Genomic DNA, 57,671 nt, shown 5'->3' on the forward strand with positions numbered 1-57,671 from the left:
GCTTCGCTTGTCTTGAATCAATTAAGCCTTCTTCGGCTTTTCGGCAGGGGCGGCAGCCTGCATGCCGATGTCAATCTTTCCGAATTTCGCTTCGTAGGCATTCAAGGTGGCCCCAAGCATGATGGCGAGGCGCTTGGCCGTGTACGGGGTCATCACCACGCGCTCGGCTATTTCCACGTTCACCTTGCCCTGGTTCATGTTCCAGGCCTGATTCAAGCCCAGAAGCATCATGATTTCTTCACGGCCGCCCACGACGTTCGTTGCGTTCACGTAAAGGCTTTTCATGTTGCCGTCGTTCCAGACTACTTCTGGAAGGGAGTTGGCCGCTTTATTTTCTTTTTTTTCGTTCATGAGAATAGCTCCAAATAAAATAACACGCCAAATGTAACAACAACAAACTATAAAAAAAAACTTATTTTAACTTTATTTGCGTTCTTTTTACAAAAGTAATTTTTTTTCTTCTTGTATTTTCCGTGTTTATTTTTATTTTTGTGCCCATTTTCTATACAACGGTATCTTTATGCAAGTCAAACAGGCTTTCTCCTTTGCAATGTGCGTCATTGCAGCATGTGTCATCGGCTGCTCTCCAACAAATTCCGAAGACAGCGAATACTCAAAATGGAGTTTTTCCGGCTCTGTCGTCGACGCCTCGAATAACGCAACTCTTTGTGGGGTAAAGATTTCATACCAAAACGCCTCCGGAGATCTCAAATCCACGGAAACCGACGAGGCCGGCAACTTTTTCATCGACGATTTGCCGTACGGTTCGCGAACCTTCACCTTCACGCACAGGGAAATTCAAAAAAAGGACACCTTGTACTACGCACCGCACGTCGAAACGGTCAACTCGACCAGCGAATCCTCGCACATGGAGGGGGTCGTCGCCACGTCATCCATGGTGATAAGGCTTTCTCCCCTCAATGCGGCCCTCAATGGAGAACTCTACATAAACGAAGCCAGTTCCGGGAAAGCCGTCCCGATAAAGGGGGCCTCCATATCCATCGTCCACCAGAGCGAAGATTACGTGAACCTGTTCCCCGAATCCTTCGACGGCTCGTCCGATTCACTCGGGAAGTTCACGTTCAAGAACTTGCCCGCAGATTCCGGGCTCGTCCTCAAAATAACCCCCGTCACATACAACGGGTTGCGCTACACCGCTACAGACAAAATCCTTCCACGCCTCAAGCCGAACGGCGCCATCGATCTGGGACGCACGTACCTCCAGCAGGACACCCTTGTCAAAAAGCAAAACGACATCAAGGCCTCTAACGTGATGGACAAGAACTACATGGGGTACGGGGAGCTCTCCCCCCTGATTGTCCCGTACTACGTATTCAACGAAAAGATTACGTCCAAGAACTTGTCGGTCAACGTAAGGAGCGATTCGGCAAACTTCTACGTAGAGCCGGTCATCAAAGGCGACACGCTGTTCCTGGCCCACCCCGATAGCGCCTTCGACGCAGAAACCAGGTATTCCGTGAGCATCACCGCATACGGCAAGGAGTCGGGCGAGCGCTACAATCTCGCCTTCAACGGGGATTCCGCATTTACAACGGGCAGAGGCCTCTACGCCATAACAAGCAACGCATGGCCCAGCAACGAAAAATACACGTCCTCCTTCGGCACGAGCGACACAATCTGGGTCAAGTTCAGCGAGGACCTCGTCTTGAGCGCCGACAAGATTCAGTGGAGTTTCGCCAGCGGCGCCACGCGCACCATCTACGCGCACAGCTACGGCAAGAACGCAGACGCCTGGGTCAAAAAGGACACTCTTTTCGTCAAACTGATGGATCGCATCCTCGACTCCCGCGTGCAGGGAGATACCATCGGCATGAACATCACCGCGTACGGCAAGAGCGGCCTTGTCCTCAAGAATTTCTCCCTTTACACAGAAATCCAGGTTCCCGAAAAGCAAAAAATCAAGGCGTCAAATGTCGTCGACAAGTCGCTCATGGGCTATAGGGACGTCTCCCCCCTGATTACGCCGTTCTTCGTTTTCGAAGAGGAACTTAGCAGCGCGAACCTTTCCGTCTCGGTGAAGGCCGGTTCAGACGTATTCTACGTCACCCCGACAGTGAAAAAAGACACCCTGTTCCTCAAGCACGATCGTTCGTTCCCCTCGGAAGCGAGCATCAGCGTGAGCATCGCAGTATACGGCAAAAAGTCCGGCGACCGCATATCGTACGAGCTCACCGGCGATTCCGCCTTCGTGACAGGGCGCGGACTCTACGCGGTCACAAGCAACGCATGGCCAAGCAACAAGGGCTACAAGGCAAGCTTCTCCGCCGAAGACACCATCTGGGTCAAATTCTCGAAGGCTCTTTCCACGAACACCGACAGGATACAATGGAGCAAGGCGAGCAACGCAAAGTACACCCTGTACGGCCATGGCGCCAACAAGAACGCAAACGCAAAGGTCAAGGGCGACACGCTGTTCATAACAATGCTCCCGAACGCCATCAACGAGTCCACCCAAAACGGCGACTCCGTCGGCGTAAACCTCACCGTCTACGCAACCGACGAGACTTATCTCGAAAAGTTCACATTGTACACGGAACTCGAGATTCCCTTGTCGAGCTCAAGCACCACAAAAAATGAATAAGTTGTTCAAAATACTGTTTTTCTGCACCGCCGTATTCGCTTTTTGCGCAAGCTCTGCACTAGCCGCAAGCTTCGACGGTATCACGGAACCGCTCGCGCAAGCCAGTATGGGCTTTACCGTATCCGGGAAAATCGACAGCATCTGGGTAAAAGAAGGCGAGTTCGTCCACAAGGGCGACACCTTGATGAACCTCATAAAGACCGAAGAGGAACTGCGTTCACGCATCACGAAAATCACCGCCGAGGACCTCTCGAGTGTTGTCTCGGCGAAGGCGAAAATGGACGCGTACGAAAAGGACTTGGAAGCCACGAAAAAGTTGTTCGAGACTTCGAATTCCATAAGCGCCGAACAGCTCTGGGAAAAGGAAATGAACTTCAATGTAGCGAAAGCCGAATGGGAAGCCGCAAAGGTATCCAAGTCCAAGGATTCCCTCGAGCACCGCATGGCACGCGCACAGCTGCTCAAGCAGTACCTAATCGCCCCCTTCGATGGAGAAATAGTTTCCATATCGAAGAACAGGAGCGAAAGCGTCGAAGCCCTCGAATCCGTCATCGAAATCGCGGACGTGCGCACATGCCGCATGACAGCCTACATCATTGTCAACAAGACGAACAAGCTGAAAATCGGCCAAAGCGTCAATCTTCAACTGAACGGCTCCGCGAAAAATCGGAACAAAATGGGAACCATTGAATTCATCTCGCCCGTCGTCGACAAGGCCAGCCTGCTACGAACAGTCAAGGTCATCTTCGACAATTCAAACCACTCCATAGAACCCGGCGTCACCGGCAAAATCATATTGCAATAATGCACAAACTTTCTGCACATTTGACGCTATTCGCTTTCATATTGATTTTTTCGGTCGCCAGTTCCTTTGCAACCGAAGACTCGCTCAGGCTCAACTTGGAAACGGCGCTCAAGATTCTTATCGACAACAACACCGATGTACAAGAAGCAAAATACAACTGGATTGCGCAAGCCGAGATGACAAAAGGGGCCTACGGGGATTTCGAGCCGCACTTAAACGGCCGTGCAAGCAAGGAAAGAGGCAACAGGCCGAGCGCCCTGTTCACGGAAACCAAGGACGAGTACAAAATCGGGATACAAGGGAAGCTACCCTCGGCTACGGAATACAGCGTGGGCTTCAACCAGGCGACCTACACCCATAGCGAATACACCTCGGAACTTTACTTTGGCGGCGAACTCCGCCAACACGTGCTGAAAGACGGCCTGCTCTACTTTTCGCCCACTGCGCAGCTCCGCGAAGCCTACCTGCAACAGGAAATCGCCTACCAGAAATACCGCAACACGCTCAGCGACGTTTTGGACAAGTTCTACGATGCCTACTGGAACTACTTTTACGCAGAGCAAACCCTGCAATTCGCCACGAAGTCGTCACAAGTCGCAAAACAAATCGCGGACGACGCAGAAAAAAGGCAGCAGTTGGGCATACTCTCGGTCCTTGACAAGCAGAAGGCCGTCGCCGAGTATTCCGACCGCGAGAGCGGACGCCTCACGGCAATGAATCAATTGCGAAGCGCAAGGCTCAACCTGCTACTTGCGATATCTGCAAGCGAAATCATCCAGGATCCGCGCCCCATCGCCATAAGCCTCCCTAGCGACATCGACACGTCTATCCAGGTAAAACCAGTTGACGCCGAAGATTCCATCTACCGCCTTCATCCCGCCTACATGCAGCAGCAGGCGGAACTCGACCTGCGCGAAGAGGAATTGAAGCTACATCGCACAAAATCGCTCCCGACGCTCGACATTATCGGGAATTACGGGATACGCAGCCGCGACAAGGAAGCAAGAACGGCTATTCGCAACTTCAAGCACCCCGAAAACCGTCAAACAGTGCTTGCCGGAGGAATCGAAATAGACATTCCACTGTTCGCAAACATCAATGAACGTCACCAGATTGCCGCACAGAAGGTAAACGTGAGAGCCGCACGTACACGCCTCGCGCTCATTCAGAACAAACTTTTAGAGGAATTCAGCATTCTGCAGAAAAGGTCCATCGAAATACGCGAGCAATGGAAATTCAGCGAAATCGCCGTCAACTACCACGAAACGGAACTGCAAGAAGAATTCAAAAAAATGGAACTCGGCAAAAGCAACTACCACATCATTTTCGACATGGAAGAGGACCTCCGCAAGGCGGAACAGCGCCACCTCGAGAATACACGCGATTTGCACCTTATCGACGTAAAGCTCCTCATCGCGAAAGGAGAGCTGTTGCGCGAAAACGGCCTAGAAACTTGGGATCAGGGCAAGCCCGCCCTACGCAAGGAGCTGCTGCATGAATAATTCCAACACAAATTTGGACGCCAACAAACTGCTCCAGGCGATGCAAGGGGCGCTCAGCAGTTCCAACGCAAAAATCAACCAAATGACCCAAGTATTCGACGTCACCCAAAACGTACTTGCGTGCGACAAATTCAAAACGGCGACGTTGTCCCTGGTCAGCGGGCTCTGCGACAAATACAACGCCGAAAGGGTGAGCCTCGGATGGGTCAAGCACGATTACGTTGTGCTAAAGGCTCTGAGCCACACCGACCATTTCGAGAAAAAAATGCAGGTGGTGCGAGACTTGGAAGGCATCATGGAAGAAGCCTACGAGCAAGACGCAGCCATCGTCTACCCCGCCCCCGAAAAGAACGTTCTTTCGATTCGCGAGCACGAACTGTACAGCACCAAATACCACACAAAGTACATACTCACCGTACCAATCCACAATGGCGACGAAATCATCGGAATCATCTGCTGCGAACGAAATTCGCAACCTTTCGACGACTTGAATTCTGAACAAATTTACCTGACATCGTCACTGTGCGCAGCAAGACTTGAAGAACTTTACAACAAAAGCTGCTGGTTCGGACTCCGCATGGTAAAAAAACTTCGGAAAATACTCTCCAAGCTTTTGGGAATCGAACACACGTGGGCAAAGCTATTCGGGATACTTGCAATAGCGCTGGTTCTATTCGCGACGCTTTACCCAATCCCTTACAGGGTTAGCGCTCCGGCAATCCTGAAAACAGACAAAATAATCTATACGACAGCCCCCTTCGACGGATACATCGATACCGTTTTTGTAAAGCCCGGCGACGTCGTTTACAAGGGAGCCCCATTACTCCGACTAAACCAGACAGAGCTCAAGCTTGAAGAAGCCGACCTCATGGCGCAGGAACAGGACTCCCGGCGCGAAATACAAAAAGCCCAGGCGGCCCACCAGCTTGCCGAAATGCGAATTCACCAAGCGCGCCTCGCGCAAACCCAAGCAAAGCTCAAGACAGTACGTTACAGGCTCTCCATGGCCGTGGTCGCCGTCACCGCCGACAGCGCCGTCATTATCGAAGGTGACCTGCAAAAACGCATCGGTGCCCCGGTAAACCAGGGAACGGAACTGTTCCAGATGGCATCCATCGAGAACATCTATGTCGAGATAAATGTGCCCGAACAGGAACTGCGCAACGTAAAACTCGGAACCCAGGGCCTGCTCGCCATCAAGAGCCGCCCCGAATACGTTTACCGGTTCGAGACGCAACACATCAGCCCCACCGCAGAGGTAAAGGAACAGGAGAACACCTTCGCCGTGCGCGGCGAGTTCGTCTACCAGACTCCGGCATGGTTCCGCCCCGGCATGACAGGTATCGCGAAGATTTTCGCGGGCAAGCGCACGCTCTGGTGGATTCTTTCACACCAGGCAATCGACTACCTTCGCCTGAAACTCTGGTGGTAAGGGGGCAAAAGCCCCGAAAAGCGACAACAAAGTGTGGTTGGAAGTCCTGCAAAATCGCAAAAAAATGATACTTCGATATAATTTCCCTACCAAAGGAAACCGGTCGCTGCATTCGCCTTATGAGGTTGTCCTCCCCCACCATATACAAAAAGGGCCGCATCGCTGCAGTCCTTTTTTTGTAATGCTGGTCTGGATCCTTCGACTCCGAGGCTACGCCTCTTCGCTCAGGATGACATGCTCAAAGGCCTGAAAGGCCGACCTCATACCTCAAGCTATACGAGACTTGACAACTTGTTGTCTTAGTCGAGTTATCCCCTATGGGGAGAATGCCTAGGGCATGAGCGACCTCACGCCTCATTAATCCTTGCCGTACACCTTTTCAGCGTAGGTAGCGGTTGCCATGAGGTATTCGCGGTTCATCTTGGCGATGTAATCCACGGTGATACCCTTCGGGCAAGCAGCCTGGCATTCGTAAAGGTTGGTGCAGTTACCAAAGCCTTCCTTGTCCATCTGTGCCACCATAGCGAGCACGCGCTTCTTGGCTTCGACCTTGCCCTGGGGCAAGAAGCTGAGGTGAGAAACCTTGGCAGAGACGAAGAGCATAGCGGAAGCGTTCTTACATGCAGCAACGCAAGCACCGCAACCAACGCAAGCAGCAGCGTCGAAGGCGCGGTCTGCATCAGCCTTGGGAACGGGAATCACGGAAGCTTCGGGAGCGGCACCGGTGTTGACGGAAACGTAGCCGCCAGCAGCGATGATGCGGTCGAATGCGGAACGGTCCACAGCGCAGTCACGGATAACCGGGAATGCGGCAGCGCGCCACGGTTCGATCACGATGGTATCGCCATCCTTGAACTTACGCATGTGCAGCTGGCAAGTGGTGATGCCGTGGTCGGGACCATGGGGCATACCGTTGATGACCAGAGAGCACATACCGCAAATGCCTTCGCGGCAGTCGTGGTCGAAAGCAAAGCCTTCCTTGCCCTGCTTCATCTGTTCTTCGTTGACAATGTCCAGCATTTCCAGGAAGGACATGTCGGGAGAAATGTCGCTGATCTTGACAGTTTCGAACTGTCCCTTGGTCTTGGAGTCCTTCTGACGCCAAATCTTCAAAGTCAAATTCATATTGCCGTGGCTCATTATTTGTAGCTCCTAGTAACGAGGTGGACGTTATCGAATGTGAGAGGTTCCTTGTGGAGTTCGGGCTTTTCGCCATCGCCCTTGAATTCCCAAGCACCGACGTAGCAGAAGTGTTCGTCGTCACGCTTTGCTTCGCCTTCTTCGGTCTGGCTTTCTTCACGGAAGTGACCGCCGCAAGATTCTTCACGGTGGAGGGCGTCGAGAGTGAGGACTTCTGCGAATTCAAGGAAGTCAGCCAGACGGCCAGCGCGTTCCAGGTTCTGGTTGAAGGAACCTTCGGAACCGACGACGTTGACGTTTTCGTAGAATTCTTCGCGGAGTGCGGGGATTTCCTGGAGAGCCTTTTCGAGGCCAGCCTTGTTACGGGCCATACCAACGTATTCCCACATGATGTTACCGAGCTGACGATGGATATCGTTAACAGTGCGGTGACCCTTGATGGAAAGGAGCTTGGAAATCTTTTCTGCGGTCTGCTTCTTGCAGTCTTCGAAAGCAGGATCAGATTCGGAAACCTTTTCCAGCTTGGTGCCTGCGAAGTAGCCACCGATGGTGAACGGAATCACGAAGTAACCATCGGAGAGGCCCTGCATAAGAGCAGAAGCGCCGAGACGGTTAGCACCGTGGTCAGAGAAGTTTGCTTCACCGAGAACGAAGCAGCCCGGGATGGTGGACATCAAATCGTAGTCAACCCACAGACCACCCATGGTGTAGTGGATTGCCGGGAAGATGCGCATCGGAACCTTGTACGGGTCTTCGTCAACGATCTTTTCGTACATCTGGAAGAGGTTACCATACTTAGCAGAAACGCCTGCAACGCCCATGCGCTTGATAGCGTCTGCGAAGTCCAGGTAAACTGCGAGGCCGGTGTTGCCTACGCCGAGACCGGCGTCGCAAACCTGCTTAGCGTTACGGGAAGCCACGTCACGAGGAACGAGGTTACCGAAGCTGGGGTACTTTTCTTCGAGGTAGTAGTAACGATCTTCTTCAGGAATCTGGTCCGGAGAACGCTTGTCGCCAGCCTTACGGGGAACCCAAATACGGCCATCGTTACGGAGAGATTCAGACATCAGAGTCAGCTTGGACTGCAGGTCTCCATGACGGGGCAAGCAGGTCGGGTGAATCTGAGTGTAGCAGGGGTTAGCAAATGCGGCACCCTTCTTGTAAGCGCGGAATGCTGCAGTGACGTTAGAACCCTGAGCGTTGGTGGACAGGTAGTAGACGTTACCGTAACCACCGGTGCAAAGGCAGACTGCGTCGCCAACGTGGCTTTCCAGTTCGCCAGTCACGAGGTTACGAACGATGATACCGCGAGCCTTGCCATCGACAACCACGAGGTCCATCATTTCGCGACGAGGAAGGAGAGTTACCTTGCCTGCTGCAACCTGGCGCATGAGAGCCTGGTATGCACCGAGGAGGAGCTGCTGACCGGTCTGACCGCGAGCGTAGAAGGTACGAGAAACCTGGGTACCACCGAAGGAACGGTTGTCCAGGAGGCCACCGTATTCACGGCCGAAGGGAACACCCTGAGCGACGCACTGGTCGATGATCAGGTTGGAGTTTTCGGCAAGACGATGAACGTTGGCTTCACGAGCGCGGAAGTCACCGCCCTTAACGGTATCGTAGAAAAGACGATAGACAGAGTCACCATCGTTCTTATAGCTCTTAGCAGCATTGATACCACCCTGGGCAGCAATGGAGTGAGCACGACGGGGAGAGTCCTGAATGCAGAAGGACTTCACATTGTAGCCCAGTTCTGCGAGAGAAGCTGCAGCGGAAGCACCAGCAAGACCGGTACCCACCACGAGAACGGTGAACTTACGCTTGTTAGCGGGGTTCACGAGCTTCAGTTCAAACTTATGCTTGGTCCACTTTTCTTCAATGGAACCACCAGGAATTTTAGAATCGAGAATCATTAGTTATGGTCTCCATTAAACGTTGGTGGAAATGATGCCGACAGAGGGAACGACGAAAGAAGTCTTAGCTTCGGGAGCGGCCTTCTTCTGTTCCAGCTGCTGCTGGAGTTCATGAGACTTGGCGCGGAGAGCTTCGGTTTCCGGCTGATGAGCGATGTAGCAGGAGAATGCAGCTTCAACAGCAAAGCCGATTGCAATCACGATGCTGTATGCAATGCCGATAACTTCGATAACCGGAGTCCACTTCTGGTGAGCAAGGCCGAGAGTCTGGAAAGCAGAAGAAATGGCATGGAACAGGTGGATGCCGATAACGAGCATGGCAACCAGGTAGAACACGGTCCAAACCGGGTTAGCAAACATGTCGATGGTGGTGAGCCACATGTCGCGGACGATTTCGCCGGCAGCGTTCTGGTACAGGTAGTGAGCACCGAACTTGAGGTTAGCGAGATGCTGGATGCCAAAGCCGAGAATGATAAGGCCGGTCCAGATCATGGTGAAGGTAGCGAAGGACTTGTTACCCTTGCGAGCGTTGACTTCGTAACCCACAGCGCCACGAGCCTTCTTGTTTTCGAGCTTCAGCAAAACGCCGAGACCGATATGGAGACCGAATGCAGCAACCATGCCCAGTTCCATGAGGTAAATCAACTTTACCGGGAAGTGGAGCGGGTTGAAGCTGGTCAGGAATTCAGTATAGGCATTGTAGGATGCCTGTGCTGCAGACTGATCAAAGTTCAGCAACTGGAGGTTGCCGCACATGTGAACGAGGATGAACAGAGCGAGGAACGCACCAGAGCATCCCATGATCTGTTTCTTACCAATGGAAGAGGTAAGGTACTTGATGATCCATTGCATTGTTTTGTGTCTCCTTGAGAGGGGTCTTTTTTTTGTTTGTAATTCTAGCAGACCTTAAACTGCCATTAGAGGATGCAGCAAGCCTTCTTGCTTGCAGCTTCGTAGGCGTAGCGGTCTTCCTTCTTGAACCAGAAGTCCAGTTCGCGTTCTGCGGATGCAGGACTGTCGGAGCTGTGGACAACATTTTCGGTCATGGAAGGAGCAAAGTCGTAGCGGAGGGTACCCGGTTCTGCCTTAGCCGGATTGGTTGCACCGTTGATTGCGCGAACCTTGGCAATGGCATTTTCACCACCCAGAGCGAGCATCACGGAAGGACCCTTAGTCATGTAGGCTTCCAGTTCCGGGAAGAAGGGCTTCTCGACGTGTTCGGCATAGAAACCGCGAGCGTCAGCAGAAGTCATCTGATGCATCTTGATAGCGCAGACGGAGAGGCCTGCAGCTTCGTAACGGGCAATAATTTGACCAATCAGGCCGCTCTTCACGGCGTTGGGCTTGATCATAGCGAATGTCATTTCCATAGGGTATACCACCTTTTATTGTGAGTGCGTTAAATATAACTCTTTATTCTTCGGCGCTGATCTTCTTGAGCAGGTCGTCGGCAAGTTTTCCGTCTGATTCAATGTTCTGCACCAGCCAGTCCACCGACTCCTTCAGTTCGCTGTTCGGATATTTCTGTTGGAAAGTCTTGAGGACCTGGAGAGCCTCATCGTTCTTATTGAGATTCTCGCTCAAGATAAAACCGCGGCTGAACAAGGACTTTTCCGCTTCAGGGCTATCGGGGAAGATTTCGTAGCAAGCCTGATACTCCGCTTCAGCTTCTTCAAAGCGGCCTGTCTCGTTATAAATTTGAGCGCTTTCGTAGATAGCCAACTTCACAAGAGAATCGTTTTCGCCATAGGCAAAAATCAAATTGCGATAGGCTTCCAGGGCTTCATCATTCAAGCCTTCCTTACGCAAGGAATCAGCGTTGGCCACCAGTCGATCAGCCAAGATCGTAGGCTCCCATTCCTGGATACTGCTATCGTAGAAGTGAAGCACAGCAGACTGGTAACTTTCAGCAGCAAAGCGGGCTTCACTCATATCGCTCTGCATCCTCCAGTTCTGTCTGAAGAGGACCGGAAGAGTTTGTTTGAAATCAAGTTTAAAGTAGCTAGATTTTTTACTCAGGAAATATTCGTGCCTAAGGATATTCATCGGGAACATTGCTGCGGCACGAACCTCACTGCGTCCCTGTTCAAAGGAATATTCCTGATGCACGGGGCTTCCATAACGTTCGTAGAAAGCCTTCAGGGAATCTTCGCTAACTTCTACGTTCTGACGTTTCTTAAAGAAGTAGTTATCGAAGATGAAATTTCGACGGGCTGCACGCACCAAGGCGCGGTATTCCCAGGTTTTATCCAGTTTCAAATTCAGGGCAGCCTTGCTGAACAGCAGTCTTTCTACAACCATGCTAAACAAGCGCTGATGGTTGCTAGCATTGACCTCGGCCATGAAATCCCTTTTGCAAATACGCTTCAGTTCCCCTTCAGTCAGCAAAGTTTCACCATTTTCAGACAGGAGAACATAGGAAGAATCCACATCAAAGAATTCTCCGCTAGCCAACCCCTGCTTGATAGAGGCTTCAACGCGATCAAAAGTCTTTTGTTTCGGCTGAACCAGGGAAGACAGATAGAATACGTGGTAGGCATTACCGACATCGCCCTTGATTACAGGCGATACAAAGCCTGCATCCTTGCCATTCAAGGCGGCACTCAAACCAGAAACCATGCCAATACCGTACGGCATGGCAAAGCCGTCCTTGACGTAGCCGACAAAGCCGCCTTCCTTGGCGGTAGCTTTATTTGCACTCTTTGTGGAAGCGATTTTCTTGAAATTTTCAAGGTCAGTGGTTTCGTTAAACAGGGCTGCCAGGGCAACGGAATCTGTTCCCTGCACATGATACAGCTCATAACCGGGGGCAGTCATGAACATATCCATATGCTTTTCGTAGAAAGCCTTCGGTTCCGGCTTAGGCAATTCATGGAACGTCACATGAAGGTCTGAGGCGAGGTTCCTTGCAATCTGTTCCTTGAGTTCAGAACGGTGGAGTTCAACGAACTTGGTCTTCCAAGTTATGGAATCTTCTCTGGACGTAGAGCCCATCAAGTGTTCTTTCAAGTAAGCATTCAAGGCTTCCTTGGAATGAGACATATAGTATTCGCAGGCAACAATTCCCTGAATGACACTAAAATCAGGAAGGGGCGCCTCTTCAAACAGGCTGCGATGTTCGTCATAGAAATGACGAAGTTCCGGTTCGGAATAAGTAAGGCGTTCATTCAGGTAGAAACGCTGATAGACGGAAGCAAGCAGCTTGGGCTCAATCAAACCGAGAAATTCTTCCCATTCCTTGTTCAACTCGGGGAACTGTGTCAAAGCCTTGGAAACGACGGCTTCCTTCGCATAAACATTTTCGTAGAGACGCTTGTTCAAAGGTTCCTTGGAGGAAATGGAATTTTTCATCAAGAGAACAAGGTCTTCTCGATAGACGACTTCCTTATCAATGCGAGCAAGAATGGTATCCTTATCCCCCACACTGTTGCAGCCAGTCAAGGCAAACAGATTTAGGAGACTCACAGTAAAAAAGGCAAAGCGGAGTTTCATGTAACCTCTTGTTTCCGGCGGGCTCCAAAGCCCAATAATAGCGCACTGAATATAGTAATAATAATAGGTAAAAAAGCAAAATTTCCGCTCAAATTACAGGTGTGCGCCCGATATCGGAAAGCGACAATAAAATACTACACAAAAAAGCACTTGTGTACAAATTACGAGCCGTTTTCATAACTTGTTGACCATCAACGAATTATCGCATTTTCTATACTTGGACTCAGTTTGAAAAAACGCAAACAGACATTCTTTGGAACAGCATTTTTTGCAACTGCTGCAGTAGGCGCCATCGCTCTTGGCGTCTGGTTTGTTCATGCGTTTGTGGAACGCTACCTTTCCGCCCCACACACTTTTTCCGGGGTAACGATTACCCCCTACGGCCACAACGCGCAGTCCCTGTTAGAGCATTCCTTCGATTCCCTTTTCATTTCGACGGACTCTACCGAAGTAAAAATCATAAACCCTAACCTGGACATCACCATTCTTGGAGAAAACCGGGGGGTAAGCCTGAAAATGGACCATGTGGATGCATTCATCGCCATTCCACAAAGCGACACCCTTTCTGCGACAAAAGATACCACCAACCCTGCATTCCCCGACAACCTTAGATTCCCGGCAAACGTTTCAGTCAACATCGAGGACGCAAACATCAGGCTGTCCGACGGAAAGTCCTGGAACGCCAAGGGGCTCAGCGTACAGAACAACGGGGAATACGCGCTCAACGTAGGAATCAGGCAAGTCAACGGAGACTTCGTAAGCAACCCCGCCTCAGTCAAGATGAAAGGGGACTTCGCAGGGGCAAAGCTGACTTTAGAGGCTAGCGTAAAAACAAGCAAGGATTCCGTCCAGATCAAGGCAAACGTTCCCAAGAAGGACATGAGCCGAATCAAGGCGAAGACCAACATTTCTGTAAAGAACCCCGCCGAATGGTTGCCGTTCAAGCTCCCCGAAGAGATTCCTGAAATCGGTAAAATCGATGTCGTTGCCGAGGCAACCTTAGACACCCGAAAGGAAACGGTCTTCTACAACAGCACCATCCGCACACGAGTCGGAGCCCTGTGGCCGCTGGAACCGGAACGAGTGACAATCAAGGTCCAGGGAAATCAGGAAAAGATTAACGCAGACATTCTTCTGCAAAACGACGAAGGCGGCTCCATCCACCTTGCCGGAGATTTCGACACGAATCTTAACGGACACGTAGAAGGCAAGGTCGAAAACATGAGCGCCCTGTACGGACCGCAGATGATGCCTATGGACGTAGACATTCGTTCCGCCGACATAAACGACATGGTCATCCGAGCCTCCCTGGAAACAAGACAGGGGTCCTACGTCAATGGAACAATCGACTTGAGGGATTCCCTGATGATTACATTCATCGGAGACATCTCCCCTTACGAACCTTGGGCTCTGGACTGGACTCACGGAAACTTGACCTTGGGCGGAAGACCGCAACTTTACGGAACCTGCGACGGACACAAGCTCCGAATTCTGGCGAAGTTCGACACCGTTGCCTACGCCTATCACATGACGGCCGATTCCATGCAAGTCACCCTGGATCTTGACACCAAGGGAATTGATTTTTCAAAGGGTGTCATCTACACCCCGAATGAAACGTTCGATTTCGATGGCGACGTAAAATGGAATCATGAACGTCCTCACACCTCATGGAACATCACTCAACGACATGGCGGTAAGGCCAGCGCCTATATCGACATCGGAGATTCTATCGCAATTGATGTCAGCGCAGACAAGGCCATCATTGCAACAATACCCTTTGCGGATTTGTCCATATCAGACCGAATTAGAGGCCGCGTGAGCGGAATGTGGCATTGGAATATCGACGACTCCACTGGATTCGCCAACGTTACCATTGACGGCGAAGTGGCCGAATACAACATGGTTGCAGACGTAATCGCAAGACAGAATAAGGACACGATTTTCATTGACAGAGCCCATAGCATTTACAACAGGAATGAAGTAAACGCATACGGTTCATTCATATTGCCCAATGATTCGAACCCGGATTTCAAGCCCACTCCCTTCCTTCCCATCCAGGTTCTCGAAGCAAGTATTTCCTCAAATGACTTCAGTATTCCGCTCCTGCTAGAGCCACTAAACGACAGCACCTTCGCCTCCGGTATGCTCTCGGGCCAATTGTCGTTCAACCAGAATACAGGCGTTATGGGGAACCTGGACTTCTCCAATATCGAGTTTAACGACCTCTCGCCAGATTTGCTCCGAATCAAGAAGTTGAACATCTTTGCAGAAAAAGACAAGGTCGAGCTAAATTCCTATCTGGACATTGGCCGTGGTGGTTGGACAGGAAACACGCAGATAATCATCGATCATATTTTTGACGACAGGCGACACCTCAGTTTCTCTCATGGAAGTGACAATGGTGGCACTTTATGGTCGGAAGGCTTCATCGACAACGACTTGAAGTTCAAGGGTACCGTTGACGCAAACGGTTCCTGGTACATTCCCGGAACTATCAGCGAAATCACCAACACGGACCTCCATGTCGACATTACCGCAGACATCCGCAAGGGATTCAAGGGAATTACTGCAGACATCACCGCAGATTCCACTCGATATAACCCGCCCAAGATGAACGTTTCCTTCCCCATCAGTTTAAGAGGACGCATTGAAAACGGTCTACTGGACATTTCCTCCGCCAAGACAACCAATCGCAATAACGAAACTATCGAAGCTACATTAAAATTCCAACTCGACAGTCTAAAGCTTAATGCCATTGACGTTAGGTCAGACCGCTACACGATTGAGATGGACCAGCACAAGCTGGTTCTGGAAGGTATCAGCGGGCACCTTGAAGATGGAGACGAAAATCTCACCATAACCGCAGACATTCCAAAGATCACTTACAATTTTAACGATGACGTTATTGGACAGGCTGAAGCATTAGCCAGAGGCGACATTGCCTACATTATCCCCCATAGCAAGGCGGGCCAGATTCAGAACAACACCATCGCAGGAAACATCCTTATAGACAAACTCGTTTATTATCGCGATCTTGATATCGAAGTTACACCTTCGGCCATTGACAAATACATCGCCATGTTCAACAACGGCGTCGCCAAGTTAAAGAAAAAAGAAGTTCAAGAAGAAAAGCTCTCTACGGCAAGCCCAATCAATCTTTCACTTCATATTAGCGATTCCCAAAGGGATTCTGTTGGTATCGTGACACCGTTCGCTACCTTCCCCGTTACTTTGGACATCTGGGTTTTGGGCAATACCACAAGGCCCTTGCTCAGAGGTGACATTGCAAATACGAACAACGGATTTATCGGCATCCACGAAGTCTACGAATTCAACTTGAACTCCTTCCAAATTTCTTGGAACGATGTGCCCTGGCAAAAGGGCGTTATCGACGTAACCAGTAGCCAGGATCTTCCCTATTGTAACGAAAATTCAGAAAGCGTTAACGAAACCTGTCCTATCAATTTGGACATTCAGGGAACAATTACCAATCCCCAGCCCATGCCATCTTCGAATTGCGGTATCGAATCATCCCCTGCGGTAATTTACTACAACGTTCTCCTAGGCTGTATTGCAGACAAAGGCGGCGAATCCGCAGACTGGAACCGAATCGCAGGCAAGGCAATCGGCAAGGTTATTTCAACAACGGCAAACAAGACTCTTGGCGGCGACTACATTGGCGACATTGACATGAAGGTGATGCTGTTTGAAAACACCACCACCAGCGACAAGGATTCCAGCTACTTCAAGATTCCGGTTTCATTAGACCGCTGGGTAAAAAATTTGAGTCTGGTATTCGGCTATACCAAGGACCAGAGCGTAAACCCCACCTACGAACAATCCGTTCAGTTCGGAGCTAACTACACACTTCCTGTATTCCAGGAAGCTGAATACTCCCACAAGAACCACATTGCACCGGCATTATCACTTAACGCCCTATTAACCAGAAAGCAATACCTGACCAACTCCGGTACAGAACGCGACGATGACCGACTTGAAAAGAATATCGGCATCAACTATGTCTACCGTTATTGGAACCCCTGCTTGCTAGGAATCGGCCGTTGTGAAAGCATAGGTAGCCAGCATACCCAAAATCAGGATTCCAGGGAGGACACATCCAAATGAATAAATTTCTAATCCTCCTCTTGGCAATGATTGCGTTTTCATGGGCAGCAGACGATGTAAAGCATCCCTGGTTTGTACAAATCTCCGGAAACAAGGCGTTCACTAATTACCAGTTAGAAGAACAGCTCGACGTTCCCGAAGAGTTCGGCCAGATGGACACCACAAAGCAAGACTTCCTCATGAGACTTTCTATAGAGAACATCAAGGCTCTCTATTACTCTAGAGGTTACTACAGCCTTGACATGGCACTCAACATCCGCAAGGACACAACCTCGGAAGGTATTGTCCAGAGAGGTTATATCATCCACATCCGAGACGGCGAACGTTACAAATTTAGCGGTGCAAAAATCATCGTTCCCGAAGAAGCAAAATTGGAAATTGACGAAAGCAAATTGAACATTTCAAAGGAAAACTATTACAACCAGGAAGACATCTCGGAAGACCTGCAGGAAATCCAGCGCGTATACCGCAAGGAAGGCTATCTTCACGCCTATCTTTCTTCCATTGAAATGTTGGATTCCCTACACAAGAAGATATTTGTCGAGATTACAATTACCCCAGGTGCCAAAGTCCTGATGGGAAACATGATCAGCACCAGCTTCCGTTCCGCCGACAAAAAACTGCAGGGGCCAACGGAAGCAGGACTTACGGATACCGCCTGGCTTTCAAGCCTATGGAAAATCGAACAAGGCGAACTGATTGACGGAAACCAGTACAATTCATTCAAGTCGAAACTGTTCTCGACCCAGTTGTTCACTCAGGTAAAAATGAGCGACACCCTCCGCGAAGACGGTCTGTCTGACGTATATCTAAACGTAACGGAGCGTGTACCCGGCGAAACTCGTTACGGATTTTTCTATGAAGAAATCTACGGATTCGGAGCCTTGGCCTACGCTCGTCACAAAAACTTCTTCGGTCACTTCCACGAATTTTCATCAAGTGTTCAAATTGCACAACACAAGCAGGAAGCCTCCATCGGTTACGCAAACCCGCTACTTTTCGGAACATCCGTAAGCTTTATTCCCACAGCAATCCGTTTCGACAACCGACTGACATTAAACCACGAAAAAATCACGCAGCCCGCCTACGATGACCGATACGAAGAACGCTACGAAATCATCAACCGAGGAGACATTACCTTCGGCATTACCAACCATATTAGATTCCGCGGCACGATCGATACCCGATACGTTTCCAAAGCCAAGGATACCGTACTTGTCGTAAGCAAGGAGAATTCAGGCGCCGCAGACATCAGCGATACAGCAAGCCTCTCAAGTTCACAGGACTCTTTGCTAGAAACGCAAAATAAAGATAAGTTGCTTAAGCTAAAGGGTGAAATTGCCCTTACATTTGACTTTACCAACGACTATTTCAACCCCACCAAGGGAATCCGCCTTGCCCCCACATTCGGCGCAGGAACGAACTGGGACGGCGATCTGAAATCATTCAACATGAGAGGCGATCCCTACACCTACGGCGAAATAACAGCAAACGCCTACCTCCCCCTATTCTGGACATTTTTCGGAGCAATTAGTGGAAGTACGGGCCGCTTCTTCGCAAAGGCCCTGGAAGAAGACGCACGCATTTTCTACCAGGGCGGTTCCCGATCCGTTCGCGGTTATAAATTCAGACATATTTTTGCCAGCCGAGATTCTATCATCTACACAGGGCAAGAATCTTCCATCAAGGCAGACACAATCATCAACACGGGCCTTACCCCCACCTACTTCAGATTCAACGAAGAAATCCGCTGGATGTTCCCCTGGAAAGGATGGAGACACTGGCAACTCGTACAATTCTACGACTGGGCTAAAGTAACCGACGATGAAGACGACATCTACACATCAGCCCGAAATGAAAGCCTTGGCCTCGGAATTCGCTATAGTTGGCAATTCCTGACTTTCCGACTTGATTACGCCTTCAAGAAAAATTTGACCGATTGGAGTGCAGAAGGATTCGCCTGGAGCAGATTCGCCTTCGACCTATCCCACACGTTCTAAAGTCAAAACTTATATTCGGGATTAGACGTTCTCTTTATAGATATCCGCAAGAGAGGATCCCGCATACCTTATAGAAACCGAAGGAAGGCCAGCGCTTTCTAAAGCACGCTGAATCAGCTCCTGGGAAACATCCTGTTCAAAGGACAAGTCAAAATTTTTGCCCTTTTGCAAAGGAGAGTGCGCATTAGAAGGAGCCGCCCCCGCCTTCAGAATCTTGCCATGGTTCACAATGGCATAATCTGTAGCTTCCTGATCCATTTCGGCAAGGATATGGGAACACACAATGGCGGTGCCACCATCCCGTTTACGCCAATCCGCAATAAGGCGCCAAACCGTTTCGCGGGACATTGGGTCCAGATTAGCTACAGGTTCATCAAGAATCAATAACTTTGGATTATGAATCAAGGCTCGCAGGATTTGAACCTTCTGACGGTTCCCCAAGGAAAGAGCGGAAAGTTTCGTCGACAAGGCAGGCAACTCCAAGTCCCTGGCAAGGGATTGCAAACGGGTTCCGCATTCGCCACAGCCGTACATGCCCGCAAAATACTTCACATATTCTTCAACGGAAAGTTTCGGGTAGACGCCAGGATTTTCAAGGAGAATTCCATAGGACTTGGGGTCAAGAAAGCCGTTAGGCCCGCGGAATCCTTCCGCAATATTCAAGGTTCCCTCATAAGACGCGAAACGACCGCAAAGCAATCGCAACAAGGTCGTCTTCCCCGCCCCATTGGGGCCCAGCAACGCAAAGAAACTCCCCTGGGGAATTTGAAGATTCACCTGGGAAAGAGCCTCTACAGCCGCCCTCGGATAGCGAAAGGAAACGTTTTCAAGCTTGATTGCGTCCATGTTCAGAATATAGAAAAAAGACCCCAAGCCGCTCATAGACGACTTGAGGTCTTTTCAAAAGCGCGAAGCGCTTATGCGTAAAGCGGGTGCTTCTTGCAGAGGTCGATGATTTCCTGACGGATAGCCTTCAGGCCTTCTTCGTTGTCCTTGTTCTGGATGCAACGGTCGATGATCTGAGCTACCAGGCGGGAATCGTTTTCGTCGAAGCCACGGGTAGTGATGGCAGCGGTGCCAAGACGTACGCCGGACGGATCCATGGGCTTGCGAGTGTCGAACGGAATGGTAGAACGGCTGCAGGAGATGCCAACCTTTTCCATTGCGATTTCGGCATCCTTACCACCGATACCCTTGGAAGTCATGTCCACAACCATGAGGTGGTTGTCGGTACCGTCGGAAATGATCTTGTAACCGAGCTTCATCAGTTCGTCGGCCATAGCCTTTGCGTTCTTGATGATGTTCTGGGCATAGGTCTGGAATTCCGGCTGGAGAGCTTCCAGGAAGGCAACAGCCTTACCAGCGTTGATGTGGTCATGGGGACCACCCTGCATACCCGGGAACAGACCTGCGTCGATTGCCTTGGGCAGGGAGACTTCCTTTTCTTCACCCTTGACGATCTTCTTGATCATCTTGTCCTTGCACATGATGATTGCAGAACGGGGACCGCGGAGAGTCTTATGGGTGGTGGTGGTGACGATATCGAAGTAGGGAACCGGAGATTCGATTGCCTTACCAGCGATGAGGCCAGCAACGTGAGAAATGTCAGCCATGGTGAGAGCGCCAACTTCGTCGGCGATTTCCTTGAACTTCATCCAGTCAAGGTTGCGGCTGTAAGCGGAGAAGCCAGCGAGGATCATGCGGGGCTTTTCCTTAAGAGCGATTTCACGGACCTTGTCCATGTCGATGCGGCCAGTTTCCTTATCCACTTCGTACTGGACGAAGTTGTAGAGCATACCGGAGAAGTTCACCGGATGGCCGTGAGAAAGGTGTCCACCGTGGTCCAGCTTGAGGCCGAGAACCTTGTCACCCGGCTTGAGAACGCCCATGTAGACAGCGGCGTTTGCAGGAGAACCGGAAAGGGGCTGGATGTTTGCGTGGTCACAACCAAAGAGCTGCTTGCAACGTTCGATTGCCAGGGCTTCCATCTTGTCGATCACTTCGTTACCACCGTAGTAGCGCTTGCCAACGTAGCCTTCGCTGTACTTGTTGGTCAGCACGGAACCCATAGCTTCCATGACGGCCTTGGAGGTGTAGTTTTCGGAGGCGATCAGTTCGATGCCATATTCCTGACGTTCGGCTTCTTCCTTGATGATGTCGAAGATTGCCGGATCGGTCTGCTGCAGAGTAGATTTAAGCATTAGTAGCTCCTTTGAGTTTACGGACGTAAAAATAGTATTTTAAGGCCGTTTTTTAAAGATTTTTGCCGTTTTTTGCTTCATTTCGCCTATCGCTTTCGTAATCCATTGACTTTCAACAAGTTACGAAAAATTAGACGTTCCTAGGGATTTTCAATACACCACCTAAAAGCAAAAAAGCGCCCTTTCGGGCGCCATTTTAGCAAATCGTATTATCGGAGGTTCACCTTTCGGGTCATGTTCACCGCACCGGAACGGACTCTGACAATGTAGTTGCCACTGGGAACTGCGGACAAGTCAGCAGAACCAACCACATTCTTCAGGCGGACCATGGGACGACCTTGCAGGTCAAACAAATCCACATCGGCGGAGGTTACGCCAGCGATGTTCAGCATGCGGCCAGCCACAGCCACGGTGATATAGGACTTCTGGACAGCAGCCAGGGCCGCTGTAGCAGAGCTTGCCGGAGCCTGGGAATCACTGGAAGCGATTTCTGTACCGGCGGCAACGACCTTCACGTTCAAGGTCAGCTTTTCACCGTTAACGGTAAAGGTATCCGAGTAATCACCCGTATTCAAATACTGATCGATTGCACCACCCTGGGTACTGATAGTCACCTTATCCCCTTCCTGTTTGACCTGGAGGAAGTAAGCTGAGTAAGTATCGCGATTGAAGCTGCTCACGCCAGTAATGGTAATGGTGTTAAAGGTACCGCCCTGAGCCACAGTCTGATTCAGGCTACCGGAAACATTTGCGCCGCCGGTAACAGTCTGGCTAGCACTGGAAGTAATCTGCTGCTGGGCGCTGGAGTTTGCGACCTGCTGTTGAGCGCTGCTTGACTGAGCCTGCTGCTGAGCACTAGAACTTGCGATCTGCTGCTGGCTGCTGGAGCTGGCAATCTGCTGCTGGCTAGAAGAAGAGGCGTTCTGCTGCTGGCTATCAGAAGACGGAGCAGAAGAACCGTCGCAAGCCTTATAAGTTGCCGGCAATGCAGCAAATACGTTCTCGTTTGTCCAGCTACCGCTTTCGGTATAGCTCCACTGGCTAGAAGGAGTACTTGCAGAAACACCGGTAGTGAAGTAGGAAGCCGTTTCAGCCTTGTTGGACACAGACCAGTTGGCACCGGAGAGCTGGTTGGTCTTCATCCAATTGTACCAGGTAGTACTGTAGCTTTTAGTAAAGCCGCCATCGCCACTGGGACCAGAGTTACCCCATTCCGTAACGAACACAGAGTAACCCTTGTTCATCATATTTTCGGGATTCTTGCCAAGTACATCCACCTTGTGAGTCCATTCGGAATTCTGGACTTCTTCACCTGCGTAATAATGAAATGTATAGGCAACATTCTTGTCGTTAATAGGCTGAACGGCCGCAGCATCTACGTACTGATCGTAATATGGCGTACCAACAACAACCAGGTTGTCGGAATATTTACGAATCTCAGAAATGACGGCATTTGCATAGGGATAGATGTTAGATTTCCAGTAATTCTTTGCTTCTGCAGCATCGTACCAAGGATTTTCTTCGTTGCAATCACCATGCTTGGGTTCGTTATAAATTTCGAAGATTACGTTGTCGTACTTGCCCCACTTCTGAGCCATCTTGCCAAAGAACTGAGTTGCACCTGCAGTATTCTTTTCGGCGCAATGGGAATGATAGTCGATAAGCACGTAGATATCGTTATCGATAGCAGCCTGGACAACGGCATTCATGGCGGTTTCGTGCATGGCATTGGTGTAGTAGTTGCCAACATCATCTTCCCAGGAGCCATCAACACCCATGGGAGCACGAATCAGCTGGATCTTGTGCTTATCCACCAGGCCCTTGATGACGTCTCCGTTCCAGAAATTAATACCGGCAGTTTTCGTCATGGACCAGAAAAGGCTCATACCCTGAACAGCGACTTCGTTGCCGCTGGTGCTGTAAGCCGGGCAGCTACCGTAAATACGGCCCTTGCCTGCGGCGTTCTTGCCAGCCTGAAGCTGACCATACTGAGAAACGGGACCGACGCGATTTGCGCCAAATGCCATAGTGGCAAGACCTGCGGTCATAAGACCCAATGCGATAATCTTCTTCATAACATCCTCATACACTAGGGTGAATCCCAATCATCCTAACAAAAAGATAAACGTACAAAGAAAATTTCGCACGGGTTATCAAAAAGCAAACTCAAACAACTGTACTAGCTGTTTGAGCATTTTTTGATACACATCACATTTCAAAAACGCATTTGATACAAATTGTACCAAAATTACAGTTCATAAATCTCGCTGTATTTGCTTTCCAGATAGTCCAGGAAATCCGTGGGAGTAAAATCACGGCCCGTAATGTTCTTAATCCAGGTCTTTGGCGACTCCCTATCGGCGCGTGCCCACACGTTTTCGGTCATCCACCCGTTGATTTTTTTGAAATCGCCGGCAAGGACAGCAGACTTTATATCGAACTGCTTATTCATGGTGTTATAGTACATGGCATTATACATATTGCCCAGGGCGTACGTGGGGAAATAGCCAAATCCGCTGGTCCAGTGAACATCCTGAAGAATACCCTCCGCATCATGAGCCGGACGGATTCCCAGATATTCGGCATACTTGTCGTTCCACAATTTCGGCAAGGCGGCAACATCCACGTCGGCACCACCATTCACAATCATCTTCTCGATTTCATAACGGATAATGATGTGGAAAGTGTAGGTAAATTCATCCGCTTCAGTACGGATCAGGCTAGGCGTTACCGTATTCATGGATTCATAGAATTCCTGTTCAGAAACGCCTTCAAAAACATTGGGGAAAAGTTCACAGCACTTGGGGTAAATCAGCGAAATGAATTCACGGCTGCGGCCAATGCGATTCTCATAAAATCTGCTGGTACTTTCATGCATTCCCATAGTCTTATTGAATTCAATAAAGTGGCTATAGTTTTCCTTAGGCTGGTTCTGTTCAAACAGCGCATGACCACCTTCATGAATAATACTGAAGATGTTGGAATAGAACATATCCGGGTAATAATGGGTCGTCACGCGAATATCATTCTTGCCAATTTCCGTAGTAAAGGGATGTTCCGTAGTGGCAAAGGCTCCGCGGTTAAAATCGAAGCCCATGGTTTCCAGCAGATACTGAGTACAAGCTTTCTGGGCCTCATCCTTTACAGGACGGCTCAAGAAATCCGTGCGGATCTTTTTCTTGCTGTTCATGATGCGCTTAAGCAGCGGCACCAGGCGAGCCTTGCATTCGTTAAAACAATCATCCAGGTCTCGAGAAGACAAGCCCTGTTCATAACCGTCGAACAGAGTATCGTAGGGCGTTTCCTTACGTTCTTCATTGAGGTCCGCTTCACGAACCTGAATCTTCTGCACCTCGGCAAGACTTGGAGCAAAAATGCCAAAATCCTTCGACTTTTTCGCCTCAAGCCAATTAACATAAGCCTTGTTGTACGTCAGGGAACGTTCGTGCTGCATTTCGGGAGTCACGTTTTTTTCGCGGGCATAATCACGATGAAGACTTTCGGCCAGGCAGCGGTCAAATTCGTCAGTCAGTTCATCCCGATGATCATAGATGTACAGACAAGCCTCGATATAGGCGGCATCCTTCTGAAGGACAAAGGCCTTATTACTCAAGAAGGCATCCACCTCGCCTTGAGCATTCATCCCCTCCTTGGGGCAAATAGTCTGCATATCAAAATTCAATACAGCCGATGCCTGATTATACATGCGAACTTCAGACAGGATTTTTTTTACCAGAGACAAGGATTCGGAAAGTTTGGACATACGAGACCTCTAAAAAAAGACGTACTATACAGGGAATGTAATAGAAAAACGTCTAACCTTGAAAGACAGACAGATAATGGAAAATTCCAATAGTCAAAAACAACATGTTCCTGTTAATGCAAGAACCATGCCAACCATTGAATTCAGGAATTTTCGTCCTTGACGTTTTCGTTGTTCTTTTCGGCGGACTTTCTGGAGAATTCCTCTTCCGAGGCCTTGCGGGTCGCTTCCTGCAGTTCCTTCAGTTCCTGCCAGGTTGACTTTTCTTCTCCAGATTTTTCCTTAGTATTGAACAGGACACACAGCACGGCAAAAACGGCCATATAAAAGCCCATGGCCGCCACCACACCAAGAAGTTCATGTCCGGAAAGTTCAGCCACCTTCAGGTAGACAACCACAGAAAAGCCGGTTGATATCAGGAACAGAATTGCAGGAAGTTTTTGTTTCATTTAACGAGGTCCAGTTTTATCCTTGAGGGTCCAGGCAAGGTCCGCATCGGCAGGCTCTGCCAAATAACCATAGTCCGGTTTGTATTCCAGGGATGAAACTGAGACTTTCAGAGGATCACCGCCAACCGTATACCAGTTACCGACCATCTTGGGGAAGCCAACTGATGTATCGATCGGAGTGCCTTCGTCATCAAAGAAACTGTAAACGAGCACAGGATCATCCATGTTGAACACGTTGCCTTCAATATAGCAACTGGCGGAGTCCGTGCATTCTACGGCATAGCGATCCAGGTTCTTAAAGAAGTTATTGAATGCATGCAGGCGACCGCGTCTTGCAAAAGCGCCAGACCAGCTCATATTATCAAAGAAATTGTGATGCAACGTCAAAGTCTGAGTCGATTCATCGATCAAATCCGGAGTCAGGCCAAAAAGGACACCCGTTTCTGCATTTTCAAAACGAGACCATGAAATAGTTACGTCATGGGAACCGCGTTTCACATCAACTTCGACAATGGGATATTCTTCAAAGGAGCAATGGTCAATCCACACATGATGGGTGTTATTGTGAAGAGAAATGGCCCTGCGATTTGCTGTATCGGAAACAACTGTCGACGGAGCAGAGAACGTCAGATTTTCAAAAATCAGGTTAGACGATTCCTCCGTCATAATTCCCATACCAGAAATGCGGATATCTCGACCGCGACCATCAAAAGTCTTGTTGGACTTAATTCGAAGAGCCGCCGTCAAATTATAAGTTCCGCTTTTCTCGAAAAGAATCCAGGTCGGTCCATCACGATAGGCGCAATCCCGCAAGGAACCGGGAGCGATTACGGCGGTAGTGGCCGCCTTTCCGGTAGAGTCCACATTGGTGGTATCTTCTACAATGATGTAATCCTCTGTTGTCGTAACAAGGCAAATTTCACCCTGGATAGAATCTGCAGCCAGGCTGTCGATGTAGCCTTCACCGCCACGAACACCCGATGCATAGCCGACAACTTCCCTCAATAAGGCCGCGTGATCCCTCCAGTCTGCAGGATAAGTTGAACGATCCTCGCTTACGCCCATTGAAATCTTTTTCAGGGATTCTTCAGAAACGCCGCCCAGGAACACATCATCCAGGAAGACCGTATCCCTAGCATTCACGCTAAAGTCAATTCGGTTTACAGCAACTTTCTTCGACCCCACAGGAAGAGCGAATCCTTGCCAAACCTTTGACAGATCCACGTCAAACTCTATGCTCTTGGCAGAGCTATCATAAGCCGAAAGAGCCACACGCAAGGTTCCATGGCCACGGGCACTGAACATCAGGGAATCAAAGCCAGGCAATTCGTAATCAGTTCGATATCCGCCCAGCAAGAAACCCAAGTGCGTCGAAGAACGAGAGGATTTACCTTCTCCAAAAATTCGGGCGCAACCACCCGACGCACAGCCATCATTACCAGAGAATGTCTGCGTCAGGGATTCATCCCAGAGGGGCATCAAGTTCTGGCCATCGGCATCCATGGTAAACCACCAGCCATCACCAAGAATAGCTCCCGTGGCAGAAATTCCGCTAAAGCTTTCGAAATCTTCCACAGCAAAACCACGGGGAGCGCCTAGGTTTATTTCGGGCACGGTTTCACCGGCAGATGCGCTCAACTTGATTGTACCGCGGTTGCTTCGGCTCTCGATAAGAACTTCAAAATTTCCGGCAGGAAGGGAATCAATTACAAAATGTCCAGCGCTATCGGGAACTACAAAACGTTCCAAGCCAGGAATTCTAATGACAGAAGGACCTTGCCCAGGTGCAACAAAGCCCTCGATGGTAGTGAGTGCGCCAAGTGCAATGGAATCAACAGCAGACACTTCCTGCAGCTCTACGGACTTGGTAAATACGGCACCTAATGCAGAGGAATCACTTTCTCCACGGATTTCTACAGAGTATTCACCAGGATCCACAGTTAGCTTTACATAACCGCGGTCATCCGTATCAGACCATTCTTCCTGAGACAAGCCGTCAGACAAATATCCTACCGGCAACACGCGAATACGGGACTTGGCAGCAGGCGCACCATCCGCCAATTGGATCTGCAAGGCAATTGTAGATTCAGCTTCGGTACCACCGGCAACTTCATCCTTGTCATTGGAACAGGATGTTGTCAATGCAGCGAGAGCTCCACCCAAAATCAACCAGAAGGGCTTTTTAATCATTGGAAGCCTCCATCTGTTCGCCTGCAACTTCGTCGTTAACTTCGTTGCGGATTTCTTCACCGATAATACGACGCTTACGTCCACGCCTTACGGGAGGTGGATAAGGATCGCTTAAAGGGAACAACTGCATCCCCAACTGGAAAACTCGATTGGGTTTCTGGCATTGATTCACCTTGGCCAGAACTTCGCGACGGAAACGGCGAACCATTTCAACCAATTCCTTATAGGTATCTTCATCGCAACCAAATGCCAAAGTAGAGAGGTTTCGTTCCTCTCGTTCAAAGCGGTCAATAGCCGATGTAGCCACATCCAGATTCTGCTGGATGTAAGAATTAACCGCCGTGCTATAGGATTCGCTTCCGCTAGAAATCAAGCCCTGGGTCTGTTCATAAAAACCAGTTTCCGGATTCTTGCGGATCATGGAAAGACGTTCCAGCAAGGCCACAGAGGATTTCACCTGACTAGCGGAAATCGGCGGACGGACCATGAGGCCCAAGGCCGCATCATCCCCCACATAAGGGTAGAAGGTAATCAATTCGCGAATAACCGCATGATACCAGTGATCAAAATATTCAAACTGGTCGCGGGCCACATTTTCGACTTTGCATTCCTTGGTGGCCACCAACTTTTCGAGGTACTGGCGACTTTCGGAATGGTTTTTGGCCTGATTGAAAGAGACCATGTCCGCGAAATACTGTTTTTCGCGACCGTCATTGCAGAACAGGTCTGCAAAAACTTGAACCAGACGCGGAGTCAAGTTGCGTTTGCCCTGAAGAATCTTATTGAACATGGAGCCATCGATTCCGGCCTTCTCTGCGATAAAACGGTGGCTGAAACGCCATTCAGCCGCATGCCGTTCTTCGTAGGCATCCTTCAGGAAATCGCGATAGTTCAAGTATTCAAAAAGATTCACCATAATTTACAATATACAAAAATGACGATCGAAGTCTACAGTTTAAACATTAAAAACGTCTACAGTTTAGAATAACCGTAGCGCAACAAGCACTACGGTTGTTCCAAATCACAACTAAGAATTACTTAGCTTTCTTGTTAAGGTATACGCCGTGAGAAGCCTTGGATCTGACAGTACGACCAAGCAGATTCACCTGTTCGGTGCGGCCATTTATCTGAACATTCTGGCGGACAGTTCGACGAATGGATACATTGCAATCTTCATCGCCTTCGGCACAGACAGAACTGCTGGACTGATCGGAACTACTGGAGCATTCAGGAGCTGGTTCTGCACCAATACGGTAAACGTCCTTGATGTCAAAGCCAACCATATCAATATTGGGGCCGCCGTCAGAAGTTAAAGACGTAAACTTCAGATCGAAATCGCAAGCATCCAGCCACACGTCATCTACATAGACCGTATCCCAGGTATCCCAGTTTGCATTAGGCGGAAATTCCACTTCGTACGTTTTAGCATCCACCTGAACACTCATCTTACTTGTAGTGGTTTTACCATTGCAGTAACGAATAAACATTCTTGCATTGGAGGCAGACTGATAAGAAGTCATCTTGTAGGTAGCGTAACGGCCCGTAGCATTGTCAAAGTTGAAGAAGCCCTTTCCACTAAAGCCTACATGGTTTGCTTCAGTCCAACCCTGAACATCCTCCCCTACGTTGGGATAAGACAAGTCGCTTACGCTAGGCCATTCTTTTGAGCCTTCAAGAATTTCAAACTTGATTATTTCACTACTAGAAGAAACGCTCGGCCCCTCGCTAGCACTGGATCCCGGCACAGGAATATTTTCTTCGCCGTGAGCCGTCGTGACGCAGTTTGCACCACCTTCGAACATCGCGGTAAAGGTGATATCGCGGTAGGGCATTTTGACCTTGTAATAGTTGGAATCAGCAGTTACCTTATTGCAATCATCATCAGCCCAGTACTGGAATTTCTTGCCGAAACTTCCCGGAGAAACATGAAGATTCAAGGCGGCGCCACCAGGCAAATTCTGGTTATGGGTAATAAGGCCACTGCCTGAAACATTGGCCTTTACGGTCAACTTGTAGGTCGGAGCAATTGCGCCCACCAAAGTAGTCAAGGCGGCCTTTTCAGAAGCATTTACAGAAGAACTATTCGAGTTTTCACGAAGACCATCCATGATAAGCTGCGCATGAACTACAGAACCGGATTCCTGGAAATGGGTGGTACCGTCATTGGTAACGCCATTGGGATAATTGGGGTATTCTCCTGGCAGGAACATCTTGAAAACGTAACGGGAAATGTAGGCGGAGCTTAGCTGCGTATACAGATTATAAGTCTTTGTGGTAAGGTCAACAAAGGGAACACCATTCTTCTGGGCGACTTCCTTAATCTTATCCTTTACAGGATATTCCTTATTCTTGTGGGCAGCATCCGTAAGATTATTATCGAATACGTTACGAGGGTAAGTATTCAGCATCAGGGGGCTCATAAGAACAATGTGAGCACCCTTGCTTTTAGCCCCGTCAACATATTTCTGGAACCAATAAGCACTGGAATCAATGGGAACGTAGCGATCCGCCTTGGAGTAGTCACGATCATTGGTTCCCATCTGAACAAAGATGTAATCACCTGGTTGTGTCGCAGCCAAAACTGAATTTAGACGACCATCGTTAATAAAGGATTTGGAACTACGACCACCAATGGCGTAGTTAATCACCTTTACACGGGACTGATCAAAGAAGGGAGCCAGAACCTGGCCCCAACCGGTCTGCGGATAAGCATTTTCCTTGTAATCGCAAACCGTGGAGTCTCCAATCACGTGAATGGTAAAACTCGTCGTATCGCTAACGGCAACACTTGTAAAAAGAGCAGCAGCGGAAAAATACTTCAAAAGTTTATTCATTTTGCCACCCCTACTTTGTCTTTGCCATAGTCTGATGAATAAGCTGGGAACCCTTGCGGATAACCACATGGTAAAGGCCAGAAGTTTTTACCATTCCGTCAAATTCAGCAGAAGAAATTTTGTTGCCCACAACCATCTGCTTCTTGGCAACAAGCTTACCATGCATATCGAAAACGCTAACCGAGGCTTCGCCCATCTGCGGAAGATTCAGGGAGGCATTCACAAATCCAATAGAGGAATCGTTCTTCAGGGAATCTGCAGCGGCAATGGAATCCTTTTCAGCCTGTTCCTTGGCAATGACTTCTGCAACACATGCTGTATCAGAAACTCGACAAACATCATCAATGCTGAAACCGAAGGCGTCAATATTGGGAGCACCATCAGATGTCAAGCTGATAAACTTCAAATCGGCTTCACCAAGGGGTGCATCCATAACAACATATGCGGTATCCCACTTGTCCCAGCCACCAGTTGGAGGAGCATTCAGGTAGTAGTCATGATCCAGATAAGCGTTAAACATACGGTCAGAAGTTCCGCCATTAGCATAACGCACGGCAAGAGTCACATAGCCTGCCCCCGGGAAACGCATTCTATAGGTACCAAAGGAATTCTTCTCGTTGGCAAAGTTAAAGAAGCCTTCACCCGTATGGGCCCAGTTGTCTTCAGAGAAACCAACACCTGTATCCGGCTTAAAGGCATCAAAATATTTCTTGATGTCCTTATTTACAGCCACTCCATTAGTATCGCTTCCGCCGATGGGAGTGAACGGTTCAAAAGTCACATCATCAAGACTCGTAGGAGTTGTTGTGGGGAAGCTAGTCAAAGCCTTTCCGTCACCCTCATACTTTACGGCAGAACCACCTTCATAAACGGCTGTATACTGGGTAGACTTATTGCCCATCTTGAAAGTATAGATGTACTGAGATTTAACGGTAGAAATGGCATTACCGCTAACCTTATTTCCATTACCATCATACCAGCCCAGGAATTTCTTGCCGCTCTTGGGAATGGTCTTCAACATGACAGTCATACCTTCGGGATAATAGGCACCAATAGATGTTGCTTCAGCAGCACCTTCCGGAGAAACCTTCACGTCCACCTGGTACATAGGAGCCATGTAATTGCCCAACTTCTTTACCACAGGGTCGGAATGAGCACGCATCTGTTCGGTAATAATACGGCCAAAGGCATTGGCTCCATTCATCTGCAGATGAACGGCATCAGTCTGGTCAGACTTCAAATTGCTGTATTCAGCAGAAGTGGCGTAGTTGAAGATAAACTGCTGGGCGTAATATTCACCCACAGAAATCATGTAGTTTGCCACCAGTTCACTCATGTCGATAAATGGAATATCAAGGCTATCGGCAATGGCCTTGGCACGAGCAGGATAACCGCGGTAGCTGTTATGGATCTGCGTCGGAGAATCGTAATAGAGTCGACGAATAGGGCTCATGATAATGGGATAAGCCCCCTTTGCACGAGCTTCCTTTGCCATGGTGGCCATAGCTACGGTAAACTTAGCTTCGTCACTCTTGCTCACATCATTGATACCGAACTGAATTACCGCATAGTCGCCAGCCTTCAGCTTGCTCACAATGCAGTTGCCCTGAGTACAATCGCTCTTCCAGAAAAGTTCGTAATAGCCATCGGCCGCCATACCGCCCTGACCGCGATTAACCACGGTAGCCAAGCCAGAATCAAACCAATAATGGAAATCCTGCCCCTGGCCCTGCTTGGGGCAGTAACCACTAGCCCAGTCCTGCATGGTGGAGTCTCCACACATATAGATAACAACCTGAGCCAAAGCGGCAGGAGCCGCTAACATAGAAGCCACGACGGCGCCCTGCCAAAACTTACCAGAAAAGAACTTCATACCCATAACACTACTACTTCAAGGAGAAACTGGACTTAGCAATAGTCTTGCCGTTCAACATAACCTTCACAACGTAATTGCCCTTAGGCAGCAAATCTCGATCGATATTCAGCACAGACTGACCTGCAGGAACCTTAGCATCCATGCTACCCACAATCTGGCCGCGCATATCGTAAATGCGAACTTCTGCATAACCAGAAAGATTGGTGCGCAAGATACCTGTATTGGGATTATAGGCATTCACGCCAGCAGCAAAGGGAACGGGAGCAAGAACAGTACCCGAATTTTCAGGATCCGTCGGCTCAGGAACTTTCTGGTTATTATAGAGTTCAATGCCATCCATACCAAAGGTAAAGGTATCCACATTGGGACCACCATCAGAAGTGGTAGAAGACAATTTCAGAGTATTCTTACCGGCCTTGAGCGCTACATTTACAGTTACTTCCGTGTAGGTTGTCCAACCACCGGGAACAAATTCCACGGTACCTGCAGACTTGCCATTTACAGTAAGAGTCATGTTACGATTGGAATTTCCACCATTGGCAAATCGAATGGTCAAGGTAGTCTTTACATCCTGGGGAGAGTAGATTTCCCACACGCCATAACTGCCAATGCTGTTATCAAAATTGTAGAAGCCATCCTGTTCAAAGCCTGCATTATCCGTCTGACATTCAAAGCCAACACCTTCTACAGGTTTGCAGATTTCCAGCGCAGACGTTCCATCCTTAATAACCGGATATTCATCGGTTTCATCAGGAACAGAAACAATGGGTTCGCCCACAATCTGAATTTCAGGAGCAGTTAATTTCTTGACAGCATCCGGCAGGTAATAACCCAGGTGAGGCGGCTGATTGTAGGCAGTATTCTGCCAAGCAATAGCTGTACGATAAACCGGATCATGCATCAAGGTGTACACACGATAAGGTGAGGTCACCGGAGTGCCGATGATGTAGAGAACGGACGGGTCTTCGGAATTACGAACCACCAGTTCTTCGCGCCAGTCACCAAAGAGATCTGCCACCAGACTGGGAGTGTTCTTGGTGCCGTTACAACCTGTTGCGCCAAGAGCCTTCGAGCCATCGAAATAAGTTTCAGATTCTCTCTTAGTGATGTTAAACTTCGTTACATAAGCGCCATCAAGAAGTTCGTCCTGCAAGTCACCATCAAAGTAAATACGGAAGTTAGTGGAAACCGCAGGAGAGCCCATGGACTTGCCCTTGATATCATGCATGCCGCCGCTATAGCTGGACCACACTTCGAAGCCACGATGAGTAGAATCAATGTCAGCAGCCATGCCGCGACCATTATCCTTACCCGGCTGCGGAGTACCCCAAATAATGGTTCCATCGGGTGCGCGAACTTCATCGGTATACTTGGCATCAGTATGTTCATGCACATCAAAGAATTCCAGGCCAGGAAGATCCGGATCCAAGTCAGACAAATGACCTGCATCCCCATGACCCAACTGAGTGGAATAGCGGAGAGAACCGTCGTGGTTCAAAGCGGCACCACCGAAAACAATTTCATCGTAGCCATCGCCATCGATATCGCCGGTAACAATATTGTGGTTGCCCTGGGCATAGAAACCCTGGCCAGGATCTTCCGATTTGTGATACCAGCGCTGTTTCAAAGTCTTGCCGTCAAAATCGTAGGCAACAATGTAGGAGGAGCTATAGTAGCCGCGGATAAAGATCGCACTGGGATGAACGCCGTCCAGGTAGGCAGTGGCGGCAATATAGCGTTCGCAACGGTTACCGTAGTTATCGCCCCAGTAGCCCTTCTTGTCCACACCCTTCACGTGCTGGTTGATGTTACGGCTGGGAACAAAATCAATGGTAGTGATGGCGGCACCATCTACACCACGGAAGACTGTCAGGTATTCGGGGCCATCAAGAACAGTTCCACCGGAATTACGGTAATCCTTGGACTTGTCGCCAATGGCCTTGCCCGTACCGTCAATGGTTCCGTCGGCAGTCTTCACGATCATTTCGGCCTTGCCGTCACCATCGTAGTCATAGACCTGGAACTGGGTATAATGGGCGCCAGCACGGATATTCTTGCCCATGTCGATACGCCACAAACGGGTTCCATCCAACTTATAGGCATCAATGAATACGGTGCCTGTGTAACCACCCTGGGAGTTATCGTGGGCATTGGACGGATCCCACTTCAAAATCAATTCAAGTTCGCCGTCACCATCCAGGTCAGCAGCGCTCATGTCGTTAGGAGTATATGTGCAGATTTCACCATCAGGCATGGTCTGCTTTGCGGGAACTTCAAGTTTAATGGTCTTGTAGGGGAAAGACTTACCGCTATTAGAAACGGTCTGGCCCAAAACTACAGATAATCCAGATTTGGCACTTTCCTTACCATTCAAGACAGCAGTCACCTGATATCCGGAAGAAGTCTTACCTTCTGCATCCAGATAGTTTGTGCCATCGGTTCCCTTGATGGACGCAATCTTTGTACCATCCCTATAAAGATTAAACTCCGTTTGCGGATCATCAGAGCCTAGTAAGCGCCAGCTTACCAGCATACCCTTACCCACATTCGCAGCAACAAGACCGCGAGTCAAATTTTCCATCTGCTTGGGAGCAGCGAAAACCAAACTATTCATGCTCAAAAGAGCTGACCCAATAAGTAATGCCTTTGAAATATTGCGCATACACACCACACCTATCTTAAAACTGTAGACAAATATATACTAAAATTGTCCACAGTTACACTTTTGTAAGATATTTTTATTGACATTCTGTCAACATCCCATTAAAAAATACCCCGATATGGAATGATAAAATCGTTTAACATTTTTCATTTTTTCTTACAAAAAACTATCATTTATGATTGAATAGACTCTAGAGTGCCCTATGAAAAGATTTTTCTCATATTTTTTCGCAATTATTCTGGCTTTCGCCTACACAGCAAACGCCCAACCTGGGCCTAAAAATGTCCACAATCGTGGAGACAAGAAGCCAAAGACTGTCCGTGTAGGATACTATCAGAACGAAAGTTTTCAGGAAGGCGGACAGGGATCTCCGCTGTATGGCTTCGGTTACGAATATTACCAACGCATCGCCCAGTACTCTGGCTGGCGTTACGAGTATGTCTACGGACCCTATGAAGAACTCTATCAGAAATTCATTGACGGCGAAATAGACCTGTTTGCAGGTCTCGCCCGCACCCCGGAACGAGAGGCCAAAATGTTCTTCCCTCAAGCTCCCATGGGCCGCGACATCTACCATTTGATCAAGAAATCCAACAACACGTCTATTCACGAGGATCCGACCTCCCTCCAGGACAAGAAAATCGGGACACTCCGCGGAGCAATGGAACTGGCACTCATTACGCTTCTGCAATCCAGACATGTCAAAGCCAACATTATCGTATTCGATGACATTAGTTCCCGAGACCAGGCCCTGAGCACAAATTCCATTGACGCCGCCATCGTTGAAAACGCAGGATCCAGTGTTCAGGAAGGTACAGAAACTTTCTTGAGAATGGGAAATACAAATTTTTATCTGTGCGTTACCAAGAAACGCCCCGACCTATTTGGTGAGTTAAACCGGGCCATCGGACAGTTAATGACCGACGACCCGATTATCATGGCCAAACTGTACGACAAGTACATGCGCGCCGGTGCCGCCTCAAAAACATTGACATTGCCAGAAAAGATTTGGCTTGCAAACCACGACACCATCAGGATCGGCTATCTCCGCAACATGCTCCCCTACAGCGACGACAGGGATAACGACAAAAACGCGGAACAAAACCTCTCAGACCGCATCGTAGCAAGCAGCGACAAGCCCTCAGGCATCGTGAGCGAAATATTCCCTGAAATGGCAGGTCACATCACTTCGAAAAAATTATTACTCAAGTATAAGGGATACGATTCCTACGATGAAATGATTTCCGCCCTTGTCAAGGGCGAACAGGACGTAGCCTTCCCTGCAGGAGGCAGTCTATATAGGGCAGAACAGGCGGGAATCCGAGAATCAGCCCCAGTCATACGATCCGAATTGAACCTAGTCTACAAGAACGTCTTCAACAAGAATACGGTTTCCAGTTTTGCAGTCAACAAGAACAACAGGGTCATGGATTACAACATCCAGGACAACTTCCCCAATGCAAAAATCGTTTATTACAATTCAATCCAGGAGTGCCTTAACGCCGTACAGAAAGGCCAGGTCAATGCAACAATTCTAGGAAATCTCCGATCCATCCACCTACTAAAGAACCGCCAATATTCTAACCTGTCGGTTAAGTTGCTAAACATCCCCGACGACAAGTATTTCGGCGTTGCCAACGGAAACGAACCTTTCCTGAAGATATTGAATCGAGGAGTTGCATTGACAGGCGCAGAATATACGTTAAACCTGGCCTATCAGTACGCAGAAAAACTGTATCAGCCGAGTCTAGTAGAAACAATTTCCGACCATGCAGCGCTCTTCTTCTCGCTGCTTGCCGCATTTTTCGTATTGACATCCGCATTCATCATCAACCGCTACAGACGAATCAAGAGGGAAACCGCCAGGGAAAAGGAACAAAACGAACGACTCAGTATGCAGTTGGACGTGATTAACTCCATTAGCGACTTGTACCATAGTGTATTCCTGGTCAACATTCCCCAAAATACCTTCACCATTCTACATACATTCGAATCCATTGAAAAAGCCGTCGGACATTTAAGAAATGACGCCCAGCAGGCATTGAACCTGATGGCTGAGAACATGATTCAGGACAAGTTCAAGCCTATTATACGAGAATTCAACAATATCGCCAGCTGGAAAAACAAACTGGCAAATTCAGATTCCATTTATGAAGAGTACGTCGGTAAAATTCAAGGTTGGTGCGGAGTCAGCATCATTGTAGCCCGTCGCAACGAAAAGGGCGAGCCGACGCACGTACTCTACATTTCACAGGAAATCAACCGTCAGAAAAAGACGGAACAGAACCTGCAGGAAGCTCTTGAACAGGCGGAACAGGCAAACAAGGCCAAGACGTTCTTCCTGAACAACATGAGCCACGATATCCGCACCCCCATGAATGCCATTATCGGTTTCACGACACTCGCCGCCACTCACATGGACGACAAGGAAAAACTTTCTGACTACCTCGGAAAGATTACCACCTCCAGTGAACATCTCCTGTCCCTGATTAACGACGTTCTTGACATGCGCCGCATCGAAAGCGGGAAGGTCAAGTTGGAAGAACGCGAATGTCATCTGCCTGACCTGCTCCACGACATCAAGACGATCGTACAGGCAAACATCATCCGCAAACAGCAGGAGCTGTTTATCGACGCCATGGACGTAGTCAACGAAGACGTCATTGTAGACAAACTCCGTCTAAACCAGGTCTTGTTAAACCTTCTGAGCAATGCAATCAAGTTCACCCATAACGGAGGCACAATTAGCCTGAGGGTTCTTGAAAAGCCTTGCACCACTAAGGATTACGCCCGATACGAGTTCAGCGTCAAGGACAACGGTATCGGTATTAGCGAAGAATTCCAGAAGCATATTTTTGATGCTTTCTCCAGAGAAGAATCCTCCACTGTTTCCGGCATCCAGGGAACTGGCCTGGGTATGGCCATTACCAAGAACATCGTCAATATGATGAACGGAAACATCGAAATCGTTTCTGCAGAAGGTAAAGGCACAGAATTTATCGTCTCCCTGGAATTTAAACTGTGTAAGGGTCCCACAAGAAACGTTTCCGTATCTCAGCTTATGGGCTTGAGAGCCCTGATTGTCGATGACGATTCCAACACCTGCCTAAGTGTAAGCAAGATGTTGAGAACTATCGGCATGCGCCCGGAATGGACAATATCCGGAAGAGAAGCTGTCCTTAGAACCCAAGACGCAGTGGATCAGGGAGAAGACTTCTACACGTTCATTATTGACTGGCAGATGCCAGACATGAACGGCATTGAAACCGTACGCCGAATCCGCAAGATTATCGGAGAAGGAAAACAGATTATTATCCTTACCGCATATGACTGGAGCGAAATTGAAGAAGAAGCGCTTAAGGCTGGCGTAACCGCGTTCTGTTCTAAGCCGCTATTCATGTCGGAACTGCGCGATGTATTGACCAGACCGGCCGGAACTGCCAAGAATAAAACTGTCAACGGATACGACTTCGAGGGAGCACCCATCTTACTGGCAGAAGACAACCCGCTTAACCAGGAAATCGCTTCTACGCTGCTTACCGAAGCCGGCTTTGAAGTGACCGTAGTGAACAACGGTAAAGAAGCTGTCGATAAAATCAACGAAGTTCCGGCAAACACTTTCAAGCTGATCCTGATGGACATCCAGATGCCCATTATGGACGGTTACGAAGCTTCCAGACAAATTAGAAGTCTAGCCGATTCCGAGAAGTCAACTATTCCTATTGTCGCCATGACGGCGAATGCCTTTGACGAAGACCGCAAGAAGGCCTTTGACGCAGGAATGAACGGACATGTGGCAAAGCCCATCAACGTGGAAAAGCTGATGGAGACTCTCAAGATCATCTTGAAAAATTAGTCAGCAGACCTTTCTAAAAGGGCTTTAGTAATATTTAAATAAGATTTCTATTCTATATTTCAAACCAAGCTGTAAAGGTTTGGTATGATTCGTAGTAAAGTTGAGCCCCTGTCTATTGTAAGACTCTTATTACTCGTGGCAACATTCGTCGTGATGTTCGCCAGTAGCCCGGCCGTCGCCGATTCCGCGGAAAAAATCGTCAAGGTCGGCTGGTACCATAGCGATATGTTCCAAGAGGGAATGAGCGACGATGAGCCCAAAAGAGGTTACGCCTACGAATACCTTCTAAAAATCGCAGACTACAGCGGTTGGCAGTTCTCTTACGAGTACGGCCAATGGGTCGACCTATTAGAAAAACTTGAAAACGGCGACATCGACGTCCTTGCCGGAGTTTCGTACACCAAGGAACGTAGCTCCAAGATGCTGTTTCCCATTCATGCCATGGGAACCGACAGATACTACCTGTATCAGCACGACAAAAAGCGGACCATGGACGTTTCCGACATCACGACCTTTATCGGGAAAAAAATCGGTTGTATCAACAACAACCGCATGACCACGCACCTGATCCAATGGGCCGAAGAAAACCAGGCAAGCCTAGACTACATCTACTATGACGGATTCCGCGGACGAGACGAAGATTTCACCAACGGTAAACTAGACGGCATTGTAGCAACAGACAACAACATCAACACCACCGTTGGTTACTCGCCCGTAGCCAAAGTGGGTGAAGAACCATTCTACCTGGCCGTTGCCAAGAAGCGCAAGGACCTCTTGACCGACTTAAATCGATCTCTTGAAATTTTGCAAGAGATGAACCCCTATTTTCTTCAAAGTCTGCAGTACAAAAGCTATGGGGCCACCATGGCCAATAGCCAACTTTCTGAAGAAGAGTTGCAGTGGGTTTCTACCCATGACACACTGCGCATCGGATATCTAGGAGACTACCTCCCCTACAGCAAGAGCGATAAGGACGGAAACGCCTACGGGCTGATCACCGAAGTTATGGACGCCGCTCTCGACCATCTAAAACTAAGGGATTCGCTCGTCGTATCCTACCAGTCGTTCTACAGTTTCCAGCCAATGATCGACGCCCTGACCGAAAATCAAATTGACGCAATTTTCCCCATCGGAGGGCAAATCTGGGATATTGACAGAAGTGGAATGAACACTACCACCGCAGTGGTTTCAACAGGGTTAGACCTTGTCTACCAGGGTAACTTAAGTCAAGAAAAGATCAAACTTTTTGCAATCAACAAGAACAACGAACTGCAAGAAAAATTCGTCAAGAGAAACTACCCCGACGCAGAAATTCTTTACAAGAATTCAATCGAAGATGCTCTTTATGCAGTCAAGAACGAAAACGCGGTCACCATCATCAACGGCCTTCGCGTAAATTTGATTCGCAGCAACAGCGAATTCAACAACCTCTCATTGATGCAATTGAACGCCTCCGGCAACAGCTACCTGGGCGTCAAGAAGGGGAATGTGGGCCTGCTCCTCCTACTGAACCGAGGTCTAAAGTTGACCGGCCGAGATTTTGGCATCAATACAGCCTACAAATACATGGACGAATTCTACAACGTCACATTCATTGATTTTGTAAAAAGCCGCATTATTTCCATCGGTTCAATTTTCCTTGGAATTATGTTGCTCATCATAATTCTTCTTAACAGAAACATCTACCACACCAAAAAAGATGCACTTGAAAAAGAAAGGCTGAACAAAAAACTGGAATTTTCTCGCAAACAGGCAGAAGAAGCGAATAACGCCAAAACAACGTTCCTGTTCAACATGAGCCATGACATTCGAACCCCCATGAATGCCATCATAGGCTTCACAGACCTTCTGCAAAAATACCAGGAAGATCCAGAGAAACGAAACAATTACCTCAAGAAAATCCAAGACTCCAGTACAACACTCCTGTCCATCATTAACAACGTGTTGGAAATGGCTCGCATTGAAAAGGGCGCCGAAAAAATTGAAGAAAACGCCTGGAGTACGGAACAGTTTAACGACACCTTATTTTCCGTTTTTCAGGAAATGATGAAGAACAAGGGAATCAAGTTCACCCGAACCATAGAAGTCCAGCACCACAACGTGTTGTGTGACACTATCAAAATGCGTGAAATATTCCTGAACATTCTTTCCAACGCCTACAAATACACCACCTACGGTGGCAGTGTCCATATGAACTTGAAGGAACTGCCCTACAATACCGAGGGATGGTGTCTCTATCAAACCACAATTACCGACACCGGTTGTGGTATGTCCAAGGAATTCCTCCCCCATGTATTTGAAGAATTCGCTCGAGAAAATACCTCTATCGGAAATAGGATTGAAGGTTCAGGTCTTGGCATGTCAATCGTCAAGAGACTTGTGGATCTGATGAACGGAACCATAGAAGTCCATAGCGAAAAGGGAATCGGAACCACATTCATTGTTACGGTTCCCCACAAGATTGCACGCGAAGAGGATTTGCTAGTTCATGCAAATAAAAAATTCAGTCAGGAATCCTTCAAGGGTTATAGAGTTCTTCTGGCCGAAGACAACGATCTAAATGCAGAAATCACCACAACACTTCTGACGGAGGTGGGATTCGCTGTAGATCGCGCCGTAGACGGGCATTGTTGTGCAGAACTGTTAAGCAAGGCAAGCGACAATTACTACAACATAATCCTTATGGACATCCAGATGCCCAAAATTAACGGTTATGAAGCAACTCGCATTATCCGCAGTCTGAGCGACACCAAGAAAGCGACAATTCCAATTATTGCCCTCACAGCTAACGCATTCGAAGAAGATAAACGAGCCGCATTTATGGCAGGCATGAACGGCCACCTATCCAAGCCAATCAATGTCAAAATGCTATTGCAGGAACTTACGAGAATTCTCGGTAACCAAAACTAGAGAAGGAGTCCATGATACAACCATCTAACAAAAATTCAAGATCCGACAAGATTCATGTTTATCTGCCCCTAGTTTTCATTTGCATTGTACTGGAATCGATATTCATCATTTCCACCTATTTCTCCGTAGAAAAACAAATCAAGACAGAAGCCAAGGCCCACGCAGAAGAGATTGTGGCCAGCATCCAGAGCGAGCTCAACAAGAGTTTTGAAACGACCAAGTTGTTGATTGACCTCCACAAAGTTTATGGGGACGTATTCCTTAAAGACTTTAACGAAATCTGCCTAGAACTGACCCGCGACAATCTGGCCATCGGTAGCATGTACTTTGCACCCAAGGGAATCATCAAGTATGCATTCCCCGACGAAGTGGATTCTGCTACGGCGAATTTCAATATGTTAGAAGATCCCGTTCAGGGATTAAAGTCACAAAAAGCCCTAGAAGACCGCAAGGCAACCATTGCCGGCCCCCACAACCTGATAGAAGGCGGCGAAGGCTTTATCCTACGAAATCCTGCCTTTATCAACGAAGATTTCATTGGATTTTCCATTGTCGTTCTGGACAAAGGTTTACTTCTGAACCAGATATCAAACAATCTCCATTTTTCTAATTACAATTTTGCCGTATGGAAGGAACCGGACTCCACTGCAGTTCTAGATAAAAATGGATTTATCCTGACCAATTTCAACAACGGAAAGATTGGTAAGGATGTTCAGCTATCATTTGACATTCTTAACGATACCTGGCACATTACCTTGGAACCTATAGGTGGTTGGAACACCCTAAAGGCAATGAGGGGATCCCTTCTCACATCGTTCCTGATTTTAGCAACACTACTTTTCCTGTTATACATGCATTCCCTTGCAGCAGTCCGCAAAAGAGAACTGCAGATGCAGATTTTTGCTAACAAGGCAAAAAGCAGCTTCCTCTTTAGCATGAGCCACGACATTCGTACACCCATGAACGCCATCATCGGCTTTGCCAACCTGATGCAAAAGAATTTAGGCAATCCAGAAAAAATCGCAGACTATCTAAACAAGCTTCAGGCCTCCAGCAAATTTCTCCTTTCCCTAATCAACAATGTTCTTGAAATGGCCCGCATCGAAAGCGGTAAGATGACTCTTGAAGAAGACATCATCTATGTAAAGAATTTCCAGAATGTTACCGATGCCGTATTCACCGATCTCGCACACGAAAAAGGGCTGGATTTTCGCAACGATTCTAACCTGATCAACGATTACGTCATCGGCGACGAAATGAAGATTAGAGAACTAGTGTTAAATATCGTAAGCAACGCCATCAAGTACACCCCTTCTGGCGGCTTTGTTCACCTATCCCTGACAGAATCTAAATGCGACCGACCCGGCTACACCATGTATACAGCCATCGCAGAAGATTCAGGCATCGGCATCAACAAGGATTACCTCCCCCACATCTTCGAGGAATTCTCTCGAGAAAAAAATTCCACGGAGAGCAAGATTAGCGGAAGTGGTCTTGGCATGCCCATTGTCAAGCGCCTGATCGATTTAATGAACGGCACCATAGACATTCAGAGTAAAGTCGGCAAAGGAACGAAGATAACCATCGTTCTTTACCTGCGTCTCCCCACGGCCGAACAAATTTACGCCGCAAAACAGGTAAACGAGAACGCCAACGGGAAAGTCCACGAAGAATCAACCTCGGAATCCAAATCCTTCCAGGGGAAGCGAATTCTCCTCGTAGAAGATAACGACCTAAACGCAGAAATTGCAGAAGCACTCCTTGAAGAACTAGGATTCACCATAGAACGAGCAGCCGACGGGCAATCCTGTATCAAGATGATAGAGGCCCAGGATTACAATTATTATGACATAGTTCTCATGGACATTCAAATGCCGATTATGGATGGGTATGAAGCCACTCGACATATTAGGCAATTCAAGAATAAAAACAAGCGAAAAATTCCCATTGTGGCCATGACAGCAAACGCCTTTGACGAAGATCGTCAGAAAGCACTGAATATCGGTATGAATGGGCATGTCGCAAAACCAATCAACACCGCTGATTTGGTAAAGGCATTGACCAACGCACTTTCGGACAGGCAATAATTTTTTAAATTTGCCCCCACTATGCCCGAATGGTTTAAAAATTTTTCCTGGGAACGAATATTCGACGCATTGGCCGCCGTTTCTCCGACCCCTATAAAGATTGCAGTAATCGCTGGCAAGTCTTTCCTGTATTTCCATGGTCTTACCCGTGCAGCAGCCTTGACCTACACCAGTTTCTTGGCTGTGGTCCCCATGCTGATCCTGCTGACTTCCATAACTATTTCTGCCGGCTTTGGTAGTTTCTTCTCTGATTACCTCCCCCACCTCTTTGACATTCTTGATTTGGACTGGCCCACAGAACCCCTGGTAGCCATCGTGCAGAATGCAGAACACGTACCTATCGGTCGACTGGGCTTCATCGGCGCATTGGGTCTTTTCGTCACCTTCATTCTGTCTTTCGGAAGTCTGGAATCCAATTTTAACGTCGTTTGGGAAAACAAGACTTCTCGCCCCCTCCACAAGCAGATCCGTATCGCCATCCCCTTGTTGCTGGTATATGCAGGCATCATCGGCATTTACGCAGGTCTTGTAAACCAGCTGCAGGAAGCCCTTTCCCTGATCGTGGTAGATGGTTTGCATTTCCCGCCCTCTGTCATCAAGACCCTCATTAATGCATTCTGGTTCTCTTCTTTCCAGTTTGCTGTAATCTTGATGATTTTCATGGTATTGTACGCCTTGCCGGCCCGGCCCGCAGAAAAGCGATCCTACACCAAGAAGCAACTGATATTGACCTCTATCGGAGTATCCCTGCTGGCCTGGATCTGCATTATCGCCTATGTGAAGATTTTGGTGCTCATCCAGACCGCACTGGTCACAAGAATGTCTATTTTCTATGGGTCCTTAGCTTTTATTCCCCTGGTGCTTTTCCTCGTTTTCGGAATCTGGATTATCATCTTGTGCGGCAACAGTCTGGTATGGACCATTTGCAACTGGCCCGAAGCCGCAAACCGTACCTGGAACTGGGATGGAATTACAGCCGAAGGGCACGGACTTACAACGGAGGATCGTCTATGATTTTCAAGAAGATTTTGATTACGGGCCTTGCCCTCATGGGTTTGGCATCCACCGCCAACGCCGAACTGCAATCAGTCAAGTTCACCCCCGAAGAAAAGGTGAATGACGGTTGGAAGGCCTTCCTTGGCATCGGTGGAGGTAATTCCCTGGTTGCTGACGACGGTGCCATCTTCGCCAATCTGCGAATCGGTATCCAGTGGAACAACCTGCTGGCCTCCGGCCTTTTCGCCAACTTCCTCATCAGCGACATTCGCAATTATAATGTGCCCCAGAAGCAGATGTTGGACTACAATTCCTTTGGAGCCTTCATCGAACTGTTCCCGGTGCGCATCAATGAAGCATTCAGCATTTCCGTTCCCATCGAAGTGGGTGGCGGCGCCATCAATGTCATCGAAAATGGCGACAACAATTTTTCTTCCGAAGATTACTTCTTTGTAGCCGACATGGCCGTTCATTTCAACTATCGTGTAACAAAGATGTTGGAAGTTTCCATCGGTGGAGGCTACCGCATGTTTAACGGCATCGAAGAAAACGGATTGGAAAATCTGGACTTCTGCACCCCCTTTGGCGAACTCCGCTTTACCATTAAGGAATAGGGTTCAGTACGTCTGACTTTATAACACTTCGTGGATGCAGACTCCACAACCTAAGGAATGTGGATGTCCAATTCCCCTTGGGGAAGATTACGGTTGTCTGCGGACCTTCGGGGTGTGGAAAGTCGACCCTGGTCCTTGATACATTACACGGAGAATCCAAGCGCAGGTATCTAGAAACCCTATCGCCCTACGCAGCCGAAATGCTGGGCGGTCGTAAGGTTATACCCCTTGACAGTGCTGACGGTCTGCCCGCTAGCCTTGCCATTGGCCCAAGCCACGGAGAAGCCAGCGCCAAGTCCTACGCCTTAAGCATTTCTGAATGCGACAGCAGTTTGCGAACTCTATTCGCAGCTTTCGCCAAACCGGCCTGCCCTGTTTGCGGCAAGCCCATGGAAAGCACTAGCCGCGAAGACATTATCCGCCAGGTTGCGAGCCTTCCCGAAGGAACCAAACTGCAATTTTTCGCCCGAATCGACACCGGTGCAAGTGAGGACGCCTCCGGTCGCAAACGTAGCGGCCAATCGCTAGACAAACTTTCAGCCGCTTTCCTGGCCCAGGGTTTTACCCGTGCCGTTGCTGACGACCAAGTCATTTCTCTAGCAGACCTAACAGACGATCAACGAGCAATCTGCCCCAGTGAATTCTTTATTGTTGTGGACAGAATCATAGTCCGTTCCAACACCCGCACGAGAATTGCCGAAGCCGTTGACGGAGTCCTTAAGCTAACTCACACCGAAGTTACACTAGATGAAAACGGCAATCGCCGAGTATTTAGCACAGTCCCCAGCTGTAAGGAACACGGTGCTGCGGACTTTCACGCCTTGGACGCCTCGGACTTCTCCCCCTACTGCAGAAGTTCCGTCTGCCCCACCTGTGGTGGAACCGGCACCTGCGAAAAAGACGGCAACATCGAAGATTGCACGGAATGTAAAGGTCTCCGTCTCAAGAAAGGTCTGCTCAACGCCACAGTTCAGGGAACCCGCTGGAGCGACTTGCTGACGACACCCTTCGCAAACCTGGAAGAAAAAATCCACGCGGTTTTTGACGGTCCCATACAAGAAAGTAGGCAGGCAACTTTGTCCCGTCTTACGGCATCCCTGTCCGAACGAATTCAAGCCATCAACGAACTTGGCATCGGTTACTTGACTCCGGGCCGCGCAGGCACCACCCTTTCCGGAGGCGAAATCCAGCGTCTCCGTTTGGCAAGCCTTTCTACAGGTCATTTAAACAATTTGCTGATTGCGCTAGATGAACCGGCAAGTGGTCTCCACAAAAACGACGTGGAAGCCCTCTGGAACGTCCTTAAAAAAGTGCAGGCCCGCGGGAATACTCTAGTCCTTATAGAACACAATCCAGCCATTATCGAGAAAGCAGACTGGATAATAGAAATGGGACCGGGCGCAGGAGAAAAAGGCGGAGAAGTGCTGCACATGGGATCCGCCGCAGAGATTTTGAACAACCCCGTCTCCCCCACCGGAAACTGGATTAAGTATTTGAAAGGCACGAGGCGCGAGACTGAACGTCATTCTGAGCCGAAGGCGATATATGAAACTAGGGACTTTAGTCCCCTAGTTGAATTAGGTTCGAAGGAGCAGAATCCAGGAGCATCCATTCTCGTTCGCGATTTTGCCCTCTTCGATATGAAATCCGTTTCGGCAGATTTCCCTTTAAAGAAGTTCAGCGTGATCACAGGCCAGAGCGGTAGCGGTAAGTCTACCCTCATGTTCAAGAATCTGGCACCTCGCGCAGAAGTCGGCGAATTCGCCCCCTTGGGAATCGATGCCCTATCCATACTTTCTACAGGCGATTTTCATGGAAACCGTCGCAGTACGGTATTAAGCGCCACCAACATGAGCAACCTTTTGCGGGACCTTTTCGCAAAAATGCCCGAAAGCAAAGTCCGTGGTTACAACGCCGCCAAATTCGCCACCCACGCTGCTGGCGGACGCTGCGAAAACTGCAAGGGAGAAGGCGTCATCCTGGACCCCTCCGGCTATGAAGAAAACGAATGCCCCGTTTGTCTGGGCAGACGTTTCAAGGATGAAGTCCTAGACATCCGTTTCAAGAGCAAATCCATCGCCGACATTCTGGATATGGAAATCGGGAACGCCTACAAGCTTTTCTACGACATGAAGCCTTTCGCCGATAAGTTGAAACCTCTTGTAGACACAGGCCTCGACTACATCCGTCTGGGGCAAAGTACGGCCCACATGTCCGGTGGCGAACGAGCCCGCTTACGACTTTCCATCGCTCTCGCCCGTGCGAAAGCACCTAACACTCTTTTCCTGTTTGATGAACCCGCCCGCGGTCTCCATCAGGTCGATATCAATCACCTGCTAGAGCTGATCCGCGGCCTCACGGAAGCGGGCCACACCGTAGTAGCTATCGAGCATGCACAGGACTTTGTGAATGCAGCCGACTACGTGGTGGAATTAAGCAGATAGAAACTAGTCTTGGAGACAACGAACCGACTTTGCGAAGTTCTTGTTGCTGTAGTTGAGTATCGCACTCTCCTCAGCGGAGTCCAGGTCCAAGAAGAAGGCGTTGTTACTATAGTCCTCACCCGACGACCAGAAGTTAGCGTCGTAACCGATATAGTCGAATTCACCGGCGATTTCTCTGCCGCCACCGGGGAGCGCAGAGAAACCATAGGTATCCGTTCCGTTGCCTCCAAATTTCCAACCGGACTTGGACTTCAAGAACTCGCCCGCAGTAGATGAACTGACGTTACTGGCATGTCCATATCCGAATGACGGATCAATGTAATTGATCAATGTTTCAAATTCCCTATAGCTCGGCAAGTGCCAGCCCTGGGGGCAAACACCGCGAACCGGAGTTGTTGGATTAAGGGAAACTCCGCAGGTTTTGCCATAAGTACAGGCAGCTTCATCCATGGCAACTTCCCAAGTATACAGACGACCATATGTTGTACAATTTGCAGCAATTTCTTCAGCAGTCAAATTTTTATTACTGGAATAATCGTAGCCTCCGTCACCGTAACAGCCGCTCCATGCGTAGGAGCCCATACTAGAGACATCGCCCGGGTTATAGTTCAAGTTCTCCGCCATCCAGGTCTGGGTTCCGATGGTTATTGTCTTGTAATTTTGACCGTCGCGAGAATCAGTTAACGATCCATATTCAACGCTGGAGGAAGAGGAAGTTTCGCTCCCCTCGCTAGAGTCCCTGAGACAACGAACGTAAGCACCGGAGTTCAGCTTATTGAGCCATGCGTCGGGCACGTCGTCGATGTTGTAGTTGAAGAACCAACCGTACGCATAGTTTCTATAGAGTTCAGTAGAACTCCAGAAGATTGTGCTTTCGCCTTCGTCGTAGGAATGTTCATCATCGCCGCGATAGCCTGCCGGCAGAACCGCGAAGTCGAAGGAATCGGTACCATTGCCACCACTAAACCAACCACTGGTAGATTTCAGTGACCTACCGGCAGAACTGATTCCACCTACGGCAGTCCACAGAGTATCCCATTCCGTGTAACTTGGTAAGTGCCAACCTGTAGGGCAAGCATCCATAGCAGCAGACCATTCATATAAACGGCCATACTTAGAACAATTTCTTGTTTCACTTTCATAGCAGTAACTTTTGTTTGTATTGTAGTTCAAGTTCTCCGCCATCCAGGTCTGTGTACCGATGGAAACGGTCTTGTAAGTTCGACCGTCGCGAGAATCGTTTAACGAACCATATTTGACGCTGGAGGAAGAGTTCGTCGGCTTCGCCTGCGAGCTCGACGAGGAGGCTCCGACCCCCTCGTCGGAATCCCTGAGACAACGTACGGAATAACCTTCGTACTTTTCGACGCGGATACGGGCCACGTCGCCGTAGTCGCAGTGGAATGTCCAAGAGTACGCGGAGTAGCTCTTGTACTCACCAGAACTCCAGAAGTCCGCGATGTCTTCCTCTCTCATGAAATCGCCATCATCGATGCCGCGGAGGCCTGCCGGAAGAACAGTGAAACCGAAGGAATCAGTACCGTTACCTTTATGGTACCAGCCGCTGGTAGATTTTAGTTTTGCTGCGGCAATCCTGGTTCCACCTACCACAGTCCACAGAGTATTCCATTCAGCATCGTTGGGCACATGCCAGCCTTCGGGACAAATACCGCGGTGGGGGCTGTTGGGGGTGCAGGTCTTGCCATAGCCACACTTGGTTCCTGCATTTACATTAAACTGGGCAGCACTATCCATCACGGCACTCCAGGTATAAAGGCGACCGTACTTGTCGCAGTTGGAAGCCTTGTTTTCGTAGCACCAGCTGGTGGAATCGGAAGTGTAACCTTCGTAGTTGAACTTCACGCCAGTGTATGCGTAGTTCAGGTTCTCGGCCATCCAGGTCTGGGTGCCGATGGTGACTGTCTTGTAAACTTGACCGTCGCGTTCATCAGTAAACTCGCCGTAGTCAATGTCAGGGTTCAGGTAGGACCAATTCGCCTTGGAGCTGCTGGATCCTTCGCTATCGCTCAGGATGACACTAGAGGAGGAGCTCAGGATGACACTGGAGGAAGAAGAGTCGTCATCATTAGCCGGTCCGTTTGAAGATTCGCCGTCGCCACAGGCGGCAAGACCCAAAGCCATGGCAAAAGCACCAACTGCAATCGCACTAAATCCAAAATTCGGCTTCATATTTTTCATAGATTCCTCAAACCACCCGTTTTTCAAGATTTATTCTACAAACAAATCCATAAATTACTTTCTCAAATACCCTGCGTATTGGAACAAACTAAGTCCAAATTCTGGCAGCACCGCAATCAGGTGGTCAAATATGTCAGACTGGATTCCTTCGTAGGCCACCCACTGGGTAACATTAGCGAAGGCATAAATTTCCAGAGGCAGACCTTCGGGAGTTGGCGCCAGCTGGCGTGTCATCAAGGTCATGTCCTGCGCCACATTTTTTAGAGAGCGTAAGTACGCCGTACAATAGGCGCGGAAAGTTCCGATGTTAGTCATGTGACGACTATTCACCATGTCCAGCTCCGTAGGCACGGCACCTTCTCCGTACTTGGCGGTAAATTCCGAAGCCAACTCTACGCGCTTTTCATCCATGTAGGGTTTCAAGATTTCAATCTTAGACAATCGTTCGATTTCTTCTTCTGTCAAGAAGCGAATGCTCTGCTGATCAATGAAAAGTGAACGCTTGATTCGGCGACCACCGGATTCTTCCATTCCGCGCCAGTTCTTGAAACTGTTGGTAATGAGGTCATAAGCAGGAATTACCGAAATGGTCTTGTCCCAGTTTCTGATTTTCACAGAGGTAAGAGTAATGTCGATGACTGTACCATCAGTATGGTGACGTTCAATCTCAATCCAATCCCCTTTGCGGAGCAAGTCAGACAAATTAATCTGGATACCCGAAACTACGCCCAAAATGGAATCCCTAAAGATCAACATCAAGATGGTTGCGGCGGCACCCATAGCGGAGAGTATGAATACGGGGCTCTTGCCAATAACCTGCGATATGACAACAATGGCACAAACGCAGAACAAAATCAGTTTAACCGCCTGGAATGTTCCGTGGAAAGATTTGTTCTTTCGTCTTTGGTTCTGGTCGTTCAAGGTTTCGACCACATCAAAGAAGGAGCTTCCCGCCGCAAAGGCAATCAGGGCAAACCACACCGCAGAAACGCGGGTACAAATATCGTACACAAGGGACTGCTGTTCCACAAAGCGGGCAAAGGCCGCGCTAAAAATCGTTGCAGGAACAAGCTGCAAAGCCCTAGAAAAGAACCGTTTTTCTACAAGGAGATCGTCAAACTTGTTGGGAGTCTTTTCTGCAATTTTTCGGGCAATAGGATTCACCACGAACATGCAGAGTAGAAGAACAACGAGAACTATGCTTAAAAAGATTACAAAATTCAAGCTCATAGCCCTAAAATACAAAAATGAAAACAGCCTAAACGGTATGCTCTAGCCTGGAAAAGAATAAATTGCTAGATTTTCGGTCATGAAAAAGTCAGTACCTATTACAGTGCTCACCGGTTACTTAGGAGCCGGAAAAACTACTCTTCTCAATTACGTTCTTAACAACCAGCAAGGCTATCACGTCGCCGTTATCGTTAACGACATTGGCGAAGTGAATATCGACCAGACCCTGATTGAAAAGGGCGGAAACATCACTAAGGCCGACGACGGCACCGTGGTTCCCCTTTCCAATGGTTGCATCTGCTGTTCCCTGAAGCAGGACATGCTGGAACAGATTGCCGAAATTCTCGAAACAGGCAAGTTCGACTACATTCTTATTGAAGCAAGCGGTATTTGCGAACCGGTACCTATCGCACAGACAATCTGCATGGCCGGCATGCAGCTCCAGAGCACCAAGGGCGAACCTCTCCCCTGCCACCTGGACAACGTGGTTTCCGTGGTTGACGTCTGCCGTCTGGCCGACGAATTTGGCGGTGGCCAGAAGCTCCTTCAGAAGGATCTTGAAGAAACCGACATCGCAAACCTTCTGATCCAGCAGATCGAATTCTGCAATACCATCATCATGAACAAGGTGGATCAGCTTTCCAAGAACGATCTCGAAAAGGTGAAGGCAGTGGTTCGCGCCCTCCAGCCCGAAGCCAAGATGATCGAGACCAACTTCGGTAAGGTTGAAATGTCTGACATTCTGGACACCAAGCAGTTTGACTTTGAAAAGGTGGCAAATTCTGCTGCCTGGGCTAAGGAACTGGGTAAGTCCGTAGACGAAGAAGACATCGACGAAGACGATGACGATCACGACGATCATCACCATCACGACCACGACGAAGACCATAGCGACTGCGACCATGAACATGGCGTCTGCCATCACCACCATGATGATGACGATGATGACGAACATGAACATCATCATGACCATGACGAAGACCACAGCCACTGCGACCACGAACACGGCGTCTGCCACTGCGGTCATCACCACGACAAGGATCATCCCCATGGCGATGAATACGGCATTTCTACCTTCGTGTATGAACGCCGTCGTCCGCTGATCCGCGAACGTTTCGAAGTGTTCCTGGATAACTATCCCAACAGCATCATCCGCACCAAGGGTCTCCTGTGGTTCGAAGACGAGCGCGATACAAGCTATCTGTTCGAACAGGCCGGCAAGCAAGCCTCTGCCCAGAATTTCGGCCCCTGGTTCGCCTCTGAACCCGAAGCCGAACAGAAACGAATCCTCAAGGAAAATCCGGACCTGTTGAAGGTCTGGGACGAAAAGTACGGCGACCGCATTGTCCGCCTGGTCTTCATCGGCCAGCACATGGAAAAGAAGAAGGTCATCGCCGCCATGGACGCTTGTCTCGGCGAATAATCTCGCAAAACCAATCCATTAAAAAATCCGGTTTCGTTCGTCGCGAAATCGGATTTTCATTTTTTAAAGTTTCGGTGGATTACCCCAAATTCTCACGCCGTTGCGATACACTGCAACATACGGATTTATAGGAACATCAGCAACGTCTCCATAATCCTTATCTTCTTGCGGCATTCCCACATAATCAATTCCATCTACATCAGCAGAATGGGGCATCCACGACCAGTCCTTTTCATTGGGAATCAAGAAACGTTTCTTTGCAGGTTGTCTTAACGTTTCACACCAATCATTCGCATAAATACCATAAGAAAAGCCAACATCAAGTCTCATCGAAGATTTCGAATTTATCACCGCAGAAGCTAAAGGTACTGTTATGACCCAAACGGACTCTCCTGTTACAGGATCATAAGAATTCGTTAAAGGAAGAGGAACAACTTCACGCATCGCACCTCTCATAGAAACATCTGCATATTCGCCATTCTTTCCTAAGCAAGGTTGATTAAATCCGTTTTCATCATAGGCTTGGCAAATATCAGCATCTACAAGCAAAGGGCATGAACCAATTTTATCGTCAACACCCGCTACAACTTTAATCTCTTCAGGTTTTGCTTTTGCATACAATCTCAACTCAACACTATCCAATATAAATTCTTCATTATTTACAATTCTTAACTGAAGAAAATCAAGACCACCAAATTCATATTGATAGGAACGGACTTCCATATCATAAAGTTTTTCCGCAACAAGTTCCCTTGATGACGAAGAAACCACGTCATTTGAACTAGAACTATAATCCTGTAAAGAAATTTCAGATGATGATGACGTTCCAATCGTCTCCGGAATTGAATCGGTAGAAGATTCGATCTTACTTTTTTCTGAGGAAGACGATTCCGCCTCATTTAATTCGGAAGAAGATTCAGCTTCAATTTGCCCGGAAGAACCAGTATTTTGTTTATGCGAAGATGAAGAAAGCTCTTCGACAATCACATTTTCATTGGCATCGAGATTGACATCCGAGCAGCCGGTCAAAAAAGCCAGTCCACAAAGGGCAGCACTCAAGGTTCGTTTACTTTTAAACAAACAGTTCATTTGCAAAATCCTTCATCCTTTATCATACCAATCTAGCTTAATTATTGTTATTAGTGTCCGGTAAAAAATATAGCCAAAAATAAAAATGGCAGGCTCCTCAGACGAAGAAGCCGCCTCAACGGGCTGCCCGGATGGCTGGGACGGCTCAAAATCATCGATTCCACAACGGTGACGCTGTTCTCCAACCTGGTTTTCAGGGGTGTCGGCAGGGACCCGAAAATTGGAAAGAAGAAAGGCGGTATAAAGGTCCATACAGTCATCATCGCGAACCTTCTCCTGACCCTTGTGCAGCGCAGCCTTGAACGGTACTGGGAACGCATGCTGCAGCATCCACCTTGCACATCGTAGCACCCAAATTTCTAGGGAGGGGGCTTGCAACGGCAAAATAAAAGTCTAGACCGCGTAAAATCTGGAGTCTAGACGTTTTGAAAATTTTCTCCGTACACTAATAAAATATTATATTTCCCGTACGTATGGAGGATACGACTGTGATTTTCAAAGCAAATTTTTCTTGTTTAGGAATATTCATTATTTCCTTAATCTGTGCCTGTTCAGATAATTCAAGCGGACCGTCTACCGAAAGTTGGGTATCCAATCCAGCAAATGCAGGCGAAGAGGTTTATTCAAACAAGAACGGAGACCGACTTAACGGCATTGAATGCAGCATTTACGCAAGCGAAAATGCTGTATACGAAGTTTCAACAACAAATTCTTCGGGTTTTCATGTAACAACGACTGTCCAAACGATAATAAAGTACCCAACAGCCAGTACCACTGTTTACGTTGAAGCGGATCCATCCTCAGAAGACGTCATGGAGGCACTTTGTTTATCCGTCAAAAAGGATAACCAAGATGCAGACATTGAATGCACCAGGAACTACGTAAAGCTAAACAATAGCGGAGCAGTCAATGGACCTTTTAAAGATATTTTTGATTACGTAATTCAAAACGCAATCAGCCGTTGTTCCAACATATAAAAAGATATTTCATACTAAATTTTTTCGAAAAAACAATGGGGGTTCTATGAAAATGAATAAGCGTCCTTTTTTCCTTGGTGCATTGTCCTTGGGAGCAATTCTATGCGCCTGCACATCAGAAAATTCTTCCAACGCAACAGCTTCTTCTGTTACCGAGGAAAACTGGTTCAAGGATCCTGCCAGCACAGGCAGGGAAGTGTACACAAGCTCCAATCAGAAGGGCGATAAAAGTTACAGCTGTTCCATCTACGCTACAGAAAATACTTTTACAGTTGTTTCAAGGACTAGCCAACCCAGAGAAACAACAACCTCAACCGGCCACTCCACCTACACCCCAGGCTATCTTGAAACCACCTCTTATACAGAGTCTTCATTAGCATCTTCGCCAACTATGAAATCACTGTGCGAACAAGCCAAGACCATGTATGAAGCCATGATTAAATCTGGAAAGGCAAATATTGATTGCGAAGACAACCATGTCCAGATCTACTCCAGTGCAAATACATCCATGGATATGAATCAAATTATTCAAGTCCAGATTAGCCTTTGCAAAGCGGGGGAGCAGGAGTTCTTGGCAGGTTCCAGCACAAGCGATACTGTCACAAATGACGTGCCAGTAACAAACGATCCTCTGCCAGAAACATCACCGAATGGTGGAAATTCAACGACTCAGGAAAATTCCATTTCCTGTCAAATATCGCCCAGCGACCCCTATACTATGCAAATTGTCACTGCAGACGGCCGGTCGGAAACTTCATATATGACGATAAACAGTAATGGAGCATCCATAACCGACACCTATACCGGCATTGACGCAGAAACATTTACAAAAATCTGCCAGAAAGTCCAGGAAGAATTCAACGCTCAATGCGAAGACTATACAATTTACATAACCGATCCAGAAATGACTCCGGACCAGCTTCCTCCCTCAACCATCGTTGAAATGATGGAACAGGACTGCATCGATTTGTTGAGTGGAGCCATCACGTTTGATGAATACATCCTGGACTAAAGTTTCGTGAGCAGGCTTGGCATAAATTTTGCAAGATTTTTCTAGATTTTTAGCCGAAAAATCTAAACACAAAACCACCATAGCAGTGAGTTATGAGTAGTGAGTGATGAGTTTAAGTTAGGCGCCCTCGGTGCGACTATTTAGCTCACACCTCAAGACTCGTAGCTGATAGCTTCAGGAGACACTATGCTTTTCAATTTCGACATGATCCAGAAGGTCTATGCCAAGATGCCAGCCCGCGTTGACGGCGCCCGCAAGTTCCTTGGCCGCCCCCTCACCCTTGCAGAAAAGATTCTCTACACCCATTTGATCGACGGTGCAGAATCCAAGCAGTATGTTCGTGGTACTGATTTTGCCGAATTTAACCCGGACCGCGTTGCCATGCAGGACGCAACCGCCCAGATGGCACTCCTCCAGTTTACAACTGCTGGAAAATCCAAGGTCGCTGTTCCAAGTTCTGTACATTGCGACCACTTGATCATCGCCAAGGAAGGTGTAGAAGTCGACCTTCCCAAGGCAAAGCAGGACAGCAAGGAAGTGTATGACTTCCTCCAGTCCGTTTCCGCAAAGTACGGCATCGACTGCTGGCTTCCGGGCGCAGGCATCATTCACCAGGTGGTTCTCGAAAACTACGCATTCCCCGGTGGCATGATGATCGGTACCGACTCCCACACTGTGAACGCAGGCGGTCTCGGCATGCTGGCTATCGGTGTTGGCGGTGCTGACGCTGTGGACGCCATGGTTGGCCTCCCCTGGGAATTGAAGTACCCGAAGATGATCGGTGTGAAGCTCACCGGTAAGCTCCAGGGCTTCGCCACCGCTAAGGACATTATCCTGAAACTGGCAGGCATCCTTACTGTTAAGGGTGGCACCAACGCTATTATCGAATACTTCGGCGAAGGCGCTCGCAGCCTCTCCGCTACCGGCAAGGCAACCATCGCCAACATGGGTGCAGAAGTGGGCGCTACCTGCTCCACCTTCAGCTACGATGATTCCATGAGCCGTTACCTCAAGGTCACCGGCCGTGCAGAAGTTGCCGAAGCCGCCGACAAGATCGCTTCTTACCTCCAGGCTGACCCGGAAGTTGAAGCAGAACCGGAAAAGTACTTTGACCGCGTTGTGGAAATCGATCTTTCCACTCTCGTTCCCCATTACAATGGCCCCTTCAGCCCGGACCGCGCATTTGCCGTTACCGACATGGCTGAATCCATCAAGGCTACGGTCGCCAAGCCGGAATCTACCCCGGTGGTTTCCGCAGCTCTCATCGGTTCCTGCACCAACTCCAGCTACGAAGACCTCTTCATGGCTGCAAGCATGATCAAGCAGGCTCTCGCCAAAGGTCTCGGCCCCAAGTGCCCGCTGATCATCAACCCGGGTTCCGAACAGGTTCGCTACACCGCTGAACGCGATGGCCTCATCGACATCTTCAAGCAGTTCGGCGCTGTGATCATGACCAACGCTTGCGGTCCTTGCATTGGCCGTTGGGACCGTGCAGGTGCCGACAAGAAGGAACTGAACACCATCGTTCACTCCTTCAACCGTAACTTTGCAAAGCGCGCCGATGGCAACCCGAATACTCATGCATTCGTGGCTTCCCCGCTGATGGCTGTGATCGCCGCCCTCTCTGGCGACATCCGCTTCAACCCCATGACCGACACTCTCACCAACATGGAAGGCAAGGCTGTTAAGCTGGATCCTCCTGAAAAGTGCGAACTCCCGGTCAACGGCTTCGAAGTGAAGGACGCAGGCTTCCAGGCTCCGGCAGAAGATGGTTCCTCCATCACCGTGACCATCAATCCGGAAAGTAAGCGCCTCCAGGCTCTGGCTCCGTTTGCAGCATGGGATGGC

Annotated in this window: 35 protein-coding genes and 1 pseudogene (1 of these 36 running past the window's edge); 17 read left to right on the top strand and 19 right to left on the bottom strand. The window is 48.7% G+C overall.

The window, feature by feature from the left end:
* Positions 1-21 precede the first annotated feature (21 nt).
* Complete coding sequence (locus B7992_RS09795; protein ID WP_073161614.1) at positions 22-351, bottom strand: DUF3467 domain-containing protein; 330 nt, start codon at positions 349-351, stop codon at positions 22-24.
* A 169-nt stretch (positions 352-520) separates the two neighbouring features.
* Here B7992_RS09795 and B7992_RS09800 point away from each other — a divergent pair, with 169 nt between their 5' ends.
* The 4 genes from B7992_RS09800 (at position 521) to B7992_RS09815 (ending at position 6,341) form a co-directional block, all read left to right on the top strand.
* Positions 521-2,602, top strand: a complete 2,082-nt coding sequence (locus B7992_RS09800) for a carboxypeptidase-like regulatory domain-containing protein (RefSeq protein WP_141100435.1) — start codon at positions 521-523, stop codon at positions 2,600-2,602.
* Complete coding sequence (locus tag B7992_RS09805; RefSeq protein WP_073161611.1) at positions 2,595-3,407, top strand: efflux RND transporter periplasmic adaptor subunit; 813 nt, start codon at positions 2,595-2,597, stop codon at positions 3,405-3,407. The genes B7992_RS09800 and B7992_RS09805 overlap by 8 nt, the downstream gene beginning before the upstream one ends.
* A complete protein-coding gene (locus B7992_RS09810) occupies positions 3,407-4,909 on the top strand; it encodes a TolC family protein (protein ID WP_088666176.1) in 1,503 nt (500 codons plus the stop codon). The genes B7992_RS09805 and B7992_RS09810 overlap by 1 nt, the downstream gene beginning before the upstream one ends.
* 82 nt (positions 4,910-4,991) lie before the next feature.
* Entirely contained in the window at positions 4,992-6,341 is a 1,350-nt protein-coding gene (locus B7992_RS09815; protein WP_254917675.1) for an efflux RND transporter periplasmic adaptor subunit, read from the top strand.
* Between the two features lie 357 nt (positions 6,342-6,698).
* Here the strand turns inward: B7992_RS09815 and B7992_RS09820 are convergent, their stop codons facing one another.
* The 5 genes from B7992_RS09820 to B7992_RS09840 all read right to left on the bottom strand — a co-directional run bounded on the left by B7992_RS09820 (position 6,699) and on the right by B7992_RS09840 (position 12,886).
* Positions 6,699-7,481, bottom strand: coding sequence for a succinate dehydrogenase/fumarate reductase iron-sulfur subunit (locus tag B7992_RS09820; RefSeq protein ID WP_088666178.1), 783 nt, complete (start codon positions 7,479-7,481; stop codon positions 6,699-6,701).
* Positions 7,481-9,394, bottom strand: a complete 1,914-nt coding sequence (locus tag B7992_RS09825) for a fumarate reductase/succinate dehydrogenase flavoprotein subunit (protein WP_088666179.1) — start codon at positions 9,392-9,394, stop codon at positions 7,481-7,483. The genes B7992_RS09820 and B7992_RS09825 overlap by 1 nt, the downstream gene beginning before the upstream one ends.
* A 15-nt stretch (positions 9,395-9,409) precedes the next feature.
* On the bottom strand, positions 9,410-10,246 hold the full coding sequence (locus B7992_RS09830) for a succinate dehydrogenase cytochrome b subunit (RefSeq protein WP_088666180.1): 837 nt from the start codon (positions 10,244-10,246) through the stop codon (positions 9,410-9,412).
* Positions 10,247-10,311: 65 nt separating this feature from the next.
* Positions 10,312-10,764 carry a nucleoside-diphosphate kinase gene (gene ndk, locus B7992_RS09835; protein ID WP_073158432.1) on the bottom strand — a complete coding sequence of 151 codons (453 nt, stop codon included), beginning with the start codon at positions 10,762-10,764 and terminating at the stop codon, positions 10,312-10,314.
* A gap of 43 nt (positions 10,765-10,807) precedes the next feature.
* Positions 10,808-12,886: a peptidyl-prolyl cis-trans isomerase gene (locus B7992_RS09840; protein WP_088666181.1), complete on the bottom strand. Its 2,079-nt coding sequence runs from the start codon at positions 12,884-12,886 to the stop codon at positions 10,808-10,810.
* Between the two features lie 228 nt (positions 12,887-13,114).
* On the opposite strand from B7992_RS09840, the gene B7992_RS09845 reads away from it, so the two are divergent.
* Both B7992_RS09845 and B7992_RS09850 read left to right on the top strand, forming a co-directional pair.
* Positions 13,115-17,011, top strand: a complete 3,897-nt coding sequence (locus B7992_RS09845; protein WP_088666182.1) for a hypothetical protein — start codon at positions 13,115-13,117, stop codon at positions 17,009-17,011.
* Entirely contained in the window at positions 17,008-19,011 is a 2,004-nt protein-coding gene (locus B7992_RS09850) for a BamA/TamA family outer membrane protein (protein ID WP_088666183.1), read from the top strand. The genes B7992_RS09845 and B7992_RS09850 overlap by 4 nt, the downstream gene beginning before the upstream one ends.
* Before the next feature lie 21 nt (positions 19,012-19,032).
* Here the strand turns inward: B7992_RS09850 and B7992_RS09855 are convergent, their stop codons facing one another.
* The 10 genes from B7992_RS09855 to B7992_RS09900 all read right to left on the bottom strand — a co-directional run bounded on the left by B7992_RS09855 (position 19,033) and on the right by B7992_RS09900 (position 34,938).
* Positions 19,033-19,893, bottom strand: a complete 861-nt coding sequence (locus tag B7992_RS09855) for an ABC transporter ATP-binding protein (RefSeq protein ID WP_254917672.1) — start codon at positions 19,891-19,893, stop codon at positions 19,033-19,035.
* Between the two features lie 35 nt (positions 19,894-19,928).
* Positions 19,929-21,212, bottom strand: a complete 1,284-nt coding sequence (gene glyA / locus B7992_RS09860; protein WP_073158422.1) for a serine hydroxymethyltransferase — start codon at positions 21,210-21,212, stop codon at positions 19,929-19,931.
* A gap of 209 nt (positions 21,213-21,421) precedes the next feature.
* Positions 21,422-23,287 carry a cellulase family glycosylhydrolase gene (locus B7992_RS09865; RefSeq protein ID WP_073158419.1) on the bottom strand — a complete coding sequence of 622 codons (1,866 nt, stop codon included), beginning with the start codon at positions 23,285-23,287 and terminating at the stop codon, positions 21,422-21,424.
* Positions 23,288-23,460: 173 nt separating this feature from the next.
* On the bottom strand, positions 23,461-24,975 hold the full coding sequence (locus tag B7992_RS09870; RefSeq protein WP_088666184.1) for a carboxypeptidase M32: 1,515 nt from the start codon (positions 24,973-24,975) through the stop codon (positions 23,461-23,463).
* Between the two features lie 143 nt (positions 24,976-25,118).
* A complete protein-coding gene (locus tag B7992_RS09875) occupies positions 25,119-25,424 on the bottom strand; it encodes a hypothetical protein (protein WP_073158413.1) in 306 nt (101 codons plus the stop codon).
* The gene (locus tag B7992_RS09880; protein ID WP_088666185.1) at positions 25,425-27,614 is read right to left on the bottom strand and encodes a right-handed parallel beta-helix repeat-containing protein; all 2,190 of its coding nucleotides are present in this window, start codon (positions 27,612-27,614) and stop codon (positions 25,425-25,427) included.
* Entirely contained in the window at positions 27,607-28,530 is a 924-nt protein-coding gene (locus B7992_RS09885; RefSeq protein ID WP_073158408.1) for a TIGR02147 family protein, read from the bottom strand. Before B7992_RS09885 ends, B7992_RS09880 begins: the two co-directional genes overlap by 8 nt.
* Before the next feature lie 118 nt (positions 28,531-28,648).
* Positions 28,649-30,448, bottom strand: coding sequence for a GDSL-type esterase/lipase family protein (locus B7992_RS09890; protein ID WP_176421908.1), 1,800 nt, complete (start codon positions 30,446-30,448; stop codon positions 28,649-28,651).
* A 10-nt stretch (positions 30,449-30,458) separates the two neighbouring features.
* Complete coding sequence (locus B7992_RS09895; RefSeq protein WP_254917673.1) at positions 30,459-32,321, bottom strand: GDSL-type esterase/lipase family protein; 1,863 nt, start codon at positions 32,319-32,321, stop codon at positions 30,459-30,461.
* Between the two features lie 13 nt (positions 32,322-32,334).
* Complete coding sequence (locus B7992_RS09900; protein WP_217897595.1) at positions 32,335-34,938, bottom strand: T9SS type A sorting domain-containing protein; 2,604 nt, start codon at positions 34,936-34,938, stop codon at positions 32,335-32,337.
* Between the two features lie 250 nt (positions 34,939-35,188).
* On the opposite strand from B7992_RS09900, the gene B7992_RS09905 reads away from it, so the two are divergent.
* From B7992_RS09905 to B7992_RS09930, 6 genes are all read left to right on the top strand, one after another.
* Positions 35,189-38,842: a response regulator gene (locus B7992_RS09905; protein ID WP_088666189.1), complete on the top strand. Its 3,654-nt coding sequence runs from the start codon at positions 35,189-35,191 to the stop codon at positions 38,840-38,842.
* 84 nt (positions 38,843-38,926) lie between these two features.
* The gene (locus tag B7992_RS09910) at positions 38,927-41,752 is read left to right on the top strand and encodes a transporter substrate-binding domain-containing protein (protein ID WP_083539666.1); all 2,826 of its coding nucleotides are present in this window, start codon (positions 38,927-38,929) and stop codon (positions 41,750-41,752) included.
* Positions 41,753-41,763: 11 nt separating this feature from the next.
* Positions 41,764-43,839 carry a response regulator gene (locus B7992_RS09915; RefSeq protein ID WP_088666190.1) on the top strand — a complete coding sequence of 692 codons (2,076 nt, stop codon included), beginning with the start codon at positions 41,764-41,766 and terminating at the stop codon, positions 43,837-43,839.
* Between the two features lie 21 nt (positions 43,840-43,860).
* Positions 43,861-44,853, top strand: coding sequence for a YihY/virulence factor BrkB family protein (locus B7992_RS09920; RefSeq protein WP_073158391.1), 993 nt, complete (start codon positions 43,861-43,863; stop codon positions 44,851-44,853).
* Entirely contained in the window at positions 44,850-45,449 is a 600-nt protein-coding gene (locus B7992_RS09925; protein WP_249506021.1) for a hypothetical protein, read from the top strand. The genes B7992_RS09920 and B7992_RS09925 overlap by 4 nt, the downstream gene beginning before the upstream one ends.
* 59 nt (positions 45,450-45,508) lie before the next feature.
* Positions 45,509-47,893: an ABC transporter gene (locus B7992_RS09930; protein WP_254917674.1), complete on the top strand. Its 2,385-nt coding sequence runs from the start codon at positions 45,509-45,511 to the stop codon at positions 47,891-47,893.
* A 3-nt stretch (positions 47,894-47,896) separates the two neighbouring features.
* On the opposite strand, the gene B7992_RS09935 is transcribed toward B7992_RS09930, so the two are convergent.
* Positions 47,897-50,092 carry a fibrobacter succinogenes major paralogous domain-containing protein gene (locus B7992_RS09935; protein ID WP_088666192.1) on the bottom strand — a complete coding sequence of 732 codons (2,196 nt, stop codon included), beginning with the start codon at positions 50,090-50,092 and terminating at the stop codon, positions 47,897-47,899.
* A 54-nt stretch (positions 50,093-50,146) separates the two neighbouring features.
* Positions 50,147-51,322 (bottom strand): mechanosensitive ion channel family protein, encoded by a 1,176-nt coding sequence (locus tag B7992_RS09940; RefSeq protein ID WP_088666193.1) that lies wholly within the window; start codon positions 51,320-51,322, stop codon positions 50,147-50,149.
* 79 nt (positions 51,323-51,401) lie between these two features.
* Between B7992_RS09940 and B7992_RS09945 the strand changes: the two genes are divergently transcribed.
* Entirely contained in the window at positions 51,402-52,745 is a 1,344-nt protein-coding gene (locus B7992_RS09945) for a GTP-binding protein (RefSeq protein WP_073284418.1), read from the top strand.
* A 63-nt stretch (positions 52,746-52,808) separates the two neighbouring features.
* Here B7992_RS09945 and B7992_RS16355 read toward each other — a convergent pair whose 3' ends face one another.
* Complete coding sequence (locus B7992_RS16355; protein ID WP_141100436.1) at positions 52,809-53,834, bottom strand: hypothetical protein; 1,026 nt, start codon at positions 53,832-53,834, stop codon at positions 52,809-52,811.
* 132 nt (positions 53,835-53,966) lie between these two features.
* On the opposite strand from B7992_RS16355, the pseudogene B7992_RS17415 reads away from it, so the two are divergent.
* From B7992_RS17415 to B7992_RS09970, 4 genes and pseudogenes are all read left to right on the top strand, one after another.
* Positions 53,967-54,104 (top strand): annotated as a pseudogene (locus B7992_RS17415) (transposase); the annotation flags it as partial.
* Positions 54,105-54,322: 218 nt separating this feature from the next.
* Positions 54,323-54,811, top strand: coding sequence for a hypothetical protein (locus B7992_RS16365; RefSeq protein ID WP_139258279.1), 489 nt, complete (start codon positions 54,323-54,325; stop codon positions 54,809-54,811).
* 46 nt (positions 54,812-54,857) lie between these two features.
* Complete coding sequence (locus B7992_RS09965; protein WP_088666195.1) at positions 54,858-55,823, top strand: hypothetical protein; 966 nt, start codon at positions 54,858-54,860, stop codon at positions 55,821-55,823.
* 186 nt (positions 55,824-56,009) lie between these two features.
* Positions 56,010-57,671 carry the 5' portion of an aconitate hydratase gene (locus tag B7992_RS09970; RefSeq protein WP_088666196.1) on the top strand. It continues 612 nt past the right edge of the window, so 1,662 of the gene's 2,274 nt are visible here — the first part of the coding sequence; it begins with the start codon at positions 56,010-56,012; its stop codon lies beyond the right edge, outside the window.

Source organism: Fibrobacter sp. UWH1 (assembly GCF_002210365.1).
GTDB lineage: Bacteria > Fibrobacterota > Fibrobacteria > Fibrobacterales > Fibrobacteraceae > Fibrobacter.

What these genes read in the sequence shown, in the direction of transcription:
- B7992_RS09795 (WP_073161614.1), bottom strand. Translation starts at nt 351, where the DNA reads ATGAACGAAAAAAAAGAAAATAAAGCGGCCAACTCCCTTCCAGAAGTA.
- B7992_RS09800 (WP_141100435.1), top strand. Translation starts at nt 521, where the DNA reads ATGCAAGTCAAACAGGCTTTCTCCTTTGCAATGTGCGTCATTGCAGCA.
- B7992_RS09805 (WP_073161611.1), top strand. Translation starts at nt 2,595, where the DNA reads ATGAATAAGTTGTTCAAAATACTGTTTTTCTGCACCGCCGTATTCGCT.
- B7992_RS09810 (WP_088666176.1), top strand. Translation starts at nt 3,407, where the DNA reads ATGCACAAACTTTCTGCACATTTGACGCTATTCGCTTTCATATTGATT.
- B7992_RS09815 (WP_254917675.1), top strand. Translation starts at nt 4,992, where the DNA reads ATGACCCAAGTATTCGACGTCACCCAAAACGTACTTGCGTGCGACAAA.
- B7992_RS09820 (WP_088666178.1), bottom strand. Translation starts at nt 7,481, where the DNA reads ATGAGCCACGGCAATATGAATTTGACTTTGAAGATTTGGCGTCAGAAG.
- B7992_RS09825 (WP_088666179.1), bottom strand. Translation starts at nt 9,394, where the DNA reads ATGATTCTCGATTCTAAAATTCCTGGTGGTTCCATTGAAGAAAAGTGG.
- B7992_RS09830 (WP_088666180.1), bottom strand. Translation starts at nt 10,246, where the DNA reads ATGCAATGGATCATCAAGTACCTTACCTCTTCCATTGGTAAGAAACAG.
- ndk (WP_073158432.1), bottom strand. Translation starts at nt 10,764, where the DNA reads ATGGAAATGACATTCGCTATGATCAAGCCCAACGCCGTGAAGAGCGGC.
- B7992_RS09840 (WP_088666181.1), bottom strand. Translation starts at nt 12,886, where the DNA reads ATGAAACTCCGCTTTGCCTTTTTTACTGTGAGTCTCCTAAATCTGTTT.
- B7992_RS09850 (WP_088666183.1), top strand. Translation starts at nt 17,008, where the DNA reads ATGAATAAATTTCTAATCCTCCTCTTGGCAATGATTGCGTTTTCATGG.
- B7992_RS09855 (WP_254917672.1), bottom strand. Translation starts at nt 19,893, where the DNA reads ATGAGCGGCTTGGGGTCTTTTTTCTATATTCTGAACATGGACGCAATC.
- glyA (WP_073158422.1), bottom strand. Translation starts at nt 21,212, where the DNA reads ATGCTTAAATCTACTCTGCAGCAGACCGATCCGGCAATCTTCGACATC.
- B7992_RS09865 (WP_073158419.1), bottom strand. Translation starts at nt 23,287, where the DNA reads ATGAAGAAGATTATCGCATTGGGTCTTATGACCGCAGGTCTTGCCACT.
- B7992_RS09870 (WP_088666184.1), bottom strand. Translation starts at nt 24,975, where the DNA reads ATGTCCAAACTTTCCGAATCCTTGTCTCTGGTAAAAAAAATCCTGTCT.
- B7992_RS09875 (WP_073158413.1), bottom strand. Translation starts at nt 25,424, where the DNA reads ATGAAACAAAAACTTCCTGCAATTCTGTTCCTGATATCAACCGGCTTT.
- B7992_RS09880 (WP_088666185.1), bottom strand. Translation starts at nt 27,614, where the DNA reads ATGATTAAAAAGCCCTTCTGGTTGATTTTGGGTGGAGCTCTCGCTGCA.
- B7992_RS09885 (WP_073158408.1), bottom strand. Translation starts at nt 28,530, where the DNA reads ATGGTGAATCTTTTTGAATACTTGAACTATCGCGATTTCCTGAAGGAT.
- B7992_RS09890 (WP_176421908.1), bottom strand. Translation starts at nt 30,448, where the DNA reads ATGAATAAACTTTTGAAGTATTTTTCCGCTGCTGCTCTTTTTACAAGT.
- B7992_RS09895 (WP_254917673.1), bottom strand. Translation starts at nt 32,321, where the DNA reads ATGAAGTTCTTTTCTGGTAAGTTTTGGCAGGGCGCCGTCGTGGCTTCT.
- B7992_RS09900 (WP_217897595.1), bottom strand. Translation starts at nt 34,938, where the DNA reads ATGAATAGTTTGGTTTTCGCTGCTCCCAAGCAGATGGAAAATTTGACT.
- B7992_RS09905 (WP_088666189.1), top strand. Translation starts at nt 35,189, where the DNA reads ATGAAAAGATTTTTCTCATATTTTTTCGCAATTATTCTGGCTTTCGCC.
- B7992_RS09910 (WP_083539666.1), top strand. Translation starts at nt 38,927, where the DNA reads ATGATTCGTAGTAAAGTTGAGCCCCTGTCTATTGTAAGACTCTTATTA.
- B7992_RS09915 (WP_088666190.1), top strand. Translation starts at nt 41,764, where the DNA reads ATGATACAACCATCTAACAAAAATTCAAGATCCGACAAGATTCATGTT.
- B7992_RS09920 (WP_073158391.1), top strand. Translation starts at nt 43,861, where the DNA reads ATGCCCGAATGGTTTAAAAATTTTTCCTGGGAACGAATATTCGACGCA.
- B7992_RS09925 (WP_249506021.1), top strand. Translation starts at nt 44,850, where the DNA reads ATGATTTTCAAGAAGATTTTGATTACGGGCCTTGCCCTCATGGGTTTG.
- B7992_RS09935 (WP_088666192.1), bottom strand. Translation starts at nt 50,092, where the DNA reads ATGAAAAATATGAAGCCGAATTTTGGATTTAGTGCGATTGCAGTTGGT.
- B7992_RS09940 (WP_088666193.1), bottom strand. Translation starts at nt 51,322, where the DNA reads ATGAGCTTGAATTTTGTAATCTTTTTAAGCATAGTTCTCGTTGTTCTT.
- B7992_RS09945 (WP_073284418.1), top strand. Translation starts at nt 51,402, where the DNA reads ATGAAAAAGTCAGTACCTATTACAGTGCTCACCGGTTACTTAGGAGCC.
- B7992_RS16355 (WP_141100436.1), bottom strand. Translation starts at nt 53,834, where the DNA reads ATGAACTGTTTGTTTAAAAGTAAACGAACCTTGAGTGCTGCCCTTTGT.
- B7992_RS09965 (WP_088666195.1), top strand. Translation starts at nt 54,858, where the DNA reads ATGAAAATGAATAAGCGTCCTTTTTTCCTTGGTGCATTGTCCTTGGGA.